A 57671-nucleotide genomic window follows, 5' to 3' on the forward strand; every position below is an offset into this window, starting at 1 on the left:
TCTATTTTAACAGAGTGTCTCCCTATTTACTTGTATAAAATTTCAAAAGAACGGAGCCTAGAGGATTTCACTCCCCAAGCTCCGTTCTTTTTTTATTGACTGGGTTTTGTCCCAGCCTCTTTTGTTTACCAATATCCATAAGGGCTGTAGTAGGGTGGATATGAATATGGATAATAGCCACCGCCATATGGAGGGTATCCTCCGTATGGTGGGTATCCTCCGCCGTAGCCACCGCCATAGCCACCTCCGTACGGTGTAATTGCATTGCCAAGGAAGCTACCAACTAGGCCGCCAAGGAATGGTCCGCCGAAGCCGTATCCAAATCCGCCTCCGCCGAAGCCTCTTCCTTCGCCAAAACCTCTACCTCCATCAAAACCTCTGCCTCCATGAAAACCTCTATTACGTGACATCTTCCTCCCCCTTTCCCACTATCCTATTCATTGGGCTTAGTAAGGGGTAGGCTGTCACCTATTATGCTTCTGCGGAGTCTTCAGCTAAACGCTCGATGAATGTAGCCAGCGTTCTTGTCATTGCACCTGTAGCCCCTTTAGGTCCAAGCGCGTGTGCAGCACTCGCTTCAGAAGTTCCTGCAATATCCAAATGAATCCACGGTGTATCACCTGCGAACTCACCGACAAAACCTCCGCCGAAAATCATATGACCATCACGGCCTGGTGAATTATTCAAGTCCGCTACTTCACTCTTACGCAGACGTTTCTTATCGCTTTCCGTTAACGGAAGACGCCATACGAATTCTCCTGTCTCTACAGAGGCTTCCATGAAGTCTTCAAAAAAGGCTTCGTTATTCGTCAGTGCGCCTGTTTTGTCTTTTCCGAGTGCCACGATAACACCGCCAGTAAGGGTTGCGATATCGATCAGGTAATTCGCGCCAGATTGTTTTGCATACGTAACTGCATCTGCTAATACAAGACGTCCTTCTGCGTCTGTGTTCAGGACTTCGATCGTTTTTCCTGACAAGGATGTAATGACATCATCCGGTTTGAACGCATCACCGGATACCATGTTGTCTGTGGAAGCAATTACTGCGATGACATTTTTAGCGGGACGTAATTCTCCGATAATCTGCATCGCGCCATAGACTGCTGCAGCACCGCCCATGTCCCCTTTCATGCCGACCATGCCTTCTCGAGGCTTCAATGAGTAACCGCCCGTATCATACGTGATCCCTTTACCGACGAGCCCTACGACGTCTGTCCAGTCTTCTTTACCGCCTGCGTACTTGAGTACAATTAGACGAGGTTCTTCAACGGACCCTTTGTTCACTGCGAGAATTGCACCCATACCGAGTTCTTCCATTTCTTTTTTACCAAGGACTTCGATTTCAAATCCGTATTTTTCTGCAAGCATTTCTCCGTGCTCTGCCATTTTAACCGCAGTTAAGATATTTGGCGGTGTATTTACGAGTGTACGTGCTGAATTCACAGCATCCGCGTGAACAACGCCTACTTCAACTGCTGCTTTCAATTCATCTTCATCTGCAGCACTGATCAGCTCAATTGTTTCAAACGCAAAGTCTTTTTCATTCGAAGTGGTTTTGTAATCTGCAAATTGGTAACTGCCTAAAACAATTCCTTGTACAGAAGCAAACGCAACATCTTCTGCCGTCAGTTCATCGGTAGTGAAAGAGTCTGCCAAAATGGAAACGCTTTCTGCTTTCATCGACTTAAGCTCTTTTCCTACTTTCGAGAACGCTTCAAGCAATGCTTCGTCTGTAAGCTTTTTAGGTGCACCTAGTCCAATGAACACAACCCGTTTAAATGAACTGCCCCCTATTGCTAGAAGCTTAGTTACCGTATTTAGGTCGGTTTTAACATCTCCGGATTTTACCCATCCGTTCAATTGGTCATTAAACGCTCCATTGATTGTGCTCCATCCCTCTTTGTTCTCTGGATGATCTGATAATCCTACTACGAGCACTTCAAGTGTGCTGTCCGTCAACTGTTTGTTTGCAATGATAGTTTTCATTTGACTACCTCCTCATTTTCATACATTCTAATTATATACCAGTTGAAGAAGAAACGAAAAAATATTCTTCGGTTTCCGGACTATTTGCCATTATTATTTTTAACGAGGAGTGCCTACATGACAATCTTGAGCAATGTGCCACTGTTGGTTGCACTATTCGGAATCCTTTTCGCACAATTTGTAAAGATTCCGATTCATTTTTTACTCACTCGTGAGCTCGATTGGAGATTGATGACCTCTACTGGAGGGATGCCAAGTTCTCACTCTGCCGCGGTAACCGCCCTCACGACTGCTATTGCATTTGAGCATGGACTCGATTCTTCACTGTTTGCGATTTCTGCGATCTTTGCAGTAATCGTGATGTTCGATGCAAGCGGCGTCCGTTACCAAGCAGGACAGCAGGCCCTGATCATCAACCAGATACGTGCTGATTTTCAAACGTTCGTCAGTGGAACGAAAGGTTGGATAAAGAAAGACGAAGAACAAAAGATTGTGGAGTTGAAAACTTTACTCGGGCACAAACCAAGCGAAGTTTTCGCAGGGGCCCTCACTGGAATACTGATTTCTGTCATCACTTATTCATTCATTATTTAAAAAACGCTCAGGCACATTTGCCTGAGCGTTTTTTTAAAACATCTGATAGCCTTGTTTTCTTAAAATCTTACTTACTATACCTGAGATAATCGCACCCACCATACCGCTAGAAAGAATCACAACGTCAACTGTGTGCAATGCCATCAGCTTATCTCCGAGCATACTGAATGCGTGACCCGGTTTCGTAATATATTCATATGCCTTCACTTCATCAATAATCAAAATAACGACAATCGGGTAAATAATCGCCATGATCCACGACATGCGCAGCAGCATGTTGAGCAAAAAGCCAATCCCGAAAAACATGACAATAAAGATGAGGACAGACAGAATAATCTCCGTCAGTGAAATTGTACCCAAAATGATGACCTCCATTTTCCTTAGTTCATTTTACCGGATTCCGCCGCTTCTTTCAACAGCTGACGCAAGTGTCATGAAGTTGTTGAAAAGTATAAAAAAAACACCCGTCTAAAAAAATCAGACGAGTGCTAAGAAATTTGTATTAAAGGATGTCAAACTTTCCTTTTTTAAACGTAAGGCCCGCTCCGCCAATTAGGTATAGAGCACGGTTATCGACCATCTTTTTCATGAATGACGCTTTTTTACCTGTCATCTTCTTACCGAAAGCAACGCCGATTGCATCATCCGAACCAAGAGAAGCAATGCTTCCTTTCAAGTCAGGAACGAAAGTCTGTGTTGGCTGCCCCTTCATGAGAGCGATCAGGTTATTCGCACACATATCCCCTTGCTGCATCGCGATTTGAGCAGTTGGCGGATAAGGACGGTTAATCTCTTCATTGATCATCAATGCACAGTCACCTACTATGAAGACATCGTCGTAGCCTGGCGCACGAAGATCCTTTTCAACTTTAACGCGGGCACGCATGTTTTCAATGCCAGTCTCTTCGATTAGGCGGTTACCGCGGACACCTGCTGCCCATACAACCGTACCTGCTTCGATGAATTCAAATTCATCGTCGCCTTTTTTCAGTTTAACGCCTTCAGGAGTCGCTTCCACAACCGGTGTTCCGATTGAGAATTCAATGCCTTTAGATTTCAACTGACGTACTGCGTATTCAACCAATTCCGGGTCAAATCCAGGAAGGACCATAGGCGCTGCTTCTACGCAAAGTACTTTTACTTTGTCTGCAGGCACATCGAACTCTTCACAAAGTTCAGGGATGCGATCGCCAAGTTCTCCAAGGAATTCAATTCCTGTAAATCCAGCGCCACCTACAATAATTGTAAGACGGCTATCTGCTTTTACATCTTCAAGAGCCCATGTTGCAAACTGATATTCAATGTGCTCGCGGATTTGGCGCGCTGCATTCACATTTGCAATTGAAAGTGCATATTTATCAAGACCTGGGATTCCGAATGTTTCGCCTTCAAATCCAAGACCAATTACTAGATAATCATAGCTTTGCTGACCAACAGATGTCGTTACAAGTTTTGCTTTAACGTCGATTGCTTGTACTTCAGCTTTCACGAATGTAACTTTGTCTTTTTTAATAACGCGGCTAATGTCATAGCGTACTTGTTCAGGTTTTAAAGTACCTGCAGCAGCTTCGTGAAGCCAAGTAGATTCATAGTGATAGTCATTTTTGTTAATAAGGATGATTTCAGCATCGTCTACGCCAAGAGATTTTTGCAGATTAACAACAGTCGATAATCCACCATATCCTGCACCTAGAACTAGGATTGTAGGTCTTTTTTTCACGAGAATCGGTTCCACCTTTTTTGTATGATGTGCCGGTTTGTAAAAATCACGTGATTCCTACAATCCAGCGCTTTGATTTGCATTCCTCATTTATAGTAGCTTGTTTGAACTACTATATCAATAGCTGATTTGTAATATAAACCGACTTGTAGAAATAACTTCTAAGAGACTTCACAAACGACTAGGAAACAGGCCATTTACGGGAGGCGAACCAGTTTCTTCCACGGGTAAATGCTTTTCAGACTCAAAACAAAAAACCTTATTGACGAGTAGTTTACACTCTACAAGTCAACAAGGGATTTAGTTTGCATTATTTCTTATCGATAGCATTAATCACAGTTTGCAGGGGCCCCTGCTTTCTTCGCTGTTCTGAATGATGTTCCGCAACCGCATGATGCGATGGCGTTCGGGTTTTCGATGGTGAATCCGCCACCCATCAATGACTCTTTGTAATCGATTTCTGTACCTGCTAAAATATCTGTATCTTCACTCGAAACGACAATTTTTACTCCGTGTAATTCAAGGAGTTGGTCTGTCGCGTACTGTTCAGCGTCAAAACCCATTCCATAAGTAAGACCGCTGCACCCGCCGCCGTTTATAGAAACACGTAAAAAGGAGCCTTGTTCCCCATTGTGCTCCATCATTTCTTTGACACGGTAAGCCGCTGATTCAGACAAGTTAATTAGTTGTGTCATTGTATCCCTCCTAGGTTATTTCAATCATATCAATTCTTCAATTTACAATGCAATGAGTTCACCTTGACTCACAAAGGTTTGCTATAATGGTGTAGGTTGCACGAAAGGATGATGCACTGTGCAAGTGACACCATTTTATGATAAACACACAGCTTGTTTGAATTGTAAGGTACCGTTCACAACGACAAAAGTTCGATCTCGATTCGTAAGGGTATCTTCTACAGACAGTGATTTCAAGCCGAACTATTTGGATCCAGCTGTAAATCCCTTATTTTATAATATCGCGGTTTGTCCGACATGCGGATTTTCGTTCACCGATGATTTTTCTCCGAATTTCGCACAAGGAACCAAAGAGCAGATTGAATCGATGATTACAGCAGGATGGAAACCTCATTCACTTGGCGGCATACGGGAAATCGAAGAAGCTATCTCTTCTTATAAGCTTGGCTATTTAAGCGCCATGGTGAAAAAAGAAAAAGCACTTACAATTGCTGGTATTACGATCCGAACTGCATGGCTCTATCGTATTCAAGAAAATCATGAAGAAGAGCACCGTTTTTTAACACTTGCAAGAAACTTGTACGAAGAGGCCTATATCGCTGGTGACCATATCGGAACACAAATGTCAGAAACACGAGTCCTTTACATGGTAGCCGAATGCTCATTGCGCATAGGAGATTCTGAGAAAGCTACACAATTTTTCTCAAAGATTATCGAAAACCAACGGACTTCGACGGAGCCACAGCTTATCGAATTAGCAAAAGAACGCTGGCAAGAAATGCGCCAGCAAAAAAAATAAGGAACGGGCAATTGTGGCCCGTTCCCATAAAGCCCATTGGCCATTAGAAAACTTGTTCTACTTCTACAACACCAGGTACTTCTTCGAGAAGAGCACGTTCGATACCGGCTTTTAATGTAATTGTGGAACTAGGGCATGTACCGCATGCACCAAGCAGGCGCAGCTTAACAATTCCGTCCTCCACATCGATTAGTTCACAGTCACCGCCGTCACGTAAGAGGAACGGACGTAATTTATTCAATACTTCTTGAACGGATTCGTTCATCGTTGCTTCTGTCATAGGTTTTAAACTCCCCTTTCCTTATAGTTATTATAAACTGGATCGTGAAAAAAATCCAATAGAGAATCAGGAGGCGTTAAATATGAACGCAAAAAAGGTTACAGTTGAAGTATACGGCGCAGATGTAATTTGTGCAAGTTGTGTGAACGCACCGACGTCAAAAGATACATACGAATGGTTAGATGCTGCGATTCAGCGTAAATATCCAAATCACCCTTTCGAGATTGTCTATATTGATATTGAGTCAGATATTAAGGATGCGCGTCAGCGTCAGCTTGCTGAGCAAGTAAAAGATGAGGAGTACTTTTATCCGCTAGTAATTGTAAATGAAGAAGTGATTGGTGAAGGCTATATTCAGTTGAAACCGATTTACAACGAACTCGAAAAGCATGGATTCATATCTGCAATGTGAGTGATAATATGGAAAAAGTAATTGAGAACTTTAATGGTTCGAATCATAATACAAAAAACGTGTGAGGCAAAATTGCCCCACACGTTTTTGTATTTCAATTAACCATTATGCCATTTGTACATCCAAAGTACACCTGATTTTAACAATCGTGCGATTCGACCCGTTACAGTACGATCTGCCAAGTAAGCAAATCCTTGTTTTTTCCCAAGGGAGCCCATGAATCCTTTGAGTTTAATTTCCGGCATTGTTTCTGGAAGGGATTCGCTATTCCAGACATGCTTTAGAACTGTGACGATCTGCTCACCCTGTCCTTCAGCCAGCTGTGCACTTGGCGCATGTGGAAGCGAAGCGATATCACCGACAACGTAGACGTCTTCGAAGCCAGGAATTTGGTGATACTGATTCAACACAATTCGATGTGAGTTATCTTTTTCCACTTCCAATTCACGCACGACTTTTGTAGGTTGAATTCCAGCCGTCCAGACGACAGCATCCACTTCAATTTGGTCTTCGTGATTATAGAGGAAGTTTTCATCCACTTTTGTAATGTTAGAGTTTGCAATCACATCTACATCATTTTTTTCAAACCAACTTTGTATGTAGTTGCTGAGTCGTTCAGGGAAATCACGTAATATGCGTGGTCCTCTGTCAAATAGTTTAATATTCAAGTCAGAACGACTTTCGCGCAATTCACTTGCGAGTTCGATTCCGCTTAAACCTGCACCAACAATCCCTACTGTCGCACCGCCATTTAAATTTAGAAGCGTTTTGTATGTTTCGCGTGACTTACCGATTGTTTGAATACTATGCGTGAATTCTTCTGCCCCAGGAACGTCATGATAATTGTCTTCACAACCAAGTCCAATGACTAGTTGGTCATACTGCAACTGTTTGCCATCTGTAAGCAACACACATTTTTCTTTCACTTCAATGCCTGCAATTTCTCCTTCGATCACCTTCAAGCGCTCGTGTGTAGGAAGGGCTACACGTACATCGCTATCGGGTACAGTACCAGAAGCGAGTGCATAGAATTCCGTTTTCAAGCTGTGGAATGATGTCCGATCGACTAGAGTGACTTCCACATCTGCTGGTAAGTTATTCAAAACCCGCAGCAAAATACGCATATTGCCGTAACCGGCTCCTAATAGTAATAGTTTTTTCATAATGGTCTCCTTTGTCTGAGAGATTTCCGTTTTTCCTCACGTATGAGTATAACAGTTTGTGACTTCCTTCACAATAAGCCAGAGACTTTGACTGATGAGGAAAAAAAGAGTACGATCGATAAAGGTGAGGTGATGGGTGTGAACCCAATAGTTGAATTTTGCATTAGCAATCTAGCAAATGGTTCTCAAGAAACTCTCGAGACCCTTGAGAAGGATTCGAATCTAGATGTGCTGGAATATGGGTGTCTCAGCTATTGTACAAAATGCGCTGAATCGCTGTATGCTCTCGTGAACGGTGAAGTCGTTGAGGGAGATACACCGGCTGAGCTGACAGAAAACATTTACCAGTTCATTGAAGAGAATCCTCTCTTTTAAAATAGAAAGAAACGAAAGGACTTGTCCAAAGTATGGGCAAGTCCTTTTTGTTGTGTATGAAGAGCCGTTGTTTCCGCTTTAGGCACGAACAAATCCTAGTAGACTCTATCTGCTCTTTAACAAGTACAGATAGATCACTTAAGAAATTCCTTATATAGTTGTGTAAATCCATTCGGCGAGTGTTTTAAACATATACGTAGGCGCTTCTGGTTTTGCTGCTACTTCTTCGAGTGAAGTGACACCGCCCTGCAGATGAACGGTGTCGATTCCATAACGGATGCCAGAGAGGATGTCCGTATCATAGTTGTCGCCAATCATGATCATTTCCTCTTTCGATGCACCGCTTCGCTGTTGAATGATTTCTAGCATGAAAGAGCCTGGTTTGCCGAGTATCGTTGGAGTGACACCTGTTGAGGCTTTGACAAGTTCTGTGAATGCACCGTTTCCAGGCACTAATCCAAGCTCATTCGGCAATGCGAGGTCCCCGTTAGTGGATAGAAACTGTGCGCCATTCCGGATAGCCAAGCAAGCTGAAGCCAGCTTATCGTACGTAATTTCATGGTCAATCCCCATGATGACGACCTCCCCGTCTGACTCGACAAGTGTATGTCCTTCAGCAAGTAATGCTTCACGCAATCCTGTTTCCCCAATCATTTGTACAGTCTTTCCTTTAAAGTGCTGCGCACAATATTTAGCACCTGCAATAGCTGAAGTCATGATATGCTGTTCTGTTGTTGTAATACCAAGACGCGCCAATTTTTGGTGCTGCTCCGAAATTGAACGTGACGAATTATTGGTGATGAAATACGGCTCAATGCCGAGACGCTGTATCGTATGGATGAACGCAACTGATTCTGGAATTGCTTCTTGGCCTTTGTAAACAGTGCCATCTAAATCAAAGCAAATGGTTTTATAGTGTTTCATGGGGTGAATCCTCTGGAAGAAAAGCCGAGACTGGCCCTAATTCGTTTTCTAAATAAGTAAGTACACGGCTTGGGAACTTTTCAAGTGAAGGCAGACTTGCTGCCATCGTTTTTTCAATTTCTGCCAAGTCGACTTTCATAAAGTCTCGAACTAGCATTTTACGCAGTTCAATCATTGCTTTAAGAGGTGCTTCCATTCCTTTATCAATTACTTTTTCGTCTTCCATAATGTCAATGATGTCCTCGTAGCTCCCGGGGTCACGCATGATGAAGCCGTCGATCATTGAGTTTCCAACGTCGATAATTGATTCGATTACACTTTGCGCAATTCGTTCCAAGGCTAATTTCTTGAGCATACTCTCTGTCCAGTTTTGTTCACTTGAAAATTGCATTAGCAGTTCTTCCATATAGGATAATGTTTCACTAATTTTTTTCCTATCAATAAAATACATTCGGGTTCCTCCTCAATTTGGATATTTCCTAATCGACCAAGACATACGGAAAAGGACGTCACAGAGAACTCTCCAGAGACGCCCGATCCATTAGGTATTATGAAGGTTGCGGATTTTCTTCTTCCACAGTCGTTTCCTGTGTTTCATTCGCATCCGCTTCCTGTTTTTTCACTTTCCCTACTTTTTTCAAGATAAAGTGGGCACAGCCAAAGTTACAGTATTCGTACAAATAATCTTGCAGCGTACTGATTTTTGTTTCATAAGTCGCCTTCGCATTACGATCTTCGAAAAAACCTTTAAGACGCAGTTGCCCGTATCCCCAGTCTCCAAGAATGTAATCGTATTTTAACAGAATTTCACTGTATCGACTCATTAGAGCTTCCTCGTCAAACCCTTCACGAAAGTTTTCGATGAGGTCAAACTGGTACTGATCCAACGTAATTAGTCGTTCTGTCATGTCGACTCAGCCTTTCACAGTCAATGATTCGAGCGCTTCTTCGCCTCTGCGCTGACGCTCTTTCGCTGCTGCGTTCACTTGCTCGTCCGCATGATAACTTGAACGGACAAGAGGCCCTGATTGGCAGTGCGAAAAACCTTTACTCATCGCAATTTCAAAGAGTTGCTTGAATTCTTTTGGCGTGTAATATTTTTGTACATCCAAGTGCTTTTTGGTTGGTTGCAAGTATTGACCGATAGACATGATATCCACTTGGTTCGCACGCAGATCATCCATTGTTTCCAGGATTTCATCCCACGTTTCACCTACCCCCAGCATAATTGAAGATTTCGTAGGAATTTCAGGATACATCTCTTTGGCACGTCGAAGCAATTCCAATGAACGGTCGTATTTTGCACGAGCCCGGACTCTTGGTGTCATTCGTCTGACGGTTTCGATATTATGATTTAAAATGTCTGGTTCAGCATCCATTAACCGCTTAATATTTTCATACTCTCCACCCATATCTGAAGGCAGTACTTCTACAGTTGCAAATGGATTTTTTCTGCGGATTGCGCGGATCGTCTCAGCGAATACACCTGAGCCGCCATCCTTTTGGTCATCTCGTGCGACAGCAGTGACCACGACATGTTTTAAATTCATGAGCGCTACAGAATCTGCAACACGTTCTGGTTCTGCTAAATCGAGTTCCGTAGGCAATCCTGTTTTGACTGCACAAAAACGGCAAGCACGTGTACATGTATCACCTAGTATCATGAATGTCGCCGTACGGCGTTCTCCCCAGCACTCATGGATATTCGGACAGCGCGCTTCTTCACAAACGGTATGTAGATTTTTTTCGCGCATCAATTTCTTCAAGTCTGTATAGTTTTCATTGGTATTCAGCTTAATTTTGAGCCATTCCGGTTTACGGATATGCTCTTTTTTATTTTCCACCCCGGGTTTGCAAGACACAGTCATCGACTCCATTCTATATTAACGTAAACTTTTCCTCACTTCCAATAATGTATCATAGATTTAAGTCGTCAGCAACTTGCCTTTCTGCGCTTCACCAAAAGAAAAACGCCCAAGTTATGGACGTTTTTTCTTCACTTAAGAAGTTAGTTTAATGACCGCCTAAGTAAGCGTTTTTCACTTCTTCACTTGCTTGCAGCTCAGCGGCAGTTCCGGACAAAATCACACGTCCTGTTTCAATCACATATCCTCTGTCTGCGATGGACAATGCGATGTGCGCATTTTGCTCGACCAATAGAATTGTCGTACCCGCTTCACTAATGTCTTTCACTGTTTCAAAAATCGTTTTTACCATAAGTGGTGCTAACCCCATAGAAGGCTCATCCAGCAAGAGTAACTTCGGCCGGGCCATAATCGCTCTTCCCATCGCAAGCATTTGCTGTTCTCCCCCTGAAAGGGTTCCAGCTGTTTGTTTTCGCCGTTCGTAAAGTCTTGGAAAAATACTGTAGACCTTTTTCAAGTCTTTGTCGATCTCAGCTTTGTCTTTTCTTAAGTAGGCACCTAATTCGATGTTTTCTTCCACCGTCATATCTGCAAACACTCTTCTGCCTTCAGGTACTTGTGAAACGCCCATCTTCACAATCGATTGGGCAGGTTTTCCGTTAATTGGATTTCCTAAATAGTGAATGGATCCTTCTTTTGGTTTCAGCAGTCCTGATAATGTTTTAAGTAATGTACTTTTGCCTGCACCGTTTGCACCGATCAACGTTACAATTTCTCCTTCATTTACTTCCAGTGATACCCCTTTTAATGCATGGATGCTGCCGTAGTAGACATTTAAATCTTGGACACTCAGCATGCTCATACAACTTCCTCCCCTAAATACGCTTCAATAACTTTTGGATTGTTCCGGATTTCTTCCGGCGACCCTTCCGCAAGTAGTACGCCATGGTCAAGAACGTAAATTCGTTCACAAATCCCCATTACCAGATTCATATCGTGCTCGATTAATAGAATCGTTAAACCGAATTGCTTTCTAATGAATGCGATTAAATCCATCAGTTCTTTGGTTTCGAATGGGTTCATACCTGCAGCTGGTTCATCTAACAAAAGCAAATGTGGATTTGCAGCAAGCGCACGGGCAATTTCCAGCCTGCGCTGTTTCCCATATGGTAGATTTTTGGCGGTTTCGTCTTTGTATTTGTCGAGTTCAAAAATCTTCAAGAACTCCAACGCTTTCGTTTCCATTTCATGTTCGCTTTTAAAATAGGAAGGCATCCGGAAAACGGAACTCATTACAGAGTCTTTTGCATGTGTATGGTACGCCACTTTTACGTTATCCAAAACAGATAATTCGTCGAATAGCCGGATATTTTGAAACGTACGGCTCATCCCTAAACGAGTTATTTTAAATGGAGGCAAGCCGTTAATCTTCTTTCCGTCGAAGAAGATTTCTCCTTCTGTTGGAACGTAAACACCTGTCAGCAAGTTAAAACTAGTCGTTTTGCCTGCACCGTTCGGGCCGATCAATCCTACCAATTCACCTTTGTTTATCTTCAAGTTGAATCCAGATACTGCTTTTAGTCCCCCGAATTGGATACCTGCACTTTGCACATCTAACAATACCTCACTGCTCATGCTGGCTCCCTCCCTTCGGTTTCATCCACATCTTCAAGTAATCCGTAAATTCCATTTTACCCATCAATCCTTTTGGACGGTATAGCATAACGATGATAAGAACAAGACTGTAAATGATCATTCGAGTCTCAGGGAAGTCTTGTAGGAATGTCGATACAATAGTTAGCAAGATCGTCGCAACAATTGCACCAGAGAGACTGCCGAGCCCTCCAAGAACGACATAAATCAAAATATCAATCGATTTCAAGAATCCAAAGTTCGCAGGCTGGATAATGTAGAAGTTGTGTGCATATAACGCACCTGCTACACCAGCAAAGAACGAACCGATTGCGAACGCGAGAACTTTATAATACGTAGTATTGATGCCCATTGCGTCTGCAGCAATTTCATTTTCCCGCACTGCGATACACGCACGGCCATGTCTGGAATTCGTGAAGTTGACGATGACTAGAATCGTTACGAAGAGACAAATGAATGTATAGGTCCATGTCGTCAAGTGCGTAACTTGCATTCCAGCTGCCCCGCCAACATAATCGATGTTCAAGAAAATAATCCGAATAATTTCTGCAAATCCGAGCGTTGCGATAGCTAGGTAATCTCCGCGGAGACGTAAACTCGGAATTCCAACAACAAGTCCAGCTAGTGCTGCTGCGATTCCAGCAATCAGGATAGCAGCAATGAATGGCAAGTCGAGTTTCATCGTCAAGATGGCAGATACATAGGCACCTACTGCCAGGAAACCGGCATGCCCGAGTGAGAATTGACCAGTTATCCCGATAACTAAGTGCAAACTGACTGCCAGCATGATATTAATTCCCATGAAGATCAGTGTATTGGAATAGAAATTATTTAAGAATCCACCGCTGATCATGAACTGGATTGCAGCATAGATTGCGATAGCTAAAACGGCAAAAACCCAAAACTGCTTAGACTTTTTCATCATTTCAATTCACCTACACTTTCTCTCTTGTGTTTTTACCGAAGATGCCAGAAGGTTTAAAGATCAAGATTAAAATCAAAATGATGAACGCTGCTGCATCTCGCCACAAGGAGAATCCAAGGGCGCTCACTACTGTTTCCACTACACCTAGTACAAGTCCGCCTGCTACAGCTCCAGGTATGATTCCAATACCGCCGAGTACAGCAGCAACAAAAGCTTTAAGACCAGGTATAACGCCCATCAATGGGTCGATTTTAGTGTAGTAAATACCGAAAATAACTCCAGCGGCTCCCGCAAGTGCTGAACCAATTGCGAATGTAGCAGAAATTGTGTTATCCACATTAATGCCCATCAATTTTGCAGCTTCAGCGTCATAGGATACAGCGCGCATCGCTTTTCCAATTTTCGTCTTATGTACGATGAACTGCAAAACCAACATCAGAACTACTGATACTGACAAAATCAAGATTGCCTGCGTACTGATCTGAGCACCTAAAAAGTTGAATGATTTGTTTTCAAATACTTGTGGATATGCAGCTGGCTGTGCACCTCTGAAATAGATGACTCCATTTTGTATCAATAACGATACACCGATTGCCGTGATAAGCGCCGCGATTCTCGTCGCATTCCGAAGGCGTTTGTAGGCTATGCGTTCAATCAGGACGCCCAGCAAGGCACATACTGCCATGGATAACAATAATGCCGGGAAAAAGCCTAAGCCCCATCCTGAAATCGAAATATATCCGATGAATGCACCAATCATGAATATTTCACCATGTGCAAAGTTTATAAGTTTAATAATGCCGTATACCATTGTGTATCCTAATGCGATTAGCGCGTAAATACTGCCCAGTGAAATACCGTTGACGAGCTGTTGAATCCATTCCATGAAGTTTCACTCCTTTTTCACGTCTAGCGTTCATAAAAAAAAGAAGGCAAGGAGAGAGTATCCCCCGCCTCCATGAAATTAAGGATTTACCTTCGTATTGAACACTTGCTCGCCATCCTTGTATTCAAGGATCGTCGCTGATTTAATCGGGTGGTGGTTTTCATCCACTGAATAGTTACCTGTTACAAGGTCGAGTCCATCTGTTTCTGCAAGTGCGTCTTTAATCTTTGTAGAATCGACACTGCCAGCACGTTCGATTGCATCTTTCAGCAAGTACACTGTGTCATAGCCAAGCGCATTGAATGCATCTGGTGACTTTCCATACTCTTCGTTGAACTTATCATTGAACGCTTTAACCGCGCCGTCTGGATCGTCAGAAGAATAGTGATTTGTTGTAAACGTATTGTTTAAAGCATCTGCTCCTGCAAGATCCATCAACGTTGGAGAATCCCAACCGTCAGCACCCATTAATGGTACGTCAATTCCCATTTCACGTGCCTGCTTTACAATCAATCCCACTTCTTCATAATAACCAGGGATGAAGATGAATTCAGGCTTTGCGGATTTTATACGTGTCAACGTTGAACGGAAATCAGAGTCTTTCGCAACATACGATTCTTCCGCTACTACTTTACCGCCTGCTTTTTCAAAGTCTTCTTTAAAAGAAGCAGCTAATCCTTTAGAATAATCACTCGCATTATCCGAGAAGATGGCAACGTTTTTAACACCTAGGTCATTTGCTGCGAAGTTCGCTGCGACCGTTCCTTGGAAAGGATCGATGAACGAAGTACGGAATACGAACTCATTTACTTCTCCTTTTTCGTTCACCGTAACTGTCGGGCTTGTTCCAGATGGACTAATTAGGGGAGTCTTATTATCATTGGCAATTTGGGCTTGTGCCACAGTTGCTCCACTTGTCGCTGCTCCAATAATCGCAACAACATTTTCTTGCGTTGTCAGCTTAATCGCTGCGTTCGTTGCTTCAGCAGCATCTGACTTATTATCAATCTTTACAAGTTTGATTTTTTTGCCGTCAATTCCGCCATCATCATTGATTTCATCGACTGCCAGTTGAATACCGTCTGCTTCAGATGTACCGTAGGAAGCAACAGCTCCCGATAATTCTAGGTTGACCCCGATCTTAATCTCATCGCTGTCCTTAGATCCTGACGCCCCGTCTTTGTCATCCTGAGAACAACCTGCGAGAAGACCGACGCCAAGCGTCATTGCTGCTAGTAAACTCCATGCTCTGTTAAACTTCATTTCTCTTCCCCCTATTTTAACTATTCTGAAATCGCAACAGAAAGGACAGCCTTGGCCTGGATGCAGTCATCTTTGCCTCTCTATTTCTTTCCGTAACCCTATTCTAAAACAAACTTCTAATTCAGTCTATACAAATTTTCAAAATCTTATTACTAGATTGTTAAATTGTTTCGTTTCCCGTCATATCTACCTTCTAGATAGTGGGAACTATTGCTAATTTCCTAGTTTATATATCGGACTATAAAAGAAAAAGGTATTCCCCACAACTATGCGGGAATACCTTTTTAGCGATTATTCGGCTATGACATTTACAGCTTTTTTTGAATTCCGTACATTCCATACTGTAAATAAAGCAGCAAGAATAATAATTACAGCAGCAAGACCCATCCAAATCGATCCTGTTAGTCCAAGAACGATATACCCGCCAGTCGCAATTCCTGCCGCCATCAGCGCATAAGGTAACTGGGTCGCAACGTGGTCAATGTGGTTACTTCCTGCCCCTGTGGATGAAAGAATCGTCGTATCTGAAATCGGTGAACAGTGGTCACCAAATACTGCACCCGCAAGAACTGCTGAAAGTGCTGGCAACAATAGTTCCGGCGCTGCATTCACCATAATCGTTCCGGCAATTGGAAGTAAGATTCCGAAAGATCCCCACGACGTTCCTGTAGAAAATGCCATCAGTCCTGCTAACACGAACAATACAACCGGCAGGAAAGCTACAGGAATATTAGACTTCGCAACAACTTCAGATAGGAACAATCCTGTTTCTAAAATATCAATTAAGTGAGTCAGCGACCAAGCTAATATTAGTATCAATACCGCAGGCATCATCGCTTTCACACCGCTGACAAATGCCCGACCTATCAAGCCGGCAGATGCTGTCTGATTCACTTTGAATTGGGATGCATAAAGAATAACGGCGATTGCAGTACCCGCGAGACCGCCAATGACTAAAGAAAGCGGAACGTCTGTGTTTTCAAAGATAGACCAAAGATTCAACTCTCCGCCGATTCGGTACCCCGTAATAACCATCGAAGCAAGCGTCACAACTACAAGTGTTACAATCGGTGCCACTAGATCCCTTACACGACCGTGACTGTGTTCAGGAAACTCATCTTTCAATTGACCTGGAATTTCTTTTTCAGGATCAAACAGCTCACCTTTTTCTTCTGCACGGTTTTCGTGATCTTTCATTGCGAAAAAGTCGATATTCGTCCAAGCGAAGAAAAAGACCATAGCTAACGTAGCAATCACGTAAAAGTTCATCGGTGCCATCATGAGAAATGCTGAGAGCGGTGAATAATTGACAGATGCTGTCGTTGCTAAAATGATTGCAAGTTGACCAATAAGAAATGCTCCCCAACTCGACACTGGTGAAATTACACAAATTGGTGCAGATGTGGAATCAATGAAATACGCTAGTTTCGCACGAGAAATCTTATGTCGGTCTGTAATCGGACGTGCGATTTGACCTACCGCAAGTGCGTTGAAATAGTCATCTACAAAGATTGCAATTCCTAATACCATAGTAAGCAGTTTTGCACTTCTGCGTGTTCGGATGCGTGTTACAGCCCACTCCGCAAAAGCACGGCTTCCTCCTGATAGACTAACAAGTGCCGTAATAACACCTAAAAATAATATGAACAGCATAATGAATATGTTATACGTATTCACTTCTCCATCAGTCCAAAATGAGACGATGAGCGCTTTTCCTAACTGCGTCAATGTTTCCACTGGTGCAAAGGAAGCGACTAGTAATGCAGCGGACAAAATTCCTGCCCCGAGTGAAAGCAGTACCCGCTTTGTCGTGAGCACCATTACTATGGCGATCACTGGTGGCAGAATCGATAACCAAGTTCCAATCATTCCAATCTCCTCCTTCAAGTTGTTGAGGTAACCGGGGAAATAAAAAAGCCGGTACCCGTTTCACTTTGTTCAAGTGGACCGGGTACCGGCTGTCTACATGTCGTTGTTTGATAATCACTTTCGTTATCTCACTGACGATTGTAGCTCATCATGGACAATCCAGCTGTCCCTGACAGTGCCATCCCTTTTCGAAATGACCCCAGCCTCATGGAATTGACGTTCCATCAGACTTCGGCAATGCTTCCTTTCACGCATGGTCTGCGATGTCACTCTCGCATGCGGTACTCTTAAACAATGCAGCCTCTACCCTATCGATTACGTTATTACTCGTTCATCATAACAAGAATCGATTCAGGATGCAAGGTGACTTACGGTTTCTTCACATCCTCCAATGGGACTTCTATATTCGCAGGACTCTGGCCTCCCTTCGTATAGATTTGCGGAACAACACCTTGGATGATTCCAATTGCTATAGGAAATTCCTGAACAACCGTACTTTGTTTTGTTGCGATTGGAATAATAATTTGCACATTCACAGTAAGTACCGCATTCACTTCCATGTATACATTATTTATTCCATATTCTCTTAGATTGGTATCGATATCTCCATGGACATCTCCCAAAATATGAAAACGGATTGGAATCTTAGGTCCTAAATTTCCGAGAAGCGGGATTCCTGCCACTTGCCCAATCGGGACGAAGAAAACAACCCCTCCGTGTTTCTCCATCCCTTCTGTATCAAAATCCAATTCTTCACTCTGAGGAAGCATATCTAAATCCCCGGATTCTGCACGTTCCAAATGTTCTTCCACAAGTTCATGAAGTTCCGCCATAATTTGGTTAATGGTTTCCGCATCGATCTTTAATGTAACGGTTTCAGTCGAATCGTTTGGTATATTCAAAAGCACATCGTTTACATCTAACACACTCGATGATCTGGATTGAATTGCCTGACTGATGACGTGCGCCGCAATTTTTCGCGTTTGCACCTCTGCATAGTTCATATATAAAGGCTTCAATTTCATATTCAAATAATAAAAACTTAAAACAATTGATAAAAGAAGCACTGGAATGATGAGTTTAATCCATCTTCTCTTTTTCTTCCGCTGTTTAGGGACTTGCATATGGAATTTCAAAAAGCGACGCCTCCCTTTCCTACAATATGAAAGGAAGAAGTCGCTTATACCTCGTTATGAAGTTGTTCCAAAATACGATTTCCCATACCATGCAGCGATATCCCGAAGCATTTCCGGTGCGATATAGTCGATCTTTTCGAATTTCATATTCGGATAAAAGAATCCGAACGTAAACATATCCAAAGTTGCAAGCTTGTAGTCTGCTAGCGGATCGACTAGCTTTCCGTTCACAAATAGGTCATCGTGCTTCATCGTGAAATTCTCGTGAATCATGATGCCCATAAGCGTTCCTCTAAAACCGAGCCCTCTCACTTCCGTCCGCGGCCAATCGGGATGACAAGATTCTATGTAATAATCTCGCAGCGCTTGGCCCTTTACAGTGAGTATACAAGCGTTAATAGGATGAGGGAGCACACGGTGTAAATCTCTTTTCGTGACTATTCCCTCGGGGAGACTTCCAAGGAAAATCCCGGCATTGAATAATCCGCAGTCTGCTTTTGTATAGGCAAGCAAGGCTTGTCCGAAGAATTCCGACAGCGGACTTTTGCCAAATAAGTTCTGCTTAAGTATTGTCGGGGTCATGAATACTTCTTCATCCAACGCTTTTGTACCTTCGTCTATCATCTTCTGGATTGCGTAAACTTCATCTTCTCCTGCTTCAAGCTCGTCTGCTAGAATCACCTCTGCACGTTTGCCGATCACTTGTTTGTTTTGAACCGTAAGTGTTACATGACCGACATACTGACCAAACTTTCCAGTCGCAGCAAGCAGTGTCTCTCCAACAAGTTCTCCATGTACAAACAAATGATGCGTATGCGCGCCTAAGATCACATCGATATCCGATGTCTCTTGTGCCAGCAAACGGTCTTCATGGACACCTAAATGGGAAAGGCAAATCACGCAGTCCGAAGTGTTGCGCAGTTGTGATGCGAGTTCCCTTAAAATACTGCGTGGCTCTTGTATCGTCCAGCCAAGTTTTTTGTAAAACAACTCGTATTCAGCAGTTGCCGCGATAACTGAGACTTTCAAGCCGCTCGATGTTGTAAACGCCGTATAGGGGACAGCCCAGTCAAGCTGCTCTCCATTTTCATCCAATAAATTCGCAACAACGACATCGAATTGAGCATGCTCATATAATTGTGCCAACGCACTATGAGAAAGCGTAATCCCTTCATTGTTGCCAATTGTTACGGCATCATATCCCGCACGATTCAACAGTCCGATATTCCCTTTACCTTCTGTCGCTTCGGTGAATGGATGAGAGCGATCAACGTAATCACCAAGATCGAAAACGAAACAAGACTCCCCTATCTGTTTGTGATGTGCCCGTTGGTTTAACAGATATTCGCTGATTCCCGGCCAGTTTTCAAAGTGACTATGAATGTCATTTGTATGATAAATATGAATGGTTTCTGTGTTTGCAGTGATCATTCTCATCCCCAAATCCCATCAATAATTGAATTAATCCCGAATAAGAGCAATAACACACGTAACACGACTACGAGAGTTTCCGAGCTCATCTTTTTGTTCAGCATCGATCCGAGCGTTCCTCCGATATAGGCGCCGGGGATGACAGCGAGTGAGTACAGCCATGGAACGTGACCTAAGTAGATGTGTGTTCCTGAGTTAATGAGTGCTGACAGGAATACCATTAGCATCGATGTCCCTACTGCAACGTGTGGAGGGAAAAGGAATAACAACAGCATGGCTGGGACAATCATTGCACCACCGCCGATTCCAAAAAGCCCTGACATTAAGCCAATGACAAACGTAAGAAGCAGAGCGAACCAAATTGGATACCCATAGACGTGCGTTTCTCCTTGCGGATCTGTAAAAGTAATTTTCTTTCCATGATCCACGAACCAATTGATTGGTTTTAAATATTTTCTAACTAACAAAAGACCAGCTAAAAAGATGAGTAAAATCCCGAAATATAAGTTGAAAGAACCTAAATCGAGACTTTTGTTGAAGAAAGCACCCAAAATTGTGCCCGGCACACTTCCTGCAAAGAAAATGAGGCCGCTTTTATAATCGACCGTTTTGGCTTTCATATGAAATGTCGTCGATGACAATCCATTGAAGACCATCATGATGACGGACATCCCGACAACTGTTTGCGGAGTGACGTGCGGAATCCAGCCTAAGTCAATTCCGACTAAAATCGTGACAGGTACAAATATCGTACCGCCGCCAAGGCCAACGAGTGACCCTACGACTCCTGACAGCATTCCGATGATGATCAGTAATACGTATTCCATCCGTTATTCCCCCTCAAAGATGTCGAGCTGTTTAGGAGCCAAATCTTCGAAAGAGAGTTGAAGCATTTTTTGAAAACGTTTGGCATTCTCTGCTGCATGACCACCTGAATTATTATTAAAGATAACGGCTACGTATTCGGTTTGTTGCGCTAACTCCTCAACTGCTGTTTGAATTCCCTTTAACTCTCGATCTGTATAATCATATAAGTACCGGACTTTGCGCCAGTGTTCCCTGCTTCCTCCTGGATTCTGCCAGCCTGCAACGTTGCGACCGTGCAGCCGGATGACTGCTTTGTCACTCCGGGTGGCAGATGGGATGAACGGAACACTGCCAGTTCCAGCTTGCGGTTCATCCGCAATGACATGGATCAGATTATTCTCTCTTAGGAACTGAAGAGTCTTTTCTCGGAATTCTTCCGCATACCAAGACTGGTGACGAAATTCAATTCCGATATCAAATCCTTCAAGATGTTTACATATGTATCGTATTTCATCGACATTCTCTTTGACACAATCGAACCAAGGCGGAAACTGAACTAAAACGAGTGAAAGCTTACCCGCTTTTTGCAGCGGACCCATCGATAGCCGAAAAAGGTCAAACATTTCCTCTTTCGATTCGTAAGGCAGTTCTCCTCGCAAATGGCCTGTCATCCCTTGATAGGCTTTGACGATAAACCCAAAATGGTCCGGCGTTTCCCGAATCCATTTTTGAATGTTGCGTTCTGGTTGAATCGCATAGAACGTAGCATCCAGTTCCACAACAGGAAAGTGTGAACTGTAGTCCATCAATTTTTCTTTTGCTGTAGATGAGGGCGCATACACATCTGGGTGATCGCCCCATCCGGTTAATCCGATTTCTATCATATACAGCCCTCCATTCTTGTACAATTCAGTTACCCTCATCATAGCATACCTAATCGGTTTTTCTGAGATGGAAACGCTTATTAATGCATGAAAAATGACCTTTGCATGGATGCAAAGGTCATCGATCAGTTTTCTTCTTTTACATAAACGGTCCAGCCATTTTGAACCCGTAACAAGTTCGCCGCGAGCTCTGCGTGTTGTTTGGAAGGAAATGTACCTGTTACGAGACGGAATTGCTGTTTCGGATTAGAAGCGGAGGTTTTCATCGTGATCTCTGTTTTAACGCTTTGTAACTGAACATACTCAACAATCGCGTCCGCGATTGCTTCTCCTTGTGCTTTTAGCTTTCGGGGGTCTCTTAGGGATTGAATATCCGTCCGCGAATCCATAAATCCACCTTCAATGAGTACAGCAGGCATAGCGGTCTCTCGAAGAACGTGTAAATTTTTCTTGCGTACACCCCGATCACGCAACCCCATTACATGGATTATGCGGGGCTGTATGCAGTGAGCAAGTTGTTCCGCTTTTGAATTTTTAGAGTTCCCGTCGAATACATACGTTTCAACACCTCCCCAGTCTCCCCAGAAGCCCGTATTCGCATTGTGATGAATAGATACATAGACATCCGCGTTCCATGCATTGGCTTTGTCGGTGCGTACTTTTAACGGGACATCTACTTTTCCTGTGGGGTCGTCTACTCTTAGCAGTTCCAGTTGTGGATATGCTTTTAGTTTCGACTGAGCTGCTAATAGGACTGTATTGTTGAATGTCCATTCTTTTTCACCGTCAGGAGTCTGTTTTCCAGCAGTAGGCAATCCGTGACCTGCATCTAACACTATCTTGAATTTCACTATAGACACCATCCTTTATGAGTTTGTTCATGGTTTATATAGAATGATTGACACGATAAGTATACAAAGTTGACTGACTGAAATCGTTTGACGATAAAATGATATGCAATCCGGTTCCAAGAACGAAAAAGCCTCGTACACTTTTGCGAAGTGTACGAGACTTTTGGTTAATATAATTATCCGATTGAACCTTCCATCTCAAATTTAATGAGACGGTTCATTTCAACGGCATATTCCATTGGAAGTTCTTTCGTGAATGGCTCGATGAAGCCCATAACGATCATTTCTGTAGCTTCTTGTTCTGAAATACCACGGCTCATCAAGTAGAAGAGCTGTTCTTCAGAGACTTTAGAAACTTTTGCTTCGTGCTCAAGTGAAATATTGTCGTTCAGGATTTCGTTGTATGGAATCGTATCTGAAGTAGATTTGTCATCCATGATGAGCGTATCACACTCGATATTAGAACGAGCGCCTTCTGCTTTACGGCCGAAGTGAACGATACCGCGGTAAGTTACTTTACCGCCGTGTTGAGAAATGGACTTCGATACAATCGTAGAAGACGTATTCGGAGCCAAGTGCATCATTTTTGCGCCAGCATCTTGGTGCTGTCCTTTACCAGCGATTGCGATCGACAATGTCATGCCGCGAGCGCCTTCGCCTTTTAGAAGAACTGCAGGATATTTCATCGTCAACTTCGAACCGATGTTGCCATCGATCCATTCCATCGTTGCATTCGCATCACATACCGCACGCTTCGTTACTAGGTTGTATACGTTGTTCGCCCAGTTTTGAATCGTTGTATAACGGCAATACGCATCTTTTTTGATGATGATTTCAACAACCGCACTGTGAAGTGAGTTCGTTGTGTAAACAGGTGCAGTACAACCTTCTACGTAGTGAACGCTTGCGCCTTCATCTACGATAATCAATGTACGTTCGAACTGTCCCATGTTTTCAGAGTTAATGCGGAAATACGCTTGAAGCGGTGTTTCCACTTTAACGCCTGGAGGTACGTAGATGAAAGAACCGCCTGACCAGACTGCTGAGTTTAACGCAGCAAATTTGTTGTCAGAGTTCGGAATCACTGTACCAAAATGCTTCTTGAACAAGTCTTCGTTTTCACGAAGTGCAGAATCTGTATCTTTGAAGACGATACCTAAGTCTGTAAGTTCTTGTTTCATGTTGTGGTAAACCACTTCAGATTCATACTGTGCAGAAACCCCTGCAAGATACTTTTGTTCCGCTTCAGGAATACCTAGTTTATCAAACGTACGTTTGATTTCTTCAGGTACTTCATCCCATGAAGTTTCTGTTGCTTCGGATGGTTTTACGTAATACGTAATCTCATCGAAGTTTAGTGAATTCAAGTCGCCGCCCCATTGTGGCATTGGCTTGCTGTAGAACAATTCAAGAGACTTCAGACGGTAGTTTAACATCCATTCTGGTTCTTCTTTCATACGCGAGATTTCTTCAACGATTTCTTTTGTCAATCCACGCGCAGAGCGGAATACGGACACGTCTTTGTCATGAAAACCGTATTTGTAATCGCCGATTTCAGGCATTTGCTTAGCCATTTGAAATTCCTCCTTCTTTCAATCCTCTTACGAGTCGCTTGCGATCCCTTTTTCCATAGCTTTCCATGGCAATGTTGCACATTTAATACGAGCAGGGAATTTAGCAACACCAGTCAGAGCTTCGATATCACCAAAGTCAACCGAGTCATCCACTTCTTCACCAAGCATCATATCTGAAAAGGCATGGGCAGCGTTCACCGCATCCTCTACATTCTTACCTTTAATAAGTTGCGTCATCATCGAAGCGGAGGCCATTGAAATCGAGCATCCTTCTCCTTCAAATTTCGCGTCTTTCACCATATTATCTTCAACTTGAAGCGTTAAGTGAATCACGTCACCACACGTCGGGTTATTCATGTCGATTGTGACGTTGCTGCTTTCAAGTACCCCTTTGTTACGTGGAGTTTTGTAATGATCCATAATGACCGAGCGATACAGCTGATCGAGTTTTTCGTTTTTCATTATTGGAAATACTCCTTTGCCATGCGGAGTCCCTCTACAAGACGATCCACATCTTCTTTCGTGTTGTACAGATAGAAACTGGCACGCGCCGTTGCAGATACATCCAGCCATTTCATAAGAGGTTGACAGCAATGATGTCCTGCACGGACTGCTATCCCGTTCATATCAAGGACTGTTGCTAAATCATGAGGATGAACGCCTTCAAGATTGAACGTTACAATACCTGCACGTTTGCTTGAGTCGCGTGGTCCATAGATTTCAAGTCCTTCAACAGCTTTCATTTGTTCCATTGCATAGGCAACTAGTTCATGCTCATGCTGCTCAATTTTATCGAGTCCGATCGATTCGATATAATCGATCGCAGCTGCCATGCCAATTGCTCCTGCAATAATCGGTGTTCCTCCTTCAAATTTCCAAGGAAGTTCTTTCCACGTGGAATCATAGAGACCTACGAAGTCGATCATTTCTCCGCCAAATTCTACAGGCTCCATCTCATTCAGTAACGCTTTCTTACCATAGAGAGCACCGATTCCAGTAGGGCCGCATAATTTGTGACCGGAAAATGCGAGGAAATCACAGTCTAAGTCTTGCACATCCAGTTTCAAGTGCGGAGCTGCTTGCGCGGCATCCACTACCATAATCGCATTGTGTGCATGGGCGATTTCTGTAATCCCTTTAATTGGGTTCATCGTACCGAGAACGTTAGAAACATACATCATAGAAACAATCTTTGTACGATCTGTCATTGCATCACTTACCTTTTCAAGGGCAAGCGTACCGTCTTCTTCCAGATCGACATATTTCAAGACAGCGCCTGTTGCTTTTGCCAATTGCTGCCAAGGGATGATGTTTGAATGGTGTTCCATATACGTAATGATAATTTCGTCGCCTTCGCCTACGTTTGCACGCCCATAACTTTGTGCCACAAGGTTCAATGCAGTAGTCGTTCCACGAGTGAAGACGATTTCTTCCGCTGAAGAAGCATTCAAGAATTTGCGCACCGTTTCGCGCGCACCTTCGTAGCCTTCAGTTGCTCTGTTACCGAGTGTATGAACACCGCGGTGAACGTTGGCATTATCATTTTTATAATAGTGCTCCATCGCCTCAATCACTTGACGAGGCTTCTGAGATGTCGCCGCACTGTCAAGGTATACGAGAGGATAGCCATTTATTTCTTGGTCTAGTATCGGGAAATCGTTGCGAATGTCTGAATTTAGCATTAGCGCACTTTCCTTTCAATAACCTCCGTCAGCTGTTTCTTCACGCCTTCGATTGGCAATTTGCTTACAACCGGTGCAAGGAAACCATGGATAACGAGGCGTTCAGCTTCTTGCTTCGAAATACCGCGGCTCATTAGATAGAACAGCTGAAGTGGATCTACACGTCCAACGGAAGCTGCGTGTCCTGCAGTTACATCATCTTCGTCGATGAGTAAAATCGGGTTCGCATCTCCACGTGCTTTTTCGCTTAACATGAGTACTCTAGACTCTTGCTCAGCATTAGAACGTGTCGCGCCTTTTTCAATTTTACCGATACCGTTAAAGATTGAAGAAGATGCATCTTTCATGACACCGTGCTTCAAAATATGACCTTCTGTATCAAGTCCCCAATGGACGATTTCAGAAGTGAAGTTCTGTTTTTGAGATCCGCGTCCTACGACAACAGACTTCATATCACAGCGTGAGCCATTGCCCACCAAGTGTGTAAGGTTGTTAGAAATCGTGTTGCTGTCGTTCATCAAACCTAGTGCCCAATCGATGCGGCTGTCTCGGCCAGCAATCCCGCGGCGGTTAACGTACGTCGTGAAGCCTTCCGCTAAAACGTCTACTGCTCCGTAAGTCACAACTGCGTTGTCACCTGTGAAGACTTCAGAAACGATGTTTGCAAGACCTTCTGCGTGAGTTACTGTCGATAAGTAGTTTTCAACATATGTCACTGAACTATTCGCTTCAGCCACTACGATTACGTGGTTGAAAAGAGAAGCTTGTGCATCGTCATGTAAAAACAATACTTGGATCGGCTGTTTCACTTCCACATTTTTCGGTACATAAACGAATACGCCGCCGTTCATAAGCGCTGCATGGAATGCAGTTAGACGGTGCTCGTCCACTTTCACGCCATCTGTCATGAAATACTTTTTAACGAGATCGCTATGCTCACGTGATGCCGTAAAAATATCTGTCATAATAACGCCTTGCTCTTTCAAGTCTTCTGAAAGTGAAAGATACGCCGGTGTATTATTGTGCTGCACGTAAATATTTTTTTGGTTTTCTGCGTCAACTAGAGACTTCGCATCATCAGGAAGGTCACTCAGACTTTCAAATACAGTGCTTTCTACAGCATGTACAGGAAACTCCGTGAAATTCCACTTATCAATTTTTGTTTTGTCTGGCTTCGGCATTGGAAGTGCGTCTACTTTGTCGAGTGCTTCCAAGCGGAGATCGGTTAACCAGCTCGCTTCTCCCGTCGCTGCGGAATAAGAGCGGACGTCATCTCCGGTCAATGCCAATTTTGTTTCAACCGTCATAGTCAATCGTCCTCCCTCTTACGCTTCTTGTTCAACCGTCTCTTCTTCAATTCCAAGCTCTTCTTTGATCCAGTCGTAGCCGTGCTCTTCCAGTTTGCGAGCAAGTTCTGCACCGCCGGATTTCACAACGCGGCCTTGCATCATTACGTGTACGTGATCAGGTGTGATGTAGTTTAACAGACGCTGATAGTGAGTAATGATCAGGCAGCCGAAGTCTTCGCCGCGCATTTCGTTAATACCAGTAGAAACGATACGCAGCGCATCGATGTCAAGACCGGAGTCGATTTCGTCTAGAATTGCGAATTTAGGCTTCAACATCATTAGCTGAAGAATTTCGTTACGCTTTTTCTCTCCGCCTGAAAATCCTTCGTTCAAGTAGCGAGTTGCCATATCTTCGTCCATTTCAAGCATTTCCATTTTACTGTCCAATTCGCGGATGAATTTCATCAAAGAAATTTCGTCCCCTTCTTCACGGCGGGCGTTAATGCCTGAGCGAAGGAAATCAGCGTTTGTTACGCCAGTGATTTCACTTGGATATTGCATACCTAGGAACAATCCGGCTTTCGCACGTTCGTCCACTTCCATTTCAAGTACTTCTTCTCCATCAAGAAGAACAGAACCTGATGTTACCTCGTATTTTGGATGACCCATGATTGCAGACGCGAGCGTGGATTTACCTGTTCCGTTCGGTCCCATAATTGCATGGATTTCATTTGTGTTAATTGTTAAATTGACGCCTTTCAGTATTTCCTTGTCTTCGATTGAAACATGAAGATCTTTTATTTCCAAAGTAGCCATTCCAATACCTCCAGTATGCTTAAGATGAAGCTTTGTTCATCTTCTATTTATCATCATTCTAATCTTAACCTATATACGTTGTGCTTGCAAATCATTAAGAATGATTATAATTTATCTAGAAAAACCTTTTGTTTCGCGGATTGAATTCAAATTCTTGTTTTTCAATTAACATTTCGAGAGTGAGAATTTCGACCTCCATATTTGATAACTAAACATTATTTTTGACTCTTCTATCCAATTGACGTTTTTGCCAAACTCCATTCCAAACGATAGCCATGCACTTTTACGCACCAAAAAAGTACACTATTTTCCAATTGGCTTGGAGAATAGTGTACTTACTAGCAAGGATATGAAATTTAAATACTAGAAGATTATTGGTTAGATAGCTTGGCTGAAGTTCCTTCTTTTGAGAAACTATCAACGATAATTGCAAGGGCGCCGTCCCCTGTAACGTTTGTTGCAGTACCAAAGCTATCTTGAGCCATGTATAGCGCAATCATCAGCGCGACCATGGATTCATCAAAACCAAGCATAGACGCTAGCAGACCTGTTGCGGCAACGACGGCACCGCCTGGTACACCTGGAGCGGCAATCATTGTAATCCCAAGCATAAGGATGAACCCGAGGTAGGTCATGAAACTGATTGGAACATCATTCATAAGCATGACACCAATCGAACAGGAAACAAGTGTAATCGTACTTCCTGATAGGTGAATGGTTGCAAACAATGGCACTGTAAAGTCAGTGACCCGTGCGGATGCCCCCGTCTGCTTCGCTTGCCGCAATGTGACTGGGATGGTAGCTGCTGAAGATTGTGTTCCGATTGCTGTGAAATAAGCGGGTGCCATGATCTTCATTAAACGGAACGGATTCCGCTGTGAGACTGCTCCTGCCACTGTGTACTGAAGTGTCAGCATGATCAGATGCAATATAATAATCATGACGAACACAAAAATGAAAATCGATAAAACTTTTGCGACTTCTCCCGTATAGGTCATATTCAAGAAGATCCCGAAAATATGTATTGGCAGTAATGGGATAATAATCACGGATATTACTTTCTCAATGATTGTATTCAGTTCTTCAAACATATGCAGCATCGTTTTACTTCCGATCGATGCCATACCGATTCCTAAAACGAATGCGAGCAGCAACGCTGTCATTACTCCCATAAGAGGTGTCATTTCAAGATCGAAGAATGAAGTAGCTGCTTCTTTTGCTGATTCAATCGATTTACTTCCTAAACCGCTTATGTATGTCGGTAATAGATTAGTTGCTGCGAAGTACGCTAGAATCCCTGCAACAATCGTTGAGGCATATGCAAATAATGTCGCCAGGCCAAGAAGTTTCCCTGAACCTTTTCCTAACTTCGCAATTCCAGGTGCGATGAAACCGATAATAATCAGCGGAACCACGAAATTCAAGAAACCTCCGAAAATCATATTGAATGTAGCAAAAACTCGCGTGAACCCTTTCGCAAAGCCCTCACTTATGAGCAGTGTTAAATAGCCAAGTCCTAAGGCCAAAGCAATTGCGATGATAATTCTCCAGATGAGTCCTATTTTAAATTTCACTTTCCAAACTCCTTTCGTGCGTTGAATTAGTAAAACCTTCTTTATCATACATGAAAACGCTTTAACTTTCAGTCCTAATCATTATTCTAAAAAAACTCCTCTACCCTATTCACAAGGTAGAGGAGGTAGCAATTATTTAGTTACCGGGACAACTGAGCCTTCCCATTTCTCTAAGATGAAGTCTTGAATTTCTTTAGAAGTTAACACTTCAACAAGTGCCTTAATGCCTGGTTTGTCTTCGTCTCCAGTGTTCACAGCGATGACATTCACGTAAGGTGAATCTGATTCTTCTAACGCGATAGAGTCTTTCATCGGATTTAAACCTGCGTCAATTGCATAGTTGGAGTTGATAAGAACTGCATCGCCTTCTTCACTTTCAAACATTTGTGTAAGCAGCGCTGCTTCGTAGTTTGCATCGAACTGAATGTTTTTCGGATTCTCTTCGATATCTTTTACTTCAGCTTTCGTTTTGTCTACGCCTTCTTTTAGCTTGATAAGACCTTCTGCCTCAAGCATTGCAAGTACACGGCCGTGATCCGCAACAGAGTTACTGATTAGAATTGTTGCGCCTTCAGGGAGTTCATCCAGTGTTTTGTATTTCTTTGAATAGACGCCGATCGGCTCGATGTGAATGCTGCCTGCGTTCGTAAAGTCATATCCGTGGTCTGCTATTTGTGTTTCCATGTACGGGATGTGCTGGAAGTAGTTTGCGTCCAGATCACCGGAATCCAAGTCTTTGTTTGGAAGAACATAGTCCTGGTAAGCTTCAATCTCCAAATCATAGCCTTTTTCTTTCAACAAAGGTTTTGCTTCTTCCAGGATTTCTGCGTGAGGCACGTTAGATGCGCCGACTTTGATGACTTTTGATTCTTCATCAGAACCGCTTGTGCTGCCGTTTTTGTCTTCTTCTGCTCCGCATGCTGCCAGTGCTAATATTAGTACTGCTAGTAGTATTCCAGTTAAAAACTTCTTCATCCATTCCACTTCCCTTTTCTGTTTTTGACTGTAGTCATTATATAGTAGACAGGCGCGCCTGTTTTTCCCATTGTTATCGTTTGTCGAGCTTTTTTACGGCGAAATCGCCTGCGAATTGAAGGATGAATACGACGATTAAGATCAGAACTGTTGAAACGAGTGTGACGTCTGTCCTGCTTCGTTGGAAACCGTCCAAGAAAGCAAGTGTTCCTAGTCCGCCAGCACCAATAATTCCAGCCATTGCTGTATACCCCACAAGCGCGATTGCGGTAACTGTAATTCCTGAAATCAATGCAGGCATTGACTCTGGCAATAACACTTTGAAGATGATGGTAGAAGTCTTTGCACCCATGGAACGCGCTGCCTCCAGAACCCCTTTGTCAATCTCCGTTAAAGCAATCAGTACCATTCGGCCGTAAAACGGTGCAGCACCTATTATAAGAGCTGGCATTGCGGCTTCTGGTCCGCGAATTGTACCAATCAAGAACTTAGTGAAAGGAATCAGCAAGATGATCAGAATGATAAACGGAATGGATCTAAAGATATTAACAATTGAGCCCGTGAGAAGATTAACGAGCTTGTTAGCCCAAATATGACCCGGAGCGGTTAAAAACAGAAGAATACCGAGTGCGAGTCCGATGATGAATGTAAATACAGTAGAGACGCCAGTCATATAAAGGGTTTCAACTGTCGCATCCCACATTTTTGCCCAGTCCACGTTCGGGAAATAGGTTTCAATCATTTCTCAAACACCTCCGTCTGGACACCTTGTTCGTGTAAGTAAGAAATCGCATTCGCTGTTGCTTCCGAATCACCTGTAAGTTGTAGAATCAGTGTTCCGTAAGCTCCGCCACGCGTTTGCTGAATGTTCCCTTGGAGAATACTGACATCGACTGGATACTCTCGTATCAATTGAGCAAGTACAGGCTGTTCTGTTCGTTCGCCGACAAATGCCAGCTTGACGAGTATTCCGTCTGGATAGTCTTCACGCATGAGCGCCATCACTTTTTTCGAGTCTTCAGGTTCAGTTACTTGGGAAACAAATCGTTTAGTTATCGCTTTTTTCGGTGCTTGGAAAACCTGCAGGACATCGCCAGTTTCCACAACACGCCCAGCTTCCATAACCGCCACTTCATGACAGATCTTGCGAATGACATGCATTTCATGCGTAATGAGGACAATGGTTAACCCGAGTCGTTCGTTAATGCTAGTTAACAAGTCTAAAATTGCATCTGTTGTTTCAGGATCCAATGCTGAAGTTGCTTCATCACATAATAAAACTTCAGGGTCATTGGCAAGTGCGCGCGCAATACCAACACGCTGTTTCTGTCCGCCTGATAATTGGGATGGGTAGGCATTTTCACGTCCGCCTAATCCAACAAGCTCTATCAATTCCGATGCTTTCCGCTCCCGATCCGCTTTCTTCACTCCCGCTATTTCAAGCGGAAATATAATATTTTCTTTTACAGTACGTGACCACAGCAAGTTGAAATGCTGGAAGATCATACTGATTTTTTGGCGAGCTTGGCGTAATTCTTTTCCACCGATAGATGAAATCTTGCGTCCATTCACTTCGATTGTTCCGTCGGTTGGCTGTTCCAGCCCGTTTAACAATCGGATCAGTGTACTTTTTCCAGCGCCACTATAGCCGATAATGCCATATATCTTTCCTTCTTCAATCGTCAAGTTCACTCCGTCAACTGCTGTTATCGCAGTGTTTGAGGTCCCAAATCGTTTATTGACGTTTTCTAATTGAATCATTCGACACCCACCTCACTGCTGTTCATTCTATCCATTACTAGTAAAATCAAAAACGCCTTCCTGCAGATTCACAGAAAGGCGTACGCTTAATAATTCATGGCGTTCATCCGATCTCTCATCTTTCAAAGCCTAAGCTTTGTGTGACTTGGCACCATTTCAATACAATTGACGGTTGCCGGGCTTCACAGGGTACTCCCCTCCACCTCTCTCTATAAGAGTCAGTTATTCAATTGGTTGGTATTAGTTATACCATAGCGCCAGATGACTGTCAACTTAGCTTTTCGAGAATGTTTTGTACAGATTGAAAGGCATAAACTTTTTCAGCAGGCTGACTTTTTCGCTTAATGAGCAAACAAGGAACACTCTCAACCTGGTATTCCGTCGCGATTTCTTCAACATAGTTTAAATCTGCTTTCCCAATCTGCACGTCCGGTTTCAATTCGGTCACAACATTCAACATTTTACTAGCCACTGCACATGTGCCGCATAGCGGTGTGTATAAATAGAACGCGGCAAGCTCTTCACTTTCAACTGTTCTAGTCCAATCACTATATGTCCACTCATTCAAAAAATTCACCTTCACTCTATCGATTCCGATTAAAAATATAAAAGACGCCGGGTTAACGGCGTCCTGTTAATATTATTCTCCGACAGTCATTTTGTCGTAGTCTTCTGCAGACATTAACTCATCTAATTCAGATGGGTTCGTAAGTTCTACAACAACCATCCAAGCGCCTTCATAAGGAGACTCATTGACAAGCTCTGGGCTGTCCTCAAGGTCTTCGTTCACTTCGACGACTTTACCGCTAACTGGTGCATATAGTTCTGATACAGTTTTTACGGATTCAACGCTGCCAAATGGCTCGTCTGATTTTAGTTCGTCGCCAACAGATGGCAATTCAACGAACACGATATCACCAAGCTCAGATTGTGCGAAATGTGTAATTCCAATACGGTATTTACCGTCTTCTTCTTTTACCCATTCGTGCTCTTCAGAATACTTCAAACCTTGTGGTGTGCTCATCTAATACCCCTCCAACAAATAATTTATATATCTAATTCTATTTTGCCACAGGTACCTTTGAAAGACAAGATATGAACTTACGCCTTCCAACTTTCAGCAAATGCAGTTTCATTAAATCCAACAGTCGTTGTTGTTCCATCGGTAACAAGCGGACGTTTGATCAGCATGCCGTCAGATGCGAGTAATTGGATTTGTTCATCCTCGCTCATTGTCGCAAGTTTGTCCTTTAAACCAAGCTCACGATACTTCATGCCACTCGTGTTAAAGAATTTCTTCAACGGCAGCTCAGAATTCGTGATTATCTTTTTCAGTTCTTCTTCACTTGGCGGCTGTTCTGCGATATTTGAAGCATCAAACGAAATGTCATTTTCCTTTAACCACTTCTCCGCCTTTTTACACGTCGTACATTTTGGATAGCCATAATAATGCAGTCCCATTAAGTCACCCCCATTGGTTCCATTTTACCACAAAAACACCCAGACTACAGGATTGCAGTCTGGATGAGAATGGACAAGTCGTATTGGAATTAAACTACGTATTTCGCAGCATCAATCAGTTTCACAGATGCTTCCCGTTTCTTCGCAATGACGTTGTACGGATTTGAGCGAGTCAACTTACGCAGCGCTGAAACCATCATGCGCTGGTTGTCGCCTTCTACTGCTGCGTAAAGTGTTTCTTTCGCATCGCGCTCGATTGCAGCAAATGCCTCTTGACAGAAAATTTCTGTGTACAAGATTTTTTGCTGTTCTTTCTCTGCTCCGTTTTTCGCAACTGCTTTTTCAGTGCGAAGAATTGCAGATTCCATTGCAAAGATGTTGTTTGCAATATCCGCAATGTTAACAAGGACTTCTTGCTCTTCTTCAAGTTTAGTTCCGAAACGCTGTGCCGCTAAACCAGCAGCAAGCAAGCCGATTTTCTTCGCATTTTTCACAAGAACTTTTTCTTGGTCTAGCGGAGCATCTCCAATCTCTTCAGGCATCATCATGAGCAGTTCTTCTTGAAGCGCTTGAGCTTGCTGCAGCAATGGCAGCTCGCCTTTCAGTGCTTTCTTCATGAACGTGCCAGGAACGATCATGCGGTTAATTTCGTTTGTTCCTTCAAAGATTCGGTTAATACGAGAATCGCGGTATGCGCGCTCCACTTCGTATTCAGCCATGAAGCCATATCCGCCGTGTAATTGAACCGCTTCGTCCACAATATAGTCGAGTGTCTCAGATCCAACTACTTTGTTGATAGAACATTCAATTGCATACTCCGCAATCGCTGCTGCAATTGCTTTTCCGTCTTTTTGCTGCTCAGCAGTCATCTGGCTTTGACGCTGCTCGAAGTACCCAACTGTACGATAGATCAGGCTTTCAGTCGCATACAGCTGGGAAGCCATTGTTGCAATCTTTTCTTTCGTCAGGTTGAACGAAGAAATCGGTGTATTGAACTGCTTACGCTCATTTGAGTAGGAAATTGCAAGCTCAAGTGCACGCTTCGATCCGCCAACTGTCCCGACTCCAAGTTTGTAACGGCCAATGTTCAAAATGTTGAAAGCGATGATGTGGCCGCGGCCGACTTCACCAAGCAAGTTCTCAACAGGCACTTCAGCGTCAGATAAGATCAATGTACGTGTGGATGAAGACTTGATACCCATCTTTTTCTCTTCCGCTCCAACAGAAACGCCAGGGAATTCGCGTTCTACGATGAATGCAGAGAATTTGTCGCCATCGATTTTTGCATAGACAACGAATACGTCAGCGAAGCCAGCGTTCGTAATCCACTGTTTTTCACCATTCAATACGTAATGAGTGCCCGCTTCGTTCAATTTTGCAGTGGTCTTAGCTCCAAGCGCATCCGATCCTGATCCTGGCTCCGTTAATGCGTAAGCAGAGATTTTGTCACCTGCAACTGAATTCGGTAAGTACTTTTTCTTTTGCTCTTCGTTACCGAACAAAACAATTGGAAGCGTACCGATTCCAACGTGCGCTCCGTGAGTGATCGAGAATCCGCCTGCTACTGCAAGTTTTTCTGAGATTAAAGCAGATGAGATTTTATCCAATCCAAGTCCTTCATATTCTTCAGGTACGTCTGCACCCAGAAGACCTAAGTCGCCGGCAGATTTAAGAAGTTTTACAGAATGCTCGAACTCGTGGTTTTCTAATTTGTCGACAACTGGAAGAACTTCGTTTTTCACGTAGTCTTCAGCTGTTTTTGCAATCATTTTTTGCTCATCAGAAAAGTCTTCAGGAGTAAAGACGCGATCCGGTGTAATGTCTTCAGTTAAAAACGCCCCGCCTTTGATAAACTCATTTGTTGTCGTTTCAGTCATTTCTAGTTCCTCCTCTAGGTTAGGTTCATCTATACGTGCATGATTTGCTTACAGTAATTCAAATACGCCAGCTGCGCCCATTCCGCCGCCGATACACATTGTGACGACTCCGAATTGCTTACCTTGACGCTTCAGCTCACTCATCATCCTCACGGTCAAAATCGTACCTGTTGCACCAAGCGGATGACCGAGCGCGATTGCTCCGCCGTTGACGTTTACTTTGTTCGTATCAAGCTTCAGCTCACGAATGACTTGCAGGGATTGGGATGCAAACGCTTCGTTCAATTCCCAAACGTCGATGTCTTCGATCGATAACCCCGCAAGTTTCAATGCTTTCGGAATTGCGGCGATTGGGCCGATTCCCATGATTTCAGGCGGGACACCTGCAACTGCGAACGAACGGAACTTCGCGATTGGCTTGAGTCCTTCAGCCTCCGCCTTTTCACGATCCATGACTAGAACAGATGCGGCTCCGTCAGAAGTTTGGGAAGCGTTACCTGCTGTAACAGATCCCGTTAATGAAAATGCAGGGCGTAATTTCGCCAGGATTTCAGTTGTCGTTCCGCGACGGACGCCTTCATCCATTGAAAATGTTTCTTTCTTCTCAGCAAATTCCCCGTTGCTATCGACATAGCCTTTCGTAAATTCAACTGGAACGATTTCGTCATTGAACTTACCAGCATCGATTGCTGCTGCTGCTCGACGATGCGACTCAACTGCAAATGCATCCTGGTCCTCACGGCTGACTCCATACTTTACGGCAACTTGCTCTGCAGTATGCCCCATTCCCATGTAATATTGAGGCGCTTCTTCTGCAAGCTTGGCATTTGGCCGAACCGTATTGCCCATCATCGGCACCATACTCATCGATTCAGCGCCGCCAGCTAAAATCGCTTCAGAAGCCCCAAGCATAATTCGCTCAGCTGCATAGGCGATTGACTGAAGCCCTGAAGAACAGAAACGGTTTACCGTAATAGCAGGCGTCGTATCCGGCAATCCTGCTAACGCGCCGATATTACGCGCCATATTCATTCCCTGTTCAGCTTCAGGCATTGCGCATCCGATAATGAGGTCTTCAATCGGACCGTCATATCCGCCAGCGCGTTTTAGTGTTTCTTTTATAGTAATGGCTCCTAAGTCATCCGGCCGGACAGTCGCAAGTGATCCTTTTCCTGCTTTACCAACTGGTGTACGGGAACCCGCTACGATTACTGCTTCACGCATTGTATTTCCTCCTCTAAAGTTCTGATTCATCAGTTGCGCAACGGCTTGCCTTTCACGAGCATGTGCTGCATACGCGCTTGAGATTTCGGTTCTGCTACAAGGCTTAAGAACGCTTCACGTTCTAGGTCGAGCAAGTATTGTTCGTCGACTAATGTGCCATATGGCAATTTACCGCCAGCTATTACATAAGCTAATTTCTTCGCAATCTTCATGTCATGATCGCTGATGAAACCAGATAGACGCATACCCTCTGCTCCTAGCAGCATTGTTGCATAGCCCGTTTCCCCGACTACTGGGAACTTTTCACGCTTAGGTGCTCGGTAGCCGTTATCATAGAGTGAAATTGCCACTTGCTTCGCATCGTATAATTGGTGATCAGCGTTGACACTGATGCCATCTGCGAAATCGAGGAAGTTATTTTCCCGGGCTTCTTCGGCAGAAGTCGATACTTTTGCCATCGCAATCGACTCGAATACATTATTCGCGATGTTTTGATAGTCTACTTGAACACCGTTCGGCAACCCTTTCAGATGTTTCAGGTAGAGACCTACGTTTCCGCCACCGCCAGGAATCAGCCCCACTCCTGCTTCAACTAGACCGATATACGTTTCCATGGATGCTTGGATGTGAGCGGCAGGTAAACAAACTTCTGCGCCACCACCAAGCGTCATTTGAAACGGTGCTGCCACGACCGGCTTCGTTGAATACTTGATTTTCATCATCGCGTTTTGGAATGTACGAACGACAAAGTCCAATTCGAAAATATTATCGTCTTGTGCTTCCATCAGAATCATTCCCAGATTTGCACCGACACAGAAGTTTTTCCCTTGGTTGCCGATGACGAGACCTTTATAGTTTTTTTCTACTTCATCCACTGCGAAATTGATCATCTGCATGATGTCGAGGCCAATCGCGTTTGACTGTGAGTGGAACTCAAGCAACGCGATTCCATCTCCCATATCAATTAAACTAGCCCCAGCGTTTTTCTTAATAACGCCGTGCTGCTTTTTATAACGCTTTAAGTCGATTACTTTTTCATTAACAGGAACTGGTGTGTATCCTTCCCCGTCAAAGTAAAGCAATTCGTTTTTTTCGTCTTTATAAAATGTTTCATAACCTTTGTCGAGTAATTGCTGTACGAATTCAGGGATAACAGTTCCTTCGGCTTTCATACGCTCGACTGATTGACGAACTCCGATTGCATCCCAAACTTCAAATGGACCATGCTGCCAGCCGAAGCCCCACTTCATCGCGTTATCGATTGAAACAATATCATCTGCGATTTTGCCATGCATATCAGCTGAATACTGCAGAGTCGGCGCTAAAATATTCCATAGAAGTTCTCCAGTGCGATCCTCTGCATAGACTAAGGACTTCACTCGGTTGGCCAGCCCTTTTTGCTGCTTTGCCATTTCAATTGAAGGCGTTTTCATTTTTTTGACTGGGCTGTATTCAAGCGTTTCAGAATCGATCTCGAAAATCTCTTTTCCTTTTTTCACGAAGAATCCTTGTTTGGCTTTCGCACCAATCCAACCGTTGTCGATCATTTTTTGCATGAACTCCGGAAGTTCGAACACTTTCTGTTCTTCACCTTCCGTTTTGTCGTAGACGTTTTTCGCAACATGCATGAATGTGTCGAGTCCAACGACATCTAATGTACGGAAAGTAGCAGATTTTGGTCGGCCAATCAGTGTTCCTGTAACAGAATCCACTTCGCCTACTGTGTAACCGCGCTTCTCCATTTCTCGCAAAGTGACAAGCAAGCCATATGTTCCAATTCGGTTCGCAACAAAGTTCGGTGTGTCTTTTGCAATGACCACCCCTTTGCCGAGACGATCTTCTCCGAATAGTGTCATGTACTCAATGACTTCTTGAGATGTTGTTTTTGCTGGAATGATTTCAAGTAATTTCAAGTATCTTGGCGGATTGAAGAAGTGGGTTCCTAAGAAGTGCTTTTGGAAATCTTCTGTTCGCCCTTCCGCCATCGCATCGATACTAATTCCTGACGTGTTCGAAGTTACGATTGTCCCTGGCGTACGAACTGCATCTATTTTTTCATATAAACTCTTTTTCACATCTAAGTTTTCAACAACAACTTCAATAATCCAATCGACATCTTTTAGTTTCTCTAAATCATCGTCTAAGTTCCCCGCTTCAATCAATGCCAGGTTTTTCTTAGAAGCTAAAGGAGCTGGTTTTTGTTTTAGCAGTTTCATCAGCGATCCAGAAGCAAGTCGATTTCGGACAGCTTTGCTTTCTAATGTAAGACCTTTCTTCTCTTCATCTGCAGTCAACTGGTTTGGAACGATGTCGAGAAGAACAACAGGAATCCCAATATTAGCAAGGTGTGCGGCAATTCCAGATCCCATAACACCCGATCCAATAACGGCTGCTTTCTTAATTTGATAAGCCACGTGAAAATCCTCCCTTTGTGTTTGAATGAATGTTCATTCATTTTCTGATTAAAAAAAATAGAAACCTTTTCTATGTAATCTAGTGTAGACCATTCTCAGCGTTTTCGCAATATTTAAATCTAAAAAACATCTACTCTATCCGAGCGAAACAAGTTTGTGTTCTGATTGCACTTTTCATTGTACACTGATGGTATGAAAGGAGTCGATTTAAAATGGAATCGATTACAACAGCAAAACAATTTTATGATGTGATTTCTGAAACTTCACGTTCAATCGTGAAATTCCAAGCAGGCTGGTGCCCGGACTGTCGAGTGATGGATATGTTCATCGAGCCAATCACTGAGAAGTACGATGAGTATGACTGGTACGATGTAGACCGCGATGTATTGCCTGAAATCGCAGAGAAATACGATGTGATGGGGATTCCAAGTTTACTGATTTTCGAAAATGGCGAGAAAAAAGCTCATCTTCACAGCGCAAACGCAAAATCTCCTGAACAAGTAACAAGCTTTCTTGAAGAGGTTTCCATTTAAGTAATTGTTTTTAACTAGCTGACTGCTGCTGCAGTCGGCTTTTTTTTTACTTCTTTTAAAAAAATCGAGTATAATAGAAGAAAAGTGAAAAACTAATAGAGGTGCCACATGAATCCGACAGAAGAAATTACTCAGTTAAAAGCTACAATTGCTAAATATGAAGAAATCATCAACGAAACATCCGCTCCAATTATTTCTTCTATTGTAGATAATACAATTTTGCTTCCCATTGTAGGCTACACTGACCAAGAAAGAATGGAACGTATAAGGACAAAAATACTTGAATATGCAGGAGACCATCGTCATATCGAATCTGCAGTACTCGATTTTTCCAGTATACGGTTAGCTGAAGAAGAAGGTTCAAAAATGCTCACTTGTGAATTGCAATTGATGCGATCTGAATTGCAGTTGATGGGTATCCGTCCAATCATGGTCGGCTTCACTCCACTTTTCGTTCGTGAATTGATCAACGGCGGCATCGCGAATGAAATAGAATCTTATGCGAATTTCAAATCAGCTTTACAAGTTCTTATGAATGAAAAAGGACTCTCATTTACGTCAAATTAAGAAAGGGAGTTTGTCGCCATGCCCCTACTGAAGAAATTTCTAGGTAAATCACAATACGATTCCGACATTCATCTAGACTATAGATCTTCTGCGTGCGGTCCGGTGACAGCTTCGGTTATCTTACTCTATTTAAATAGCCCGAAGTCACGAGTTTCTATCGATGAACTTTATAAGCTTCTTGGAACGACTAGAATCGGATTATTTTCGTGGCGATTTGTGCATAAGCTCAGAAAACTGCTAGGCCGTGATTGGGAAGTTTCCAAATGTACATTATCCTGGGTTTTGAATGAGCTGGATCAGGGTCGGCCTGCAGCGGCGAAGTTCGATAAATGGTTCACCTTCAACTGGAGAAGTCAAAGTGAATTCGCCTACCACTGGGTGCCTGTTATTGGATACGAGATAGTGAATCAAGACGTACTGCTTGCTATCCACGATAACGGCAGTCCAAACTCATCAAGCCAAGTACGTTACGTTTCGTATCGGGCCAACCAATCTGTCTTATCATTTGTGAGAATCACGCCAAAAACGACAGCAAAAGGACACTGATGTGCTCAGTGTCCTTTTTGTTATGAAACGAATTGAATGGCTTGTTTTAACGTGGCAAAACTGCGAATTGCTCCAAAGTCGAGACCTAACCCTACTAAAGTTTGAGCAATGGCAGGCGTCACTCCGCTTACGACTGGCACTGTTCCTACTAATGATAAGGATTCAAATAGAATGAACAACTGCTGCGCCACATAGGTGTCCGTCGTCTGCAAACCCGATAAATCGATGATCAAATACTCGAGATTCAGTCGAACAGATTCTTTTAATACTTTCTCTTGCAGCACCGTTCCTCGATTAAAGTCCATAACCCCGATGAGCGGAAGGATAGCGGTTGTGTCGTTGATAGAGGCAATGGGTACAGATAATTCAGCGATAGCCGCCTGTGAAATAGTCAGCATTTCTTTTTCGTATTGGACGAATGGGAGGCTGAAATAGTAGACAACATCATTTACAATCAAATCGAGTTCATTGGTCAGTTCATACATTTCCTTTGGACTGATTCCGCTAGTAATCCCTTCGTGTTTCAAGACGGTGCCAATGTATGCACGATATTCAGGCACTTCACGCAACATCATATCCAAAGAGATTCCCTCTTTTTTAGCAAATTGTGTTCCCGCTTCTTGCCCCCATTTTTGAATTAGCGTACCGCGTTCTTTCGTTTCAAGGCGCAATGCCTCTGCATACAGTTTCACTAATTCTACACGTGCCGGATACAGTTCGGCTTCATCGCGTTTCAACGTAGGATAGCGTAAGTTCTGTTGTTTCGTTATCAATTCTGCAAGTTGTTCTGCATTTTCAGTAACTTTGTTACTTAAACGGATCAATAGTTCTTTCATATCCAATCCCTCCTGTGGAAGTAACGAATTCTGTTGAAATTAATTGCTTTAGAACCGCATTCAATCCATTTTCACGCAGTCGTTCTTTCGTGTTTTCATCATATTGAGGAATCTCGAGGTCTTGAAGCGTGTCACCTAAATCCACTTCGCAGTGAATGGTTGCTAGATCTTTGGATAATTGAAGCATCGGTAAGTCTGCTTCAATTTTAGCTTTCTCGGACTTTGTCAGCTCGTCCACTGCATGGACGACTCCTTCGGCCGTTCCGTACGTTTGAATCAGTTTCAAAGCGGTTTTGGGACCGATCCCCTTCACTCCGGGGTAACCATCACTTGGATCACCGATGAATGCTTTATAGTCGATGAATTGCACAGGGGTCATCCCGTACTCTTCTACAAATCGTTGCTCGCTATAAACATCATATATCGAATGTCCTTTTTTCGTTAAAGCGATCTGTACGGATGGTGCCAGTAATTGAAGTAAATCCTTATCTCCCGAGACAATCGTGATATCGGCTTTGTCTTTCCACGTTTTCACAAGCGATCCGATAAGATCGTCAGCTTCCATTCCTTCGACACCATAGTTTTTCCAGTTCATATCTTCGGAAACGGATCGAGCCAAGTCGAATTGCGGAACCAATTCTGGTGCCGGTGCCGGTCTGTTTGCTTTGTAGCCATCATAAATGTCATTCCGGAACGTGACCGCCCCCATATCCCAACACACTGCTAAATGTGTGGGTTTGAATAAAGAGATTGCGGTTAATGTATGTCGGACGAATCCTTGAACACCATTCGTTGGAATGCCTTGTTCGTTCAGCTGATACTGTTTGCGGACAGCTGTTGCAAAAAATGATCGAAACAGCAATGCCATTCCGTCAACAATCAGTATGTGGGGACGCTCATTAGTCACAAGTTTCACTCCTTCACTCTTTTCTCATATGTACATGTTGCTTCCTTTTATCATAACATGTCTGGACACATTGATAGAGTTTTTTCGTAAAATATTTCCCTAAGTCGGGCTGCCGTCTAGGTCTGTCTGAGCAATAGCCATAGAATGAATAGCACAGTCAATTTGTGAAAGGGGATTTTTTGAATGAATGAAATGCATTCCAATAATTACGAGGAAGAGCAATGGTTTCCTCAACTTCCAGAGGGATTCGAAGCTCAACAGACCGAGCAGGCTTCTTGGTCTTCATGGGAATCTCAGCCTATGGCGTTAAATGGTTGGAATCAACACCAGCAGCCGGGGTGGAACCAACATCAGCAGTCAGGCTGGAACCAACCTCCTCAACACGGATGGAACCAGTGGAATAATCCATCTCATTCTCAACCTGGATGGCCAGGTTTTCCAGGTTCATCTCATCAGCCGGGTTGGCCGGGTCAGTCGAATTGGCCATGGCAAGGCGGAATGAATCCACAGCCACCCCCTTATCCAGGATCAGGTGGCGGTGGAGGTGGAGGAAATCAGCAAGCCGCACCAACTTCTGCTCCCCCATCTCAAGCTCCCCCGTATCCTGACCAGCAAGGCGCACAAATGCTGCGAGTGGATCCAGGCGGCATTCGGGGCTGTATGTTTAGGATGACCTATGTATGGACATCACGCCGCAGAGGTTTCTGGTTCTTCCCGACATTTGTTGGCAGAACGTCCGTTGCCGGGTATCGCTGGAACGAACAATGGAGACGCTGGACATATACAGGACTTGACCTAGACCGGGTTGAAGCATTCACTTGTATTTAATAACTTGAAATCACAGAGCGAACCGTTTCCGATTGTGGGAAACGGTTCGCTTTGTTCATGGAACTTTTCTGATACGAAGTTTAGAGCTTCTTTAAAGAGCTCTTCTCGTTTAAGTGGTAAAGAATGGTCATGATAGGTCATCAGGGGCTACTTCTTCTGAACTTATCTGAAGGGTTGCCACGCGGAACGGGCGGGTTGTCGGGCGAATCGGGCGGGTTGCCATGCGGAACGGGCGGGTTGTCGGGCGAATCGGGCGGGTTGCCACGCGGAACGGGCGGGTTGCCGGGCGAATCGGGCGGGTTGCCATGCGGAACGGGCGGGTTGCCGGGCGAATCGGGCGGGTTGCCATGCGGAACGGGCGGGTTGCCGGGCGAATCGGGCGGGTTGCCATGCGGAACGGGCGGGTTGCCAGCATTTAAACAAATAATGTTTTTTAATTTAACGTTAAATAAACTAATAATATTGATGATTTTTTTATTTTATTAGCGAGTTCAGTTTGTTTGTTGTATACAATTTTAGGTGTAAACTAATAAGTATATCGATAAATAAAGGAGTGTTTTTTATGACAGGAACTATGGAAGGTAAAGCTGGTTTAGTCACAGCATCAGGTTCAGGAATCGGACGAGCATCTGCAATTGCATTAGCAAAAGCAGGAGCAAAAGTTATGATTTCTGACGTAAACGAACAAGGCGGACTCGAAACTGTACAAATGATCAAAGACAACGGCGGCGAAGCAGCCTTTATGAAATGTGATGTAAGTGACGAAGAACAGGTCATTGCACTTATCGACAAAACCGTTGAGACATTTGGTAAGCTTGACTTTGCTCATAACAATGCAGGCATTAACAAAGGTCTTGTTCCAATTGGAGAAATGGACTCTAAGGATTGGGACATCACACTTAAAGTAACGCTTTACGGTACTTTCTATTGCATCAAGCACGAAGTGAATGCAATGATGAAAACTGGCGGCGGTGCGATTGTCAACACAGCATCAGGTGCGGGTATTGAAGGTTCACCAAACATGGCGCCATATATTGCTTCCAAACACGCGATTGCTGGTTTAACGAAATCTACGGCATTGGAATATGGTCAAAAAGGCATTACCATTAATTCGATTGCGCCTGGTGCAACGATTACACCAGCAATTGAGCAATGGTCAAAATCAAATCCAGAACAATTCCAAGGAGTTCTCAAATCACTTCCAGCTGGAAGAATGTCTACAGCAGAAGACCAAGCAAACGCGGTTGTATTCCTATGTTCAGACCTCGCAAAATCGATTAGCGGTGTAACTCTTGCGGTTGATGGCGGCTTTACTGCGGGTAAGATGCAACAATAATTGGTTTAAATTCAAAACGTTCATAAAAAATGGATCAGGTGATTTTACACCTGATCCATTTTTTATTAAATTTTGACTGTATGAACACAGATCATTGAGCAGCAACAAGCTATTTTAACGCATAGGCTCCGCACACTTCATTTTTTACTCCCCCTGAATCTTACGTTTTACTCGGAAGGAGTCAGCGTCACTATACTGAGCAGATCCTTCGCCGCTTCTTTCAGCAATTAATGCATTGAGCTCATTGTAAGTAAGACCGGAGTTCGCATTTTGACGCTTCACTTCTTCAATATCGGTGCCGGCTACTGTGTACTTTTTGTTGGCTTGCAATGGATTTCGCCTCCTCATAGATAGTCTTTACTTCATTTGAGTTTTTATGAGCACGTTCCATGAGTTTAACCAAACGAAACGATGGATCTTTGCAAAATAAAAACACCACCCAAAAGGATGATGTTTTCATCTGACGCTCAGAATCCGCTAGGAATTACGTTTAGATTTTCGTTGTTAAGGCTCTCCGATTCACTCACGTGAATCCGTGGCTTCATCTTTGCTGTAATTGTACTGAGAACGGTCAACTGGAGTGAATCCTTTTGGCGTGTGGAATCGTAATAAATCACCGTTCACGACTTTATCAGAGAGCTGTAATTTGTAATCCACTTCTTTTTTGATAGCCTTTGCAGCTTCCAATTGACTCTCATCGAGCGGTAAACCAGTTTTGTTATCATAAAACTTTTCATTGATCGAATCTATCTCAGGGCTGATAAAATCACCATTTCTAAATGGCACGATTTCATTGTGCTCTTTTGATAATAAGTCAGAACCAAATTGGATATATTCTTTTGATTCAATTCCTAGTAAGTGTAACAGCGTTGGAAGAAGGTCTGTTTGACCGCCATAAGTGTGGCTGGTCTCCCCTTTCATTCCGGGTACATGGATGAATAATGGAACGCGCTGTAAATTGGCACCTTCATAAGGTGTAATCTCTTTGCCCATCACTTTTGCCATCGCTTTATTGTGATTATGCGAAATACCATAATGATCGCCATACAGAACAATCATCGAGTTATCATATAAGCCTGTTTCCTTTAATCGCTCGAAAACGTGTTGGATGGCTTCATCTGTGTAACGTGCTGTCTGGAAATAATCGTCAACACTTTTATCTCCCGTATCGGCTTTGTTAATCGTTACCAAGTCTTGGTCCATAGCGTAAGGGAAATGGTTCCCTACCGTAATGAATTTCGTATAGAAAGGCTGTGGAATCGTGCGTAAAAGACTTTCCGATTGATCGTAGAATGGTTTGTCTAATAATCCGTATTCCGCCATATCCTTAGAAGAACTTGTATCATAATAACTCGCGTCAAAGAAGTGATCGAATCCGAACGATTTGTAGATTTCATTCCGGTTCCAGAAACTTCCGTTGTTACCGTGGAATACAGCAGATGAATATCCATAATCCTTCAGGATTGCCGGCGCTGCTTGGTAAGTGTTTTGCGATTTTGTAATGAACGCAGAACCTTGCGGCAATCCGTACAGTGAATTCTCAAGCATAAATTCCGCATCAGAAGTTTTACCTTGTCCAGTTTGATGGAAGAAATTATCAAAGTACATCGTGTTCTCGTCTTTAGTTAATGAATTCAAAAATGGTGTAACTTCTTCACCGTTTAACTTGTAGTCAATTATGAAGTTTTGGAACGACTCTAAATGTAAATAGATGACGTTCATTCCTTTTGCTGCGCCAAAATAGTTTTTGTTCGGCTCGGCATAGTTAGATTGTGTGTAGTTCACCACTTCTGTAATATCACTGCTATCCGCCAAAGCTCTTTGTGATGAGGCTTTCATTGTTTCAACTGAGTCATAAATGGAATAGTTATACATTCCTAAGTATTTCACAATGTAGTTTCTATCAAAGCCACGAGTCAGTAACTGAGGTCGGCTTGCTTCAGCAAGGCCTAAGTTTACAATAGATACAATTAATGCAACTGCTATAATTGCTGTTGCCTTTTTATATCCAATGCGAGATGTATCTTTTTGTATTTTCTTAGAGAACCGGATGTAAAATAGTACGAAGACATCTATAAAGAACAAGATGTCAAAGGGCTTCAGTAAAGTTAGAATACTGCCGCCTAAATCTCCAAAATTCTGAGTCTGGAAAAGTGTAGGTAATGTAATGAAGTCACTAAAGAACCGGTAATACACGACGTTCGCATATAACAGAACTGACATTATCGTATAAACGACGAGAAGAGCTGTATACTTCCTTGTCCCTTTAAACACGAATGAAATCCCCAGAAATAATAATGCTGATCCTAATGGATTAAGCAATAGAAGGAAATGTTGAAGTGATCCTTCTACACCTAATGCGAATTGTGAGGTTTGAGTAATATATGTCTTCGTCCATAACATCAAAACAGCTAATAGAAATATTCCTAAAAAGCCATTCAGGAAATTGTCTTTTTTAGTAATCAATTTATTCATTCTTTCACCAGCCTTTTACTTATTTAATAGTGAGATTATGCTATATAGAGTGATACGCTTTTACTTTTAAAGTTAAATAACCATTATTTTATCCGAGATTTTATTCTACCGAGAATAAATTTTACACTCCTCATCACTAATAGTCAAGTTATATAAATTCAATTGAAATTCCTCCATTAAAAACATCAAAACCTCGTTACTACGAAGTTTTGACGTCTAGTTTCTATAGATGAAAAATACTTATCCACAAAAAGAATATCTAAATTCCAATAAATTATTTTCTAATATTATTAAATCTAAATAGAATTAACTGAATAATGAAGTGGGCATCTTCTTAGACGAAAGATGTATTTGACAGGTTATGCTCTGACTACCGGTTCCATCACCGTCAACGTTCGATTCACCGTATCCATAGTAATGCGGGCTCCGATAGGAACTGTAGCTTTAAAGTGGCTATGCGCGGAGGCTAGGTTGGTCATTAAAGGTTTACCAAGGGGGACGAGAAATTCATTGATCAAATCTGAATAGCTTTTCCCGTAAGCTGGTTCACAATTCGTACATTGTCCCATAATGATTCCTGCACACTCGTCAAATTTATGTGCCATCGCTAAGTGGCTTAAATATCGATACACTTTATTAATCGGTTCATGTGTTTCTTCCAGCAGAATAATTCTGTCTTGTGTATTGATTTCGTACGATGTACCGAGTGTATCCACGAATGAGGTGAGATTTCCCCCGACAATTTGTCCGGTTACATTTCCTGGAACGGCTCCGATAAGTGGAACCTCCGGCGGATTCAGGATTTGCCATGGTGCAGTTATAGTCGATGTTGCGGCAAAGAATTGATTGAAATTATAAGGCGGAGTTTCTGGATTGAAGTCTAACAACAGCAAACTTTGAAAGGTGATCAGGTCCGCATATTCAAACAGCACATTTAATAATATAGTGATGTCGCTGTATCCTGAAACAATTTTAGGATTTGACTTAATGATGTTAAAATCGAGGAATGGTAGAACGCTTGCCACTCCGACTCCGCCCCGAGCAGGTAAAATCCATTTCACTTGTGGATTTTTAAACATGTTCATTAAATCCTCAGCCCGCTGCTGGGGTGTAGCTGCAAGAAAGCCATTTGCGGCATACACATACTTTCCCACTATGACGTTAAGCCCCATCTTTTGCAGCATATGAATCCCTTCATTAATACGATTCGCTGCCAGCGGACTTCCAAGTGTGACAATGCCCACAGTGTCGCCTCTTTTTAATTGCTGCGGTGCCGTAACCATTACTCGATAACTCCTTTCCCTAGTAAAGTACACACAAGATTTATCCCCTCGAAGTAACATATGTGTGTAAAATCTTTTGGAGACCAACTCCTTTTGTTTGTACAGGAGCAAAGCAGTTAGTCAAACTTCCAATAACGAAAACAGGAAAAGGACGAATTCCTCCGACTCAGCCTTAAGACTTAGGTATAGTTCAGTCATGTGATGGAATGCATTTGTGTGGAATTCGATTATGATAGTGGAAAGGGGTGTGAGTATGAAAAAAATACTGATAATCGTAATTGTGGGCATGATAGGCTTGGCGAGCTACTGGGTGTATGACTTGTTGAAAACTGATCGGGTCTCGGGTGACCTATCTATTAAAAAAGATGACGCGAAATCATTGGACGTCGATATCGATTACGGCGCCGGCAATCTCTTGATTGAAGGCGGCGCAAAAGAATGGGTGAACGGCGATATTGATACGAACGTAAAGAAGTGGTATCCAACGGTTGAGTATAAGAATAAAAGAAATGTGGGTAAAGTGGAGATTCATCAGAAAATGAAAGGATTTTCGCCGTTTGGTAAGAAAAAGAATGACTGGCACGTTCAATTGACAAATGAAATTCCTGTGGATTTATCTGTTGAGATGGGCGTTTCCGATGCGGAGTTGGATTTAACAGGGATGAACCTTAGACATTTAAATGTTGATGCAGGCGTCGGGGACACGAAGATTAACCTGGCGGACGAGTGGCAAGAAAACGTTGACGGTAAATTTGACTTAGGTGTGGGCGATGCAGAAATTCGTCTGCCTCAGAAAACCGGGGTAAAATTGACGGTTTCCAAAGGAGTTGGCAGTATAAAGACGAAAGGTTTTATTTCTAAAGGAAAAGGCGTCTATGTGAATGAAGCATACGGACAGACGGATGCTTCTATCGATTTGAATGTGGATGTGGGTGTTGGCGGAGTTACGTTTTTGCTTGTTGAATAGGTGGTTGGTTTTGGTTATCTTGTGAAGTATTCCAGTTTGAAATTTTAAAGTTTGAAGGTGTTTTTCGGGTTGATGGAGACTAACAAGGCTATCTAATTAAGCTCTTTTTATTACTTTTAATATAAAAAACGCCATCCCGTGTGGTTGGTGTTTTTCATTTTATGATCACTCCCCTAGTTTATGATCACTTTTCGCGTTTTATGAGCGCTTCCCCTGGTTTATGATCACTTTTTGCGTTTTATGAGCGCTTCCCCTGGTTTATGATCGCTTTTCGCGTTTTATGAGCGCTCTCCCTTGTTTATGATCACTTTTCGCGTTTTATGAGCGCTTCTCCTGGTTTATGATCACTTTTCGCGCTTTATGAGCGCTTCCCCTGGTTTATGATCACTTTTCACATTTTATGAGCGCTCTCCCTGGTTTATGATCACTTTTCGCGTTTTATGAGCGCTTCCCGTGGTTTATGATCACTTTTCGCGTTTTATGAGCGCTCCCCCTGGTTTATTATCACTTTTCACATTTTATGAGCGCTCTCCCTGGTTTATGATCACTTTTCGCGTTTTATGAGCGCTTCCCGTGGTTTATGATCACTTTTCGCGTTTTATGAGCGCTCCCCCCGGTTTATTATCACTTTCAACGTTTTATGAGCAGCCGAGCATGTTTCCGCCCAAAATAAAAACACCATCCAAGTCGGATGGTGTTTTTCCATAGTTTACTATGGAGACGGTGGGAGTCGAACCCACGTCCAGAGGCTCTAATACGTAAACGTCTACGCGTGTAGTCTTTCTATTTGGTTTCGCGCTGCACTATGCCGGAAGACGAGGCGTCATGCGCGCTATTTCGGAAATCTCTTCTGGGGAGCCTCGAAAAGCAGCATCCAGCGTATCCCACTTTAGGTTAGCCCTACAACGCCACATGGGCGATGGTATTGTAAGGCAGATTCAACAGCTTACGCTGCGAATGCTAGGTTGTTGTTTGTTTTGCCTGTTATTATTAAGGTCCGTTTCTGACGGAGACGAGCCTCCGACGCGCAGCTCACGCTCAGACCACCCCTGTCGAATCCGTAACGTCCCCGTTATAGGGATGTCCGGGAAACGTCTGGAGTATCAGCAGTCGCCTGCTGATGCCGAGACTTCGGAACTGAATTACTAACACTAGTATACCTTATTCAGTCATAGATATCAATATTGCTGTTTGTCTTTGAACGCACGCTGGATATCACGTTTCGCTTCTTTTTCTTTCAAGTCCCGTCGCTTGTCGTATAATTTCTTACCTTTACCGACACCGACCAAAACTTTCGCAAATCCATCTTTGATATACATTTTCAGCGGAACGATTGCGACCCCTTTTTCTTTCGTCTGTCCAATTAGCGTGTTGATCTGTTTTTTGTGCATCAGCAGCTTACGGGACCGAACCGGATCATGGTTGAACTGATTCCCTTGCTCGTAAGGACTGATGTGCATATTGGAGATCCATGCTTCGTTGTTCCGGATAAGAACGAATGCATCCCTGAGCTGGACTTTCCCATTCCGGATCGACTTGATTTCCGTACCTTGCAAAACGATTCCCGCTTCAATCGTTTCTTCAATTGCGAAATCGAAATTCGCTTTTTTGTTCACTGCTAGTACTTTTCCGCGACCTTTTGCCATCGTTCTGCACCTCCCGCGAAACCGAATGGCCTAGCGGCAATTCGGTTCACTTTCTCTTTCTCGGTTTTTGTTTCTTTTTCTTTTTGGCAATACCTTCATAATACTTTTTCTTTTCGCTTCCGCCAGACTTCTTCCCAGCTGGTTTGCCGCTGTCTTTCTTTCTTCCGCCTTTAGGAGAAGATTCACTAGACGGTTTGTTTCGTGCATGAATGACCTTCGGTGTTTCTCTGCGGGCTCTGTGGAATGTCTTTTTCATATCCGCCAGTTCGAAGTCAATTGAAGATTCTTCAGGTTTCACAGCGGTTACGCGAACAGTCACTTCATCACCGATACGGAACTGCTTGCCTGTATGTTCACCAATCATCATCATTTGACGGTCGTCAAAGCGATAATAATCGTCGGTCATGTAACTGACGTGGATGAGTCCTTCAATTGTATTCGCGAGCTCCACGAATAATCCGAAGTTCGTTACAGAAGAAATAACCCCTTCAAACTCCTCGCCGATTTTATCCAGCATATATTGTGCTTTTTTCAATGCGTCCGTATCACGTTCAGCATCCACCGATCTGCGTTCCATATCAGAAGAATGTTGTGCAATTTCCGGAAGTTCCGCATCCCAATGCGCAAGTGTTCTAGGCGACACGTCTTTTTCAAACAGGTACGTACGAATTAAGCGATGGACGATCAAGTCTGGATATCGACGGATTGGTGATGTGAAATGCGTATAGAAATCTGTGGATAAACCAAAGTGTCCTAAGCTCTCTTGATAATACTTCGCTTGTTGCATTGAACGCAAAATCATTGTAGAAATGACCGTTTCTTCAGGAAGTCCTGAAATCGACTCGGTGATTTCTTGAAGTGCTCTCGGATGAACCGTATTGCCTGCACCTTTTACAACGATTCCGAAATTCGTCAAGAACTCAAATAAGCGCTGGAGTTTTTCAGCTTTCGGATCTTCGTGGATACGGTACATGAACGGTACTTGCATCCAGTGGAAATGCTCTGCAACTGTTTCGTTCGCAGCAAGCATGAATTCTTCAATCATACGCTCAGCAACAGTACGTTCAATAATCTTGATTTCTGTTGGCCAGCCTTTATCATCCACCAGTACTTTCGATTCTTTAAAGTCGAAGTCGATTGCACCACGCTGATCACGTTTTTCATGAAGGATTTTCGCGAGTTCTTCCATACCCGTCAGCATAGGTACGATTTCAGAGTACTTAGCCCGTAACTCTTCATCGTGCTCTTCTACGATTTTAAAGACGTCTTGGTATGTCATGCGGTAATCGGAATTGATGACACTTGGGTAGATCTCGTGATGGATCACTTTACCGCTGCCGTCAATCTTCATCTCACACGTAAGCGTTAGACGGTCGACATCTGGATGCAGTGAGCAGATTCCATTCGATAGCTTATGCGGAAGCATGGGAATCACACGGTCCGTCAAGTACACACTTGTTCCGCGCTCGTAAGCTTCTTCGTCCAGTGGCGAATGCTCTGTGACATAATGACTGACGTCAGAGATATGAACAGACAGCGTATACGTTCCGTCCCCGTTTTTCTCTAGAGAAATCGCATCGTCCAAGTCCTTCGCATCTGCACCGTCAATGGTGATTGTCAGCATTTTCCGCAGATCTTGACGCTTAAACAAGTCCTCTTCTTTAATTTCAGCTGGAACATTGTCTGCTTGTTTAAGTACTTCAGGCGGGAATTCGATTTCAATTCCGTGCTTGTGGATAATCGACAGAATGTCCACGCCTGGATCGTTTTTGTGCCCTAAAATCTGAACGACCATTCCTGTTGCCGACTTCATGTCACTTGGGAATTCTGTAATTTCAGCGACCACTTTGTGTCCTTCAATTGCACCTAAATTATTCCCTTTCGCAATGAAGATATCCATCGGCAGCTTCTTATCGTCAGGAATGACGAATCCGAAACCGCGATTATCTTGATACGTTCCGACTACTTTCGTCGTTTTCCGTTCCGCGATACGAATAATTGCTCCTTCACGGCGATCTCCGTAAGAACTGCTAGAAACACGAACGAGAACGATATCGCCGTTCATGGCACCATTCACTTCGTTAGGCGGTATGAAAATATCATCCATTCCTTCTGTTTCCGGTGTAACAAAACCAAATCCTTTTGCGTGTCCAATGAATTTACCGCGCACAAGATTCATGCGTTCAGGTACTCCATAGCGGTTCGTACGTGAGCGTATAATCTGTCCTTTTTGTTCTAAGTGAACCAGCATCTTAACGAGTTCTTTAAATTCTGCTGCCTGTTCCATCCCGAGTAATTCTTGAATTTCTTGGACTGTCAAAGGTTTGTATGCTTCTTCTTTCATAATTGAAAGGATTTTTTGTTCTAATTCTTTTTCAAATGGTTCCAATTGGCACCCCTCCTTATCTGTTTAGTGTTGCCTGAATGTACATGGATTACTCTTCCCAATCCAATGACTCAAGAAACGTAAATACTTCTTCATGCAGTTGATCTTTTTCGGATCCTAACGTAATGACATGATTCGAATGATCATACCAAGAAATGTTTTTCTCAGGCGATTCTATATGATTATAGATGACGTTCGCAGAATCCGCGTCAATGACTTCATCGTGAACGGACTGAACGACAAACGTTGGCGCGTAAATCATGTCCAGTTCTTTTCTCACATCAGCAATCAGCTGCTGCAGGTCCACAAGAGAAGGCATCGATTGGTTACGCAGCGCTTCAACTTCTTCTTCGATTTCGTCTTCTGATTTTCCTTCATATTTCTTATAATCATGTGCATACCGAAGGACACCTTCATACATGATTTCAGTCGATCTCATCGACATAGGCGCATTCATTGTGATGATTCCCTTCACAGGCATGTTATTCCCTAATTTCAGCGAAAAAACGCCTCCTAGTGACAAACCGGCGACTGCAATTTGTTCATATCCCGCTTCTTGCAATTGGCGGTAGCCTGCTAAAACGTCTTCCCACCATTCGTCAGGACCTGTGTGGATCAATTCTTCAGGAGCGACACCGTGGCCTTTATAATGCGGAGCCAATGACGTGTAGCCTTTCTTTTCTAAAAAACGGCCAAGCATTCTGACATCGGCCGAAGTCCCGGTAAAGCCATGCAGAAGTAACACTGCCCGCTTACCATGTTTGAAAAAGAATGGTTTGGATTGTGCAATTTTCATAGGTGTGAATTTCCTTTCTATTCCAGCTCGTTTCTGTATAAAAAAGCCTGGCCGTACAGATGGCCAGGCGCAAATTGCTTCTTTTTATATTTTCACGATCGCAATCGCCAATGCAAAGAACAGCACGGATAGTACAATTGTAACGCGCTGCAAGACTAAGTCTAGACCGCGTGCCTTTTGTTTACCAAATAACTGTTCTGCACCACCGGAGATGGCTCCTGATAGGCCTGCACTTTTCCCCGATTGTAGCAACACAACGACAATTAGTGAAAGTGAGACAATCACGAGCAATGTCATTAATAACGCGTGCATAATGTTCCACCTCCTGAAACAGAACTCAAGTACCTTATCAGTTTACCAAACTCTAGCAACTGAGACAACTGCTGTTTCTGGCAGTTGTCAGAACTTTATTTCTTATTGTTGCTTCAAGTTGTAAAATGTTTCTTTGCCAAGGTACTGAGCTGTCTCGTCGAGTTGGTCGTCGATTCGCAGCAATTGGTTATATTTCGCAACACGGTCTGTACGTGAAGGTGCACCAGTTTTGATCTGACCTGCGTTTGTTGCAACAGCAATATCCGCAATTGTTGTATCTTCTGTTTCACCAGAACGGTGAGAGATGACTGCTGTGTAACCAGCGCGCTTCGCCATTTCAATTGCATCGAAAGTTTCTGTAAGTGTACCAATTTGGTTTACTTTTACAAGAATTGAGTTGCCAACGCCTTCTTTAATGCCACGGGCAAGTTTCTTTGTATTTGTTACGAACAAGTCGTCGCCTACAAGCTGAACTCGTTTTCCAAGACGATCTGTAAGGAGCTTAGTACCTTCCCAGTCGTTTTCATCTAATCCATCTTCAATTGAAATGATTGGGTACTTGTTGCAAAGCTCTTCGTACCAATCGACCATTTCTTCAGAAGTTTTCACGATGCCTTCGCCTGAGAGATGGTATTTTCCATCTTCTTTATTGAAGATTTCAGAAGCTGCAACGTCCATTGCAAGCATGATATCTTCGCCAGCTTTGTAGCCAGCCTTTTCAATTGCTTCTACAATTGTAGAGAGCGCTTCTTCGTTTGAAGTAAGGTTCGGTGCAAATCCGCCTTCATCGCCAACTGCTGTGTTCAAGCCTTTGTCGTGAAGAACTGATTTCAATCCGTGGAAGATTTCTGCTCCCATGCGCAACGCATGACGGAAGGATTCAGCGCCAACTGGCATAATCATGAATTCTTGAATGTCTACGTTATTATCCGCATGCTCGCCGCCATTTACAATGTTCATCATTGGAACTGGAAGCTGTTTTGCATTCACTCCGCCAAGGTACTGATACAACGGAACATCTAAATAGTCAGCTGCAGCATGTGCAACGGCCATAGAAACACCTAGGATCGCATTTGCTCCAAGGTTCCCTTTGTTTTCAGTTCCATCTAATTCAATCAATGCTTTGTCGACTACGACTTGGTCTAACACGGAATAGTTATCTTCAAGCGCATCTGCGATAATTTCATTCACATTATCTACTGCTTTCAGAACACCTTTACCAAGGTAACGGTCTTTGTCGCCATCACGGAGTTCTACTGCCTCGTACTCACCTGTTGACGCACCAGATGGTACAATTGCTCGTCCAAATGCTCCACTTTCTGTGAACACTTCGACTTCAACTGTTGGATTCCCTCGTGAGTCGAGTACTTCTCTAGCTTGAACAAGTGTAATTACTGGCATTAAAATCTCTCCCTTTTAGTTAAAATAATGGTGTTCCTGTCATTTCTTCTGGCTGTTCGATACCTAACAACTTTAACATGGTTGGAGCTAAATCTGCTAGAATACCGCCCTCTCTAAGCGTAATCCCGTCTTTTGTCACAATAACAGGCACTGGATTCGTAGTATGGGCAGTCATCGGTGCACCTTCAGTCGTAATCACTTCATCTGCATTTCCGTGATCAGCTGTAATAATGGCAGCTCCGCCTTTTTCAAGCAGCACGTCAAGAATTCGTCCTACACATGCATCCGTTGTTTCAACTGCTTTCACAGTCGGTTCCAGTAATCCACTATGACCTACCATATCGGGATTAGCTAGATTTAGGATGAATGCATCGATTCGATCTTCTTGAATTTCTTCTACCAACGCATCGGTAACTTCGTAAGCACTCATTTCAGGCTGCAAGTCATACGTTGCAACTTTAGGTGAAGCGATTAGAATTCTCTTTTCGCCTTCAAATTCTTCCTCACGGCCACCGCTCATGAAGAAAGTTACATGGGGATACTTTTCAGTCTCCGCAATTCGTAATTGACGTAAGTGATGTTGAGATAGGACTTCACCAACCGTATTTTTCAAGTCTTGACTTGGAAATACGACTTCAGAAGCAACTTCAGCACTATAATCCGTAAACGTTACAAATTTTAAATTCGTATATTCCGTTGCCGGGAATCCGTCAAATCCATTTTGAGTAAACGCTCTTGATAATTGGATCGCACGATCGGGACGGAAGTTGAAAAATACGACTGCCTCTCCATCCGTAATTCGAACAGGTGACTGTCCTTCCTGCTGTACGATGAAAGGAATGACGAATTCATCTGTCACATCCGCATCATAAGACGCTTGTACGCCTTCTGCTGCAGTTGCATAAACAGGTCCTTCGCCGTTCACCATTACATCATATGCAAGTTTGACACGTTCCCAACGCTTGTCACGGTCCATCGCGTAATAACGGCCAGAAATAGAAGCAATTTTACCAATACCTAAAGACTTCATTATCTCTTCCGTCTTTTCGATATAAGTTAATGCCGTTTTAGGACCGACATCTCTTCCATCTAAAAATGCATGGACATATACTTCACGAATGCCATTCATTTCCGCTAAGCGAAGCAATGCGAACAAGTGTTCATAATGGCTATGTACCCCGCCATCTGACAATAAGCCCATATAATGCAGAGCGCTGTTATTCTCTTTCGCGTGCTGAACAGCAGCAAGCAAAGATTCATTCGCAAAGAAGTCATTTTCCCGAATCGATTTGTTGACACGAGTCAGACTCTGATAAACAATGCGACCCGCTCCAATATTTAAATGTCCCACTTCTGAATTTCCCATCTGGCCTTCAGGAAGACCTACCGCCTCCCCACACGCGGTTAACGTGGAGTGAGGATAAGCATTCCATAGACGCTCATAATTCGGTTTTTTCGCATGCGCAACAGCGTTTCCGGAAGTTTCTGAGCGCAGTCCAAAACCGTCCATAATAATGAGTCCAACAGGTCCTTTAGCCATTTGCTCCTGCCTCCGCGAGTGCGGCGAACGATTCCGGATCGAGACTTGCCCCACCGACTAATGCTCCGTCAATATCACTCATTGACAGTAATTCTTCTATGTTAGCGGGCTTTACACTGCCGCCGTATTGAATTCGAATGGATTGTG

Annotated in this window: 60 protein-coding genes, 1 other RNA gene and 2 riboswitches (1 of these 63 running past the window's edge); of the genes, 11 read left to right on the forward strand and 50 right to left on the reverse strand. The window is 43.3% G+C overall.

Annotation, left to right across the window (positions count from 1 at the left end):
* Positions 1-125 precede the first annotated feature (125 nt).
* Together QT716_RS13110 and QT716_RS13115 are read right to left on the reverse strand one after the other, a co-directional pair.
* Positions 126-410: a hypothetical protein gene (locus QT716_RS13110; RefSeq protein ID WP_317936543.1), complete on the reverse strand. Its 285-nt coding sequence runs from the start codon at positions 408-410 to the stop codon at positions 126-128.
* Positions 411-471: 61 nt separating this feature from the next.
* Positions 472-1986, reverse strand: coding sequence for a leucyl aminopeptidase (locus QT716_RS13115; protein ID WP_317936544.1), 1515 nt, complete (start codon positions 1984-1986; stop codon positions 472-474).
* Positions 1987-2103: 117 nt separating this feature from the next.
* Between QT716_RS13115 and QT716_RS13120 the strand changes: the two genes are divergently transcribed.
* A complete protein-coding gene (locus QT716_RS13120) occupies positions 2104-2580 on the forward strand; it encodes a divergent PAP2 family protein (RefSeq protein WP_317936545.1) in 477 nt (158 codons plus the stop codon).
* Between the two features lie 33 nt (positions 2581-2613).
* Here the strand turns inward: QT716_RS13120 and QT716_RS13125 are convergent, their stop codons facing one another.
* The 3 genes from QT716_RS13125 to QT716_RS13135 form a co-directional block, all read right to left on the reverse strand.
* Positions 2614-2955, reverse strand: a complete 342-nt coding sequence (locus tag QT716_RS13125) for a YuiB family protein (RefSeq protein ID WP_317936546.1) — start codon at positions 2953-2955, stop codon at positions 2614-2616.
* Positions 2956-3082: 127 nt separating this feature from the next.
* Positions 3083-4300 carry an NAD(P)/FAD-dependent oxidoreductase gene (locus tag QT716_RS13130; protein WP_317936547.1) on the reverse strand — a complete coding sequence of 406 codons (1218 nt, stop codon included), beginning with the start codon at positions 4298-4300 and terminating at the stop codon, positions 3083-3085.
* 329 nt (positions 4301-4629) lie between these two features.
* Positions 4630-4995, reverse strand: coding sequence for a HesB/IscA family protein (locus tag QT716_RS13135; RefSeq protein ID WP_317936549.1), 366 nt, complete (start codon positions 4993-4995; stop codon positions 4630-4632).
* 118 nt (positions 4996-5113) lie between these two features.
* Between QT716_RS13135 and QT716_RS13140 the strand changes: the two genes are divergently transcribed.
* Positions 5114-5794, forward strand: coding sequence for a DUF2225 domain-containing protein (locus QT716_RS13140; RefSeq protein WP_317936550.1), 681 nt, complete (start codon positions 5114-5116; stop codon positions 5792-5794).
* Positions 5795-5837: 43 nt separating this feature from the next.
* Here the strand turns inward: QT716_RS13140 and QT716_RS13145 are convergent, their stop codons facing one another.
* Positions 5838-6074, reverse strand: coding sequence for a NifU family protein (locus tag QT716_RS13145; protein WP_025782972.1), 237 nt, complete (start codon positions 6072-6074; stop codon positions 5838-5840).
* Between the two features lie 82 nt (positions 6075-6156).
* Here QT716_RS13145 and QT716_RS13150 point away from each other — a divergent pair, with 82 nt between their 5' ends.
* Positions 6157-6486: a YuzD family protein gene (locus QT716_RS13150; protein WP_317936551.1), complete on the forward strand. Its 330-nt coding sequence runs from the start codon at positions 6157-6159 to the stop codon at positions 6484-6486.
* A gap of 98 nt (positions 6487-6584) precedes the next feature.
* Here QT716_RS13150 and QT716_RS13155 read toward each other — a convergent pair whose 3' ends face one another.
* A complete protein-coding gene (locus QT716_RS13155) occupies positions 6585-7649 on the reverse strand; it encodes an NAD(P)/FAD-dependent oxidoreductase (protein WP_317936552.1) in 1065 nt (354 codons plus the stop codon).
* Positions 7650-7787: 138 nt separating this feature from the next.
* Between QT716_RS13155 and QT716_RS13160 the strand changes: the two genes are divergently transcribed.
* Positions 7788-8024, forward strand: coding sequence for a YuzB family protein (locus QT716_RS13160; RefSeq protein ID WP_317936660.1), 237 nt, complete (start codon positions 7788-7790; stop codon positions 8022-8024).
* Between the two features lie 150 nt (positions 8025-8174).
* Here QT716_RS13160 and QT716_RS13165 read toward each other — a convergent pair whose 3' ends face one another.
* From QT716_RS13165 to QT716_RS13310, 30 genes are all read right to left on the reverse strand, one after another.
* Positions 8175-8948, reverse strand: a complete 774-nt coding sequence (locus tag QT716_RS13165) for a TIGR01457 family HAD-type hydrolase (protein ID WP_317936553.1) — start codon at positions 8946-8948, stop codon at positions 8175-8177.
* Positions 8935-9399 (reverse strand): DUF86 domain-containing protein, encoded by a 465-nt coding sequence (locus QT716_RS13170; RefSeq protein WP_317936554.1) that lies wholly within the window; start codon positions 9397-9399, stop codon positions 8935-8937. The genes QT716_RS13165 and QT716_RS13170 overlap by 14 nt, the downstream gene beginning before the upstream one ends.
* A gap of 97 nt (positions 9400-9496) precedes the next feature.
* Positions 9497-9856 (reverse strand): YutD family protein, encoded by a 360-nt coding sequence (locus QT716_RS13175; protein WP_317936555.1) that lies wholly within the window; start codon positions 9854-9856, stop codon positions 9497-9499.
* 6 nt (positions 9857-9862) lie between these two features.
* On the reverse strand, positions 9863-10792 hold the full coding sequence (gene lipA / locus QT716_RS13180; RefSeq protein WP_317936556.1) for a lipoyl synthase: 930 nt from the start codon (positions 10790-10792) through the stop codon (positions 9863-9865).
* A gap of 169 nt (positions 10793-10961) precedes the next feature.
* Positions 10962-11669: an ABC transporter ATP-binding protein gene (locus QT716_RS13185; RefSeq protein ID WP_317936661.1), complete on the reverse strand. Its 708-nt coding sequence runs from the start codon at positions 11667-11669 to the stop codon at positions 10962-10964.
* A gap of 2 nt (positions 11670-11671) precedes the next feature.
* Positions 11672-12448: an ABC transporter ATP-binding protein gene (locus QT716_RS13190; RefSeq protein ID WP_317936557.1), complete on the reverse strand. Its 777-nt coding sequence runs from the start codon at positions 12446-12448 to the stop codon at positions 11672-11674.
* The gene (locus tag QT716_RS13195) at positions 12438-13388 is read right to left on the reverse strand and encodes a branched-chain amino acid ABC transporter permease (protein ID WP_317936662.1); all 951 of its coding nucleotides are present in this window, start codon (positions 13386-13388) and stop codon (positions 12438-12440) included. The genes QT716_RS13190 and QT716_RS13195 overlap by 11 nt, the downstream gene beginning before the upstream one ends.
* A gap of 13 nt (positions 13389-13401) precedes the next feature.
* A complete protein-coding gene (locus QT716_RS13200) occupies positions 13402-14277 on the reverse strand; it encodes a branched-chain amino acid ABC transporter permease (RefSeq protein WP_317936558.1) in 876 nt (291 codons plus the stop codon).
* Between the two features lie 78 nt (positions 14278-14355).
* A complete protein-coding gene (locus tag QT716_RS13205; protein WP_317936559.1) occupies positions 14356-15540 on the reverse strand; it encodes an ABC transporter substrate-binding protein in 1185 nt (394 codons plus the stop codon).
* 291 nt (positions 15541-15831) lie between these two features.
* Positions 15832-17409, reverse strand: a complete 1578-nt coding sequence (locus QT716_RS13210; protein ID WP_317936560.1) for a Na+/H+ antiporter NhaC family protein — start codon at positions 17407-17409, stop codon at positions 15832-15834.
* 133 nt (positions 17410-17542) lie between these two features.
* A riboswitch (Lysine riboswitch) is annotated at positions 17543-17723 on the reverse strand.
* A 54-nt stretch (positions 17724-17777) separates the two neighbouring features.
* Positions 17778-18545: a sporulation protein YunB gene (gene yunB / locus QT716_RS13215; RefSeq protein WP_317936561.1), complete on the reverse strand. Its 768-nt coding sequence runs from the start codon at positions 18543-18545 to the stop codon at positions 17778-17780.
* Positions 18546-18599: 54 nt separating this feature from the next.
* On the reverse strand, positions 18600-19982 hold the full coding sequence (locus tag QT716_RS13220; protein ID WP_317936562.1) for a bifunctional metallophosphatase/5'-nucleotidase: 1383 nt from the start codon (positions 19980-19982) through the stop codon (positions 18600-18602).
* Positions 19979-20803 (reverse strand): sulfite exporter TauE/SafE family protein, encoded by an 825-nt coding sequence (locus tag QT716_RS13225; RefSeq protein ID WP_317936563.1) that lies wholly within the window; start codon positions 20801-20803, stop codon positions 19979-19981. The genes QT716_RS13220 and QT716_RS13225 overlap by 4 nt, the downstream gene beginning before the upstream one ends.
* A 3-nt stretch (positions 20804-20806) precedes the next feature.
* Complete coding sequence (locus QT716_RS13230; RefSeq protein WP_317936564.1) at positions 20807-21667, reverse strand: DUF72 domain-containing protein; 861 nt, start codon at positions 21665-21667, stop codon at positions 20807-20809.
* A gap of 125 nt (positions 21668-21792) precedes the next feature.
* Positions 21793-22518 carry an N-acetylmuramoyl-L-alanine amidase family protein gene (locus QT716_RS13235; RefSeq protein WP_317936565.1) on the reverse strand — a complete coding sequence of 242 codons (726 nt, stop codon included), beginning with the start codon at positions 22516-22518 and terminating at the stop codon, positions 21793-21795.
* Between the two features lie 176 nt (positions 22519-22694).
* The gene (gene sufB, locus QT716_RS13240; protein ID WP_317936566.1) at positions 22695-24092 is read right to left on the reverse strand and encodes a Fe-S cluster assembly protein SufB; all 1398 of its coding nucleotides are present in this window, start codon (positions 24090-24092) and stop codon (positions 22695-22697) included.
* Positions 24093-24119: 27 nt separating this feature from the next.
* A complete protein-coding gene (gene sufU, locus QT716_RS13245) occupies positions 24120-24554 on the reverse strand; it encodes a Fe-S cluster assembly sulfur transfer protein SufU (protein ID WP_317936567.1) in 435 nt (144 codons plus the stop codon).
* On the reverse strand, positions 24554-25774 hold the full coding sequence (locus QT716_RS13250; protein WP_317936568.1) for a cysteine desulfurase: 1221 nt from the start codon (positions 25772-25774) through the stop codon (positions 24554-24556). Before QT716_RS13250 ends, sufU begins: the two co-directional genes overlap by 1 nt.
* Positions 25774-27081 (reverse strand): Fe-S cluster assembly protein SufD, encoded by a 1308-nt coding sequence (sufD, locus tag QT716_RS13255; protein WP_317936569.1) that lies wholly within the window; start codon positions 27079-27081, stop codon positions 25774-25776. The genes QT716_RS13250 and sufD overlap by 1 nt, the downstream gene beginning before the upstream one ends.
* 18 nt (positions 27082-27099) lie before the next feature.
* Positions 27100-27879 carry a Fe-S cluster assembly ATPase SufC gene (sufC, locus tag QT716_RS13260; protein ID WP_398293504.1) on the reverse strand — a complete coding sequence of 260 codons (780 nt, stop codon included), beginning with the start codon at positions 27877-27879 and terminating at the stop codon, positions 27100-27102.
* A gap of 371 nt (positions 27880-28250) precedes the next feature.
* Positions 28251-29453 carry a dicarboxylate/amino acid:cation symporter gene (locus QT716_RS13265; protein WP_317936570.1) on the reverse strand — a complete coding sequence of 401 codons (1203 nt, stop codon included), beginning with the start codon at positions 29451-29453 and terminating at the stop codon, positions 28251-28253.
* A 132-nt stretch (positions 29454-29585) separates the two neighbouring features.
* Positions 29586-30428: a MetQ/NlpA family ABC transporter substrate-binding protein gene (locus QT716_RS13270; RefSeq protein ID WP_317936571.1), complete on the reverse strand. Its 843-nt coding sequence runs from the start codon at positions 30426-30428 to the stop codon at positions 29586-29588.
* 73 nt (positions 30429-30501) lie between these two features.
* Complete coding sequence (locus QT716_RS13275; RefSeq protein WP_317936572.1) at positions 30502-31170, reverse strand: methionine ABC transporter permease; 669 nt, start codon at positions 31168-31170, stop codon at positions 30502-30504.
* On the reverse strand, positions 31167-32189 hold the full coding sequence (locus tag QT716_RS13280) for a methionine ABC transporter ATP-binding protein (protein ID WP_317936573.1): 1023 nt from the start codon (positions 32187-32189) through the stop codon (positions 31167-31169). The genes QT716_RS13275 and QT716_RS13280 overlap by 4 nt, the downstream gene beginning before the upstream one ends.
* Before the next feature lie 112 nt (positions 32190-32301).
* Positions 32302-32407: riboswitch (SAM riboswitch) on the reverse strand.
* A 50-nt stretch (positions 32408-32457) separates the two neighbouring features.
* Positions 32458-32766 (reverse strand): thioredoxin family protein, encoded by a 309-nt coding sequence (locus QT716_RS13285; protein ID WP_398293562.1) that lies wholly within the window; start codon positions 32764-32766, stop codon positions 32458-32460.
* A gap of 63 nt (positions 32767-32829) precedes the next feature.
* On the reverse strand, positions 32830-33213 hold the full coding sequence (gcvH, locus tag QT716_RS13290; protein WP_317936575.1) for a glycine cleavage system protein GcvH: 384 nt from the start codon (positions 33211-33213) through the stop codon (positions 32830-32832).
* A 77-nt stretch (positions 33214-33290) separates the two neighbouring features.
* A complete protein-coding gene (locus QT716_RS13295; RefSeq protein WP_317936576.1) occupies positions 33291-33650 on the reverse strand; it encodes an arsenate reductase family protein in 360 nt (119 codons plus the stop codon).
* An 89-nt stretch (positions 33651-33739) separates the two neighbouring features.
* Positions 33740-35527: an acyl-CoA dehydrogenase family protein gene (locus QT716_RS13300; RefSeq protein WP_317936577.1), complete on the reverse strand. Its 1788-nt coding sequence runs from the start codon at positions 35525-35527 to the stop codon at positions 33740-33742.
* 48 nt (positions 35528-35575) lie between these two features.
* Positions 35576-36751, reverse strand: a complete 1176-nt coding sequence (locus tag QT716_RS13305) for an acetyl-CoA C-acetyltransferase (protein ID WP_317936578.1) — start codon at positions 36749-36751, stop codon at positions 35576-35578.
* 29 nt (positions 36752-36780) lie between these two features.
* Entirely contained in the window at positions 36781-39165 is a 2385-nt protein-coding gene (locus tag QT716_RS13310) for a 3-hydroxyacyl-CoA dehydrogenase/enoyl-CoA hydratase family protein (protein WP_317936579.1), read from the reverse strand.
* A gap of 212 nt (positions 39166-39377) precedes the next feature.
* On the opposite strand from QT716_RS13310, the gene QT716_RS13315 reads away from it, so the two are divergent.
* From QT716_RS13315 to QT716_RS13325, 3 genes are all read left to right on the forward strand, one after another.
* Entirely contained in the window at positions 39378-39698 is a 321-nt protein-coding gene (locus QT716_RS13315) for a thioredoxin family protein (protein ID WP_317936580.1), read from the forward strand.
* A gap of 108 nt (positions 39699-39806) precedes the next feature.
* Complete coding sequence (locus tag QT716_RS13320; RefSeq protein ID WP_317936581.1) at positions 39807-40265, forward strand: STAS domain-containing protein; 459 nt, start codon at positions 39807-39809, stop codon at positions 40263-40265.
* An 18-nt stretch (positions 40266-40283) separates the two neighbouring features.
* Positions 40284-40811 carry a C39 family peptidase gene (locus QT716_RS13325; RefSeq protein WP_317936582.1) on the forward strand — a complete coding sequence of 176 codons (528 nt, stop codon included), beginning with the start codon at positions 40284-40286 and terminating at the stop codon, positions 40809-40811.
* A 20-nt stretch (positions 40812-40831) separates the two neighbouring features.
* On the opposite strand, the gene QT716_RS13330 is transcribed toward QT716_RS13325, so the two are convergent.
* Entirely contained in the window at positions 40832-41647 is an 816-nt protein-coding gene (locus QT716_RS13330) for an STAS domain-containing protein (protein ID WP_317936583.1), read from the reverse strand.
* Positions 41619-42515, reverse strand: a complete 897-nt coding sequence (locus QT716_RS13335) for a 5'-3' exonuclease (protein WP_398293565.1) — start codon at positions 42513-42515, stop codon at positions 41619-41621. The genes QT716_RS13330 and QT716_RS13335 overlap by 29 nt, the downstream gene beginning before the upstream one ends.
* A 222-nt stretch (positions 42516-42737) precedes the next feature.
* Between QT716_RS13335 and QT716_RS13340 the strand changes: the two genes are divergently transcribed.
* From QT716_RS13340 to QT716_RS13350, 3 genes are all read left to right on the forward strand, one after another.
* The gene (locus QT716_RS13340) at positions 42738-43382 is read left to right on the forward strand and encodes a hypothetical protein (RefSeq protein ID WP_317936585.1); all 645 of its coding nucleotides are present in this window, start codon (positions 42738-42740) and stop codon (positions 43380-43382) included.
* Between the two features lie 123 nt (positions 43383-43505).
* Positions 43506-43868, forward strand: coding sequence for a hypothetical protein (locus QT716_RS13345; protein ID WP_317936586.1), 363 nt, complete (start codon positions 43506-43508; stop codon positions 43866-43868).
* Positions 43869-43944: 76 nt separating this feature from the next.
* Positions 43945-44718 carry an SDR family NAD(P)-dependent oxidoreductase gene (locus QT716_RS13350; RefSeq protein WP_317936588.1) on the forward strand — a complete coding sequence of 258 codons (774 nt, stop codon included), beginning with the start codon at positions 43945-43947 and terminating at the stop codon, positions 44716-44718.
* Between the two features lie 144 nt (positions 44719-44862).
* On the opposite strand, the gene QT716_RS13355 is transcribed toward QT716_RS13350, so the two are convergent.
* The 3 genes from QT716_RS13355 to QT716_RS13365 all read right to left on the reverse strand — a co-directional run bounded on the left by QT716_RS13355 (position 44863) and on the right by QT716_RS13365 (position 48476).
* Positions 44863-45048 (reverse strand): gamma-type small acid-soluble spore protein, encoded by a 186-nt coding sequence (locus QT716_RS13355; protein ID WP_317936589.1) that lies wholly within the window; start codon positions 45046-45048, stop codon positions 44863-44865.
* 189 nt (positions 45049-45237) lie between these two features.
* Entirely contained in the window at positions 45238-47193 is a 1956-nt protein-coding gene (locus tag QT716_RS13360) for an LTA synthase family protein (protein ID WP_317936590.1), read from the reverse strand.
* Positions 47194-47552: 359 nt separating this feature from the next.
* On the reverse strand, positions 47553-48476 hold the full coding sequence (locus QT716_RS13365) for a S66 peptidase family protein (RefSeq protein ID WP_317936591.1): 924 nt from the start codon (positions 48474-48476) through the stop codon (positions 47553-47555).
* Positions 48477-48729: 253 nt separating this feature from the next.
* On the opposite strand from QT716_RS13365, the gene QT716_RS13370 reads away from it, so the two are divergent.
* On the forward strand, positions 48730-49443 hold the full coding sequence (locus tag QT716_RS13370) for a toast rack family protein (RefSeq protein ID WP_317936592.1): 714 nt from the start codon (positions 48730-48732) through the stop codon (positions 49441-49443).
* A 712-nt stretch (positions 49444-50155) separates the two neighbouring features.
* Here the strand turns inward: QT716_RS13370 and ssrA are convergent.
* The 8 genes from ssrA to tpiA all read right to left on the reverse strand — a co-directional run.
* Positions 50156-50514: a transfer-messenger RNA gene (ssrA, locus tag QT716_RS13375) on the reverse strand.
* A 107-nt stretch (positions 50515-50621) separates the two neighbouring features.
* Positions 50622-51089 (reverse strand): SsrA-binding protein SmpB, encoded by a 468-nt coding sequence (smpB, locus tag QT716_RS13380; RefSeq protein ID WP_317936593.1) that lies wholly within the window; start codon positions 51087-51089, stop codon positions 50622-50624.
* 46 nt (positions 51090-51135) lie between these two features.
* On the reverse strand, positions 51136-53433 hold the full coding sequence (rnr, locus tag QT716_RS13385) for a ribonuclease R (RefSeq protein WP_398293568.1): 2298 nt from the start codon (positions 53431-53433) through the stop codon (positions 51136-51138).
* Positions 53434-53524: 91 nt separating this feature from the next.
* The gene (locus QT716_RS13390; protein ID WP_317936595.1) at positions 53525-54271 is read right to left on the reverse strand and encodes an alpha/beta hydrolase; all 747 of its coding nucleotides are present in this window, start codon (positions 54269-54271) and stop codon (positions 53525-53527) included.
* An 84-nt stretch (positions 54272-54355) separates the two neighbouring features.
* On the reverse strand, positions 54356-54583 hold the full coding sequence (secG, locus tag QT716_RS13395; protein WP_317936596.1) for a preprotein translocase subunit SecG: 228 nt from the start codon (positions 54581-54583) through the stop codon (positions 54356-54358).
* A 102-nt stretch (positions 54584-54685) separates the two neighbouring features.
* Positions 54686-55984 (reverse strand): phosphopyruvate hydratase, encoded by a 1299-nt coding sequence (gene eno / locus QT716_RS13400; protein WP_317936597.1) that lies wholly within the window; start codon positions 55982-55984, stop codon positions 54686-54688.
* 19 nt (positions 55985-56003) lie between these two features.
* Positions 56004-57524 (reverse strand): 2,3-bisphosphoglycerate-independent phosphoglycerate mutase, encoded by a 1521-nt coding sequence (gene gpmI / locus QT716_RS13405; RefSeq protein WP_317936598.1) that lies wholly within the window; start codon positions 57522-57524, stop codon positions 56004-56006.
* A protein-coding gene (gene tpiA, locus QT716_RS13410; protein WP_317936599.1) for a triose-phosphate isomerase crosses the window boundary here: on the reverse strand, positions 57517-57671 show its end. Its footprint extends 607 nt past the window's final position; only the last 155 of its 762 coding nucleotides appear in the window; its start codon lies beyond the right edge, outside the window; it ends in the stop codon at positions 57517-57519. Before tpiA ends, gpmI begins: the two co-directional genes overlap by 8 nt.

Origin of the sequence: Sporosarcina aquimarina, assembly GCF_033253705.1 — a bacterium.
In the GTDB taxonomy this organism is placed as follows: Bacteria; Bacillota; Bacilli; order Bacillales_A; family Planococcaceae; genus Sporosarcina; species Sporosarcina aquimarina.

Coding starts and splice junctions, on each gene's coding strand:
- QT716_RS13120 (WP_317936545.1), top strand. CDS start 2,104: ATGACAATCTTGAGCAATGTGCCACTGTTGGTTGCACTATTCGGAATC.
- QT716_RS13305 (WP_317936578.1), bottom strand. CDS start 36,751: ATGCGTGAAGCAGTAATCGTAGCGGGTTCCCGTACACCAGTTGGTAAA.
- QT716_RS13170 (WP_317936554.1), bottom strand. CDS start 9,399: ATGTATTTTATTGATAGGAAAAAAATTAGTGAAACATTATCCTATATG.
- QT716_RS13150 (WP_317936551.1), top strand. CDS start 6,157: ATGAACGCAAAAAAGGTTACAGTTGAAGTATACGGCGCAGATGTAATT.
- smpB (WP_317936593.1), bottom strand. CDS start 51,089: ATGGCAAAAGGTCGCGGAAAAGTACTAGCAGTGAACAAAAAAGCGAAT.
- QT716_RS13110 (WP_317936543.1), bottom strand. CDS start 410: ATGTCACGTAATAGAGGTTTTCATGGAGGCAGAGGTTTTGATGGAGGT.
- rnr (WP_398293568.1), bottom strand. CDS start 53,433: ATGAAAGAAGAAGCATACAAACCTTTGACAGTCCAAGAAATTCAAGAA.
- QT716_RS13390 (WP_317936595.1), bottom strand. CDS start 54,271: ATGAAAATTGCACAATCCAAACCATTCTTTTTCAAACATGGTAAGCGG.
- QT716_RS13360 (WP_317936590.1), bottom strand. CDS start 47,193: ATGAATAAATTGATTACTAAAAAAGACAATTTCCTGAATGGCTTTTTA.
- QT716_RS13125 (WP_317936546.1), bottom strand. CDS start 2,955: ATGGAGGTCATCATTTTGGGTACAATTTCACTGACGGAGATTATTCTG.
- QT716_RS13195 (WP_317936662.1), bottom strand. CDS start 13,388: ATGAAAAAGTCTAAGCAGTTTTGGGTTTTTGCCGTTTTAGCTATCGCA.
- QT716_RS13345 (WP_317936586.1), top strand. CDS start 43,506: ATGGTCATGATAGGTCATCAGGGGCTACTTCTTCTGAACTTATCTGAA.
- QT716_RS13315 (WP_317936580.1), top strand. CDS start 39,378: ATGGAATCGATTACAACAGCAAAACAATTTTATGATGTGATTTCTGAA.
- gpmI (WP_317936598.1), bottom strand. CDS start 57,524: ATGGCTAAAGGACCTGTTGGACTCATTATTATGGACGGTTTTGGACTG.
- QT716_RS13295 (WP_317936576.1), bottom strand. CDS start 33,650: ATGGGACTGCATTATTATGGCTATCCAAAATGTACGACGTGTAAAAAG.
- QT716_RS13185 (WP_317936661.1), bottom strand. CDS start 11,669: ATGCTGAGTGTCCAAGATTTAAATGTCTACTACGGCAGCATCCATGCA.
- sufD (WP_317936569.1), bottom strand. CDS start 27,081: ATGACGGTTGAAACAAAATTGGCATTGACCGGAGATGACGTCCGCTCT.
- QT716_RS13275 (WP_317936572.1), bottom strand. CDS start 31,170: ATGATTGAAACCTATTTCCCGAACGTGGACTGGGCAAAAATGTGGGAT.
- QT716_RS13230 (WP_317936564.1), bottom strand. CDS start 21,667: ATGATAGAAATCGGATTAACCGGATGGGGCGATCACCCAGATGTGTAT.
- QT716_RS13370 (WP_317936592.1), top strand. CDS start 48,730: ATGAAAAAAATACTGATAATCGTAATTGTGGGCATGATAGGCTTGGCG.
- QT716_RS13335 (WP_398293565.1), bottom strand. CDS start 42,515: ATGGCATTGCTGTTTCGATCATTTTTTGCAACAGCTGTCCGCAAACAG.
- QT716_RS13220 (WP_317936562.1), bottom strand. CDS start 19,982: ATGAGAATGATCACTGCAAACACAGAAACCATTCATATTTATCATACA.
- QT716_RS13200 (WP_317936558.1), bottom strand. CDS start 14,277: ATGGAATGGATTCAACAGCTCGTCAACGGTATTTCACTGGGCAGTATT.
- QT716_RS13165 (WP_317936553.1), bottom strand. CDS start 8,948: ATGAAACACTATAAAACCATTTGCTTTGATTTAGATGGCACTGTTTAC.
- secG (WP_317936596.1), bottom strand. CDS start 54,583: ATGCACGCGTTATTAATGACATTGCTCGTGATTGTCTCACTTTCACTA.
- QT716_RS13210 (WP_317936560.1), bottom strand. CDS start 17,409: ATGATTGGAACTTGGTTATCGATTCTGCCACCAGTGATCGCCATAGTA.
- QT716_RS13115 (WP_317936544.1), bottom strand. CDS start 1,986: ATGAAAACTATCATTGCAAACAAACAGTTGACGGACAGCACACTTGAA.
- QT716_RS13175 (WP_317936555.1), bottom strand. CDS start 9,856: ATGACAGAACGACTAATTACGTTGGATCAGTACCAGTTTGACCTCATC.
- sufB (WP_317936566.1), bottom strand. CDS start 24,092: ATGGCTAAGCAAATGCCTGAAATCGGCGATTACAAATACGGTTTTCAT.
- QT716_RS13135 (WP_317936549.1), bottom strand. CDS start 4,995: ATGACACAACTAATTAACTTGTCTGAATCAGCGGCTTACCGTGTCAAA.
- QT716_RS13205 (WP_317936559.1), bottom strand. CDS start 15,540: ATGAAGTTTAACAGAGCATGGAGTTTACTAGCAGCAATGACGCTTGGC.
- QT716_RS13320 (WP_317936581.1), top strand. CDS start 39,807: ATGAATCCGACAGAAGAAATTACTCAGTTAAAAGCTACAATTGCTAAA.
- QT716_RS13225 (WP_317936563.1), bottom strand. CDS start 20,803: ATGGAATACGTATTACTGATCATCATCGGAATGCTGTCAGGAGTCGTA.
- QT716_RS13330 (WP_317936583.1), bottom strand. CDS start 41,647: ATGAAAGAACTATTGATCCGTTTAAGTAACAAAGTTACTGAAAATGCA.
- sufU (WP_317936567.1), bottom strand. CDS start 24,554: ATGAAAAACGAAAAACTCGATCAGCTGTATCGCTCGGTCATTATGGAT.
- QT716_RS13325 (WP_317936582.1), top strand. CDS start 40,284: ATGCCCCTACTGAAGAAATTTCTAGGTAAATCACAATACGATTCCGAC.
- QT716_RS13365 (WP_317936591.1), bottom strand. CDS start 48,476: ATGGTTACGGCACCGCAGCAATTAAAAAGAGGCGACACTGTGGGCATT.
- QT716_RS13190 (WP_317936557.1), bottom strand. CDS start 12,448: ATGAGCAGTGAGGTATTGTTAGATGTGCAAAGTGCAGGTATCCAATTC.
- QT716_RS13270 (WP_317936571.1), bottom strand. CDS start 30,428: ATGAAGAAGTTTTTAACTGGAATACTACTAGCAGTACTAATATTAGCA.
- gcvH (WP_317936575.1), bottom strand. CDS start 33,213: ATGAGCACACCACAAGGTTTGAAGTATTCTGAAGAGCACGAATGGGTA.
- QT716_RS13350 (WP_317936588.1), top strand. CDS start 43,945: ATGACAGGAACTATGGAAGGTAAAGCTGGTTTAGTCACAGCATCAGGT.
- QT716_RS13145 (WP_025782972.1), bottom strand. CDS start 6,074: ATGACAGAAGCAACGATGAACGAATCCGTTCAAGAAGTATTGAATAAA.
- QT716_RS13340 (WP_317936585.1), top strand. CDS start 42,738: ATGAATGAAATGCATTCCAATAATTACGAGGAAGAGCAATGGTTTCCT.
- eno (WP_317936597.1), bottom strand. CDS start 55,984: ATGCCAGTAATTACACTTGTTCAAGCTAGAGAAGTACTCGACTCACGA.
- QT716_RS13155 (WP_317936552.1), bottom strand. CDS start 7,649: ATGAAAAAACTATTACTATTAGGAGCCGGTTACGGCAATATGCGTATT.
- QT716_RS13280 (WP_317936573.1), bottom strand. CDS start 32,189: ATGATTCAATTAGAAAACGTCAATAAACGATTTGGGACCTCAAACACT.
- QT716_RS13250 (WP_317936568.1), bottom strand. CDS start 25,774: ATGCTAAATTCAGACATTCGCAACGATTTCCCGATACTAGACCAAGAA.
- QT716_RS13300 (WP_317936577.1), bottom strand. CDS start 35,527: ATGACTGAAACGACAACAAATGAGTTTATCAAAGGCGGGGCGTTTTTA.
- sufC (WP_398293504.1), bottom strand. CDS start 27,879: ATGGCTACTTTGGAAATAAAAGATCTTCATGTTTCAATCGAAGACAAG.